We start from the raw sequence: 47053 nt of genomic DNA, 5'->3' as shown, positions 1-47053 counted from the left end.
CAACTGATTGGACCCCAAGCAAGGACAACTACGATGAAGTCAAAACACCAGTTGTTAATGGCTATGTGGCTGACCAAGCAAGTGTACCAAGCACAGCAGTAACGCAAGATAACATTGAAAAGACGGTTACCTATACTGCAGTTGGTAAGATCGTGCCGGTTGATCCAGATGGCAACAAGATTCCAGATGTACCAACACCGGATTACAAGAACGATCCAGATGATCCAACGAAAGTCGTGCCAAACGAACCAGTACCAGAAATTCCTGGTAAGACACCAGAAACACCAACTGTCACACCAAACGATCCAACAAAGGATACTGAAGTTGTTTACCAAGCAAATTCACAAAAAGCTATTATCAACTATATCGATCAAGATAGTAACTACAGTGTGATCAAATCGGATACTGTTACTGGCAGCTCTAATGAAAAGATCAATTATTCAACAGCAACTGAACTTGAAGAATTATTGAACAAGGGTTACGTTTTGGTAAGTGATGGTTTCCCAGCCGATGCAACCTTTGATGATGATCAAAATACTGATCAAGTCTTTACTGTGATCGTAAAACATGGTGAAGCTCCTGTGGGACCAAATAACCCACATGAACCAGGTACGCCAGTAAATCCTAACGATCCTGATGGACCAAAATGGCCAGCAACAGATGAATATTCAAAAGAATATACTTCGACAGTTCATTTTGTGGATGAAAATGGCAACAAGGTCTTTGATGATAATGTGCAAACATCAACTTGGACCCGGACATTGATCATTGATACCGTAACTGGTGAGATCAAGAATACTGATGCTAGCTGGCAAAGTGATAAAGCGCAATATGATGTAGTCAACGTAGCAGTCAAAGACGGTTACTATGCTGATAAGAGTCAAGTTGCGGCTAAAGATGCTGTCCAAGCTGATTTAGAAGACACAGTCGTTTATAAAACATTAGGTAAAGTTGTTCCGGTTGATCCAAATGGAAATGAAATTCCAAATGTATCACAACCACAATATAATAATGACCCAACTGACCCAACTAAGGGTGGTAAAACTGATGTGCCAGACATTCCAGGGTACACACCAGAAGTACCAAGTGTAACTCCTGAAAATCCAGGGAAAGATACACCTGTTGTTTACGTCCCTGTTCAAAATGAACAAACGGCTAAAATTATTTATATTGATACTACAACTGGTGCAACCTTAGAAATGGATTCTGTAACTGGTATGCCAGGAACTACGATCGATTATTCAACTAAGGATCGCATTGAAAATTTAGTAAATAAAGGATATGTAGTAGTGGAAGATGGCTTTAGTGAGGCAAATGATCCCGTCTTTGATTCCGATGATAATACTGACCAAGTTTATTATGTCAGATTAGAACATGCGACTGTTCCAGTAGGCCCAAATAACCCACATGAACCAGGAACACCAATCAATCCTAACGACCCTGATGGACCAAAATGGCCGGCAACAGATGAATATTCGAAAGAATATACTTCAACGGTTCACTTTGTAGATAAAAACGGCAATAAGTTGCGGGAAGATGATGTGCAAACATCAACCTGGACACGTACCTTGATCATTGATAAAGTGACAGGGGAAGTCTTGAATTCTAACGAAACATGGCTTGCCGATAAGGATAGTTACACTGATGTAAAAGTTCCGGTTATTGAAGATTATGTAGCAGATAAAGCTGTTGTTTTAGGACAAGCAACACAGCAACAAGATCTTGAAACGACAGTAACTTATAGCCCAATTGGTGTGATCGTTCCGGTAGATGAAAATGGTAATAAGATTTCAGGTGCAAACACACCACAATACAAGAACGATCCTAACGATCCAACTAAAGTGGTCGTAACAGATACACCAGATGTACCGGGCTATACTACTGATATACCAAGCGTCTTACCAAATGATGCGACAGTTGATACCCCTGTTGTGTACAAGAAGGTTTCTGAGCCAGTAAGCGAACAATCAGTTCAACCAGCTCAACCACAACTAACAAGTGTGACTGAAGTTTCACAACCACAACAAGCAAGTGTCGCAAAAAGTTCAGCAGCGCCACAAGTAACAAAAGCTCAACCTGAAACTGTGTTACCACAAATGGGTGATTCAAATGAACATAATTTGGTAATGCTTGGCATAACAATGCTCGCTAGTTTGTTTGGCTTGGCAAGTTTTACAAAGACAAAAAAGAAACAATAAATTTTAAATAAATAAAATTAAAGAGGAGTTGAAAAACTCTTCTTTTTTTGTTTTGTACAATATTTTTTAGTATCAACATGCTAGTAGCAGATAAGGTTATTTAGTATAATGATTTATGTATGGTAGTAATTACTAAATTTTATAGGGGTTACTTTATCATAGGGGCACATAGGAATTTGTGACGTAATAAGATAAAAGGATAATTAAAGTTGTTTAGGGAAGGAAAGGAGCAGGCAGGAGATGGCGAAAGAAAGAATTGTTATCATCGGGGCAAATCATTCAGGAATAGCCGTGGCACGTAATCTGAATAAAAGCGGCAAAGATTTTGAAATAGTAATGATCGACAAGGGAAGTAATTTGGGTTATCTCAATTGTGGCACGCCGTTTTTATTGGAAAATACGATCAATTCATATAAAAAATTTTTCTATACCGATAATGAAAGCTTGCGACAAGAAGTTTCAGCATTGTATACAGATACAAACGTCGAGTCGATCGATTTTAGAAATAAAAAGGTTATTTTTCGGGATAGTAAGGGGTCACACCGTGTTTCTTATGATAAATTAGTTTTGGCAACTGGGGCTTCACAAGTTAGTCTGGGCGTCTCAGGTAATGAATTACAAGGTATCTATCGGATCAAAGATATTGAAGATGCGCTTGAAGTCAAAAAAAGAGTGGAATCAGATGCGATCAAAAATATTGCGATCATTGGTGGAGGATATATTGGGGTTGAAATAGCTGCAGCAATCAAGAAACGCAATAAAAATATCACTATTTTCGATTCCAATTCGCAATTAATGTCATCACACTATGACGATGTATTTGGCGAAATCGTCGGTAAGAAATTAGTTGAGCACGGAATAAATGTGAACTTAAATGAAGAGGTTCAATCTTATGTAGGCAAGGAAGGACAAATTTCTCAAATCATCACCGATCATGGTAAGCACGCCGTTGACATGGTGATCTTAACAATGGGCTTTTTGCCCAATACAACTTTAGGGAGATTTCACCTGGAGTTATATACTAACGGTGCCTATATCGTAAATGAACATCAACAAACATCTGATCCAGATGTTTATGCGGTTGGTGATTGTTCAACGTCGTACTCAAATATTTTAAAAGAATTAGTGGTAAACTTTTCTGTTTCCGATGCGATGCGTGGTGCTTATATCGCAGCTAAAAATATTGCTGGTGAACCAGTAGTCTCAAATGGGACTCAATTGGCAAATGCGGTTAGAGTGTACGATACTAATTTCTTTTCAGCGGGGATCACGGTAGCACAAGCTGAACGCTATGGTGTTCCATGTAGTTATGTTGACTATGAAGAATGGCAACGCCCAGAATTCATGTTAGAAAATAATAAGATAAAATTACGTCTAGTTTATCACCAAGACAATCATCGAATCATTGGGGCTCAAATTGTTTCAAAATCTGATCAATCAGGCGTATTACACATGCTTTCGTTGGCGATCCAAAAAGAAGTGACGATCGAAGAATTACAAGTTTCGGATTTCTTCTTTTATCCATACTTTAATCAACCAAATAACTTTGTGATCGAAGCGGTAAAACATGCAAATTTAGTAGAGGAGGAAAAAGGATGAGTAAGACAACTACTTCAGAACTTTTAACAACACTCGATGCTTTTTTGACTGATATAAACGATCAACAAAAAGCCTTGGAATTTTATATTGCTTTAGGAAAAAGTAAATTATTTATCCTATTAAAATATGGGATGCCGGTTTTAAAAGAGACTGAACAAGGAAAATATCTTCAAGCTTATACCGCTAAGCCAGAGCAGTTACTAACTAGTTCTGAATTGAGCACGGTATCATTAGGCTTAGAACGGATCACTCAAGAATTAAAAGCTGCAGATGCAATGGGGGTCTTATTAGATGAGCAAACACGTAATGTTAAGATCCCAGCTCAAAATATTTTCCAAGTGAATAATTTATTGCAACAAGCAAAACAATTTAAGTTAAAACGGCTCGATACTGATAAGACACTGGAATTAGAAAATCATATTCGCCGACTGGTCAAGCAAAAACCTGAAATCACAAGCGCGTGGTTAGTGGGGATCAAACTAACCACAGCTAGTGACTACGAATATATGTTGATCTTGGAATATAGTGCCGAGACATCAGCGACTGAAAAGCAAGAAACAGTAGTCGAAATTGCTGAAAGTGCAACCTCACTGTTGCCTGATGATCAAAGGTTATTGATCGGTTCGACCGAAGAAGTTGTTGGACAAGTGACGAAAAAAGAATACGCACCATTTTATATTAAGCGGAAATTTTAACTTTAAATAATAAGGGGAAAAATAATGAAAAAGTTTCTAAAATATTTTTTAGTAGTCGTGCTTTTGGTGGTGGGCTTGGCGTTGATCTTTAACCGACAGATCAAAAATGCCCTTGTAAATCAAATGACCAATTCGGCGGTCAGCAGCAAGATTGTGAGCTCAAGTTCGAGCTCGAAAAAAGCCAACTATGACTTTAAGAAGATCACAGCTGTTGACAACCAGCTGGTTGTGAGTGCGGCGACCGGTGAAAAATCGGATGCAATTGGTAAAATCGCGATTCCAAGTGTCGGGCTGAAGTTGCCGATCTTTGCGGGACTTAATAATGAAGATCTAGTCCGTGGGGCTGGAACGATGAAAGAAGATCAAAAAATGGGGGCTGAAGGAAACTATGCCTTAGCCGGACATCATATGAGCGATGAAAGTTTGTTGTTTGGGCCCTTAGCTAAAGCTAAACTAGGGGACAAGATCTATTTGACTGATGGGAAAAAGGTTTATGTTTATAAAACAACGTTAAAAACCGTGGTCAATAAGAGTGAAGTTCAGTATATCTATGATGTTCCCGGGAAGAAGTTGTTGACTTTAGTTACCTGTGCTTCAGGTGAAGCTGGTGAAGTTGATCGGACCATTATTCAAGCCGAATTAGTTTCAACTAAATCAGCCACTAAGGCAAATATGAAATACTTCGAGTAATTTGACAGTTATAGCTATTACTGATAAAGTTGTACTGATATAGTGTGAATTTTACGTTAAAGATGTCAGTTAGAGAAATGTGTCGCTGATATGATTATTAAGTAAATTTTTGTTAGAAGGGAACGGCTGTATTTTTCTAGGAGACACATTGAATACAGCATAAAACGCTCAATGTCTAAGAAGAAAGTAGCCTTAGCTTGCTCAGAATGTGGTTCAAGAAACTATTCGATCGCTGAAAACGTTAATCGTGCAGAACGTTTAGAAGTTAAAAAGTTTTGTAAATACTGTGGCAAGCATACGATTCATCGTGAAACCAAGTAGTTTGTGGGGGTCAAAATAATGAAATTTATTAAGAGTGTCATTCAAACAATGAAAGATACGACTTGGTTAACTGCCAAAGAAACAAGACGAGATACGACCACCGTGGTTGTTTTGTCATTGGCTTTTGCCGCCTTCTTTGGTGTAGTTGACTACGCTGCCCAAGCGTTGATCAATTTATTGGTCTAGTATCACTTAAAAGACTGGTCTTGCCAGTCTTTTTTTGTTACAATTGTCTTGAGTAAAAGCTTCGCGTCCGTCGGAGTTTTTTTATTTTGCAGTTAATGTTTAGAATTTTAATATAAAGGAGATTTATCTAATGGCTGATTCATTTGAAAAAAAATGGTATGTGTTGCACACATATGCTGGTTATGAAAACAAAGTTAAGACGAACTTAGAATCCCGGGCACAATCAATGGGGATGGAAGATTACATCTTTAGAGTTGTTGTACCAGAAGAAGAAAAGGTTGAAAAGACTAAGACAGGTAAGGAAAAAGTGGAAACACTAAAAACTTTCCCGGGTTATGTTTTAGTGGAAATGGTCATGACAGACCAATCATGGTATGTTGTGCGTAACACGCCAGGTGTAACTGGATTTGTTGGTTCACACGGTGCCGGTAGTAAACCAGCTCCATTACTTGACGAAGAAATCCAACATATCTTGGATCAACTTGAAGCAAACGAACAACAACAAGCTGATTTTGATGCTGAAGTTGGGGATGCAGTAACGATCACAGAAGGTGCTTTTGCTGACATGGTCGGTAAGATCACAGAGATCGACGCTGAAAAGATGAAAGTTCGCGTCTTGATCGATATGTTTGGCCGTGAAACAATGGCGGAATTGAACTTTGATCAAGTAAAACGACTAGTTTAATTTAAGTAAAGGGGCTACAGCAATCGCTGTGGTTCTTTTTTTAAATGAGGTGAAATAAGTGCTAAAAAAAATTAACTTAGGTCTGCTAACCACAGGTGGCATAATTGGCGCATTAGCATGGCATAAATTAGCACAACCAAGCGCTAAAAACAATGAACTGACGATAAAAAATCAAGTTCCAACGGTGTTTATTCACGGCTATGCGGGGACGCGTCTATCAGCGGGCTTAATGATCAAGCGCTTTGAAAGTTATGGCTGGGGCCAAAAAAGCGCAGTGATCACGATCAAAGCCGATGGAACATTAGCGATCAGGGGTGATCCCGCAGTCCCAGGCGCTTTGATCCAAGTTTTATTTGATAGTAATCGCATGTCGGTCATGCATCAAACTAATTGGCTGTGGCGCTTGATGAACTGTCTGAAAAATCATCACAGTATCGAACACGTCAATGTGATCGCCCATTCAATGGGAGGAGTCAGTGTTTTGAACTACTTGAGTAAGTATGGTAGTTCAAATCAAGTGTCCCATGTTGATAAAGTTGTGACTTTAGGTGTACCGTTTAATGATCAAGAAGTTGGGCGCGATGGTAAAGAGATCGAATATCGGCCGTTAACTAAGTATGGTCCCCTTGATATGACCCCGCTTTTTAAAAATATCAAACGTCATCGGTACTTTATTTCACCCGAAACAGCCTTTTTAAATATTGCAGGGGATTTAAAAAACGGAACGGCTTCAGATGGTTCAGTCTCAGTTGATTCGGCGTTAAGCTTGCGTTACTTATTAGGAACACAGACGTATTATGAGTTAGTTGTGACTGCCAAACACGCCTCACATTCGATGCTACATGAAAATAAAGAAGTTGATCGCGCAATTGGTTTGTTTTTATTTGGTAAGCAAGCTAAACGAGCCTTTGAAAAAAATTAGGTAAGATATTGTTTTTTACAAAAAAGCGTGTTATATTTTATAAGTATGCTTTTAGCATATTAACGTGGGAGGTCAAATATGCTGACCATCCGTACCACACACGGAATAAGGAGGAATGACCCGTGGCAAAAAACGTAATCAACGTTGTTAAATTACAAATTCCTGCTGGTAAAGCAACTCCAGCTCCACCAGTAGGTCCTGCTTTAGGTCAAGCAGGTATCAACATCATGGGATTCACAAAGGAATTCAACGCTCGTACAGCTGACCAAGCTGGTATGATCATCCCAGTTGTTATCAGTGTTTACGAAGATCGTTCATTCGATTTCGTTACAAAGACACCGCCTGCTGCAGTTTTACTTAAGAAAGCTGCTGGTGTAGAAAAAGGCTCCGGCGAACCTAACACAAACAAAGTTGCTACAGTCACAAAAGCACAAGTTAAGGAAATCGCTGAATCAAAAATGCAAGATCTAAACGCTGCAGACGTAGAAGCTGCTATGCGCATGATTGAAGGTACTGCACGAAGCATGGGCTTTGTTGTAGAAGACTAATTTCTACGGCCATGCTTCTCAGACGGACACTTCTGTGAAAGCAGATCTGTCAAGTGGGAGGTATATCCGATAGACCACATTTTGCAAGGAGGAACTCACTAATGGCTAAAAAGAAAAGCAAGAAATATTTAGAAGCTGCTAAAAAAGTTGAAGCAGACAAAGCATATACAGCTAACGAAGCTGTTGCTTTAGTTAAAGAAATCGACTTTGCTAACTTTGATGCAACTGTTGAAGTAGCATTTAACTTAAACTTAGATACAAAACAAGCAGACCAACAATTACGTGGTGCTTTAGTTTTACCAAACGGTACAGGTAAAGAACAAACAGTTGTTGTATTTGCTAAAGGTGCAAAGGCTCAAGAAGCTAAGGATGCAGGTGCAGACGTTGTCGGTGACGATGACTTAGTTGCACGTATCCAAGATGGCTGGTTGGACTTTGACGTTGCAATCGCAACACCAGATATGATGGCACAAGTTGGTCGTTTAGGTCGTGTTCTTGGACCTAAAGGCTTAATGCCAAACCCTAAGACTGGTACAGTTACAATGGACGTTGCTAAAGCTGTTTCTGACGCTAAGAGCGGTCAAGTAACATACCGTACAGACCGTGACGGTAACGTACACGTGCCAGTTGGTAAAGTATCATTTGACGAAGCTGCTTTAGTTGGCAACTTCCAAGCAATCTACGATACAATTGCTAAATTACGTCCAGCTGCTGTTAAAGGAACATACATCAAGCATGTTTCCTTGGCATCAACATTTGGACCAAGTGTTACACTTGACGTAAACTCATTATAAGAATAAGTTTACCGCTTAAAAGCTGTGGTCAATTGACCACGGCTTTTTTTGTTGCTAAATTAGGGCAACTTATTTGTTTTTATGATATTTGATGTGTATTATATAAGTATAAAAATGAGGAGGTGGATTGAGAATGACGATGAAACCTGAAAAAATGATTCGAAAATTAAAACAAGCTGGTTTTATCGAAATTTCCAAAACAGGTGGGCATAGACGCTTTGCTCATCCAGATGGAAGAATGACTGAAGTTCCAGTGCTCGCCAAAGAGCTGAAAAAAGGAACACAAGAAGCCATTTTAAAACAAGCTGGACTTAAGTGATAGAATCTTGGGTTTATCGTTATTTCTCAATTAAGTATGAAAAATAAAAGATTAGTATATCCGATTATTGTTAGTGAATATAATGATGATGGACATTATTTTGTTGCTACATCTCCTAATATTCCAGGGATGGTGACACAGGGGGAAACTTTATCAGAAGTTGCTTATTGGGCTGAAGATGCGATTGCAACGATGATTGCAGGTGAAGATTACCCGACTCCCCAAGATCCAACTGATTGGTCTTTAAAACAAAATGAGCGAGTTATTTTTGTATCTGTAAATATGTCACAATGGTTAAAAAGGCATTCAAAAACAGTCAGGAAAAATATTACTATTCCGGATTATTTGAATGACTGGGCCGTGGAAAATAATGTAAATGTTTCAAGAGTTACGACTGAAGCTTTGATGAAATTGGCTGATATCTAACAACCTAGGGCAAGGAAGAATAGAGAAGATCAATATGGTACTAGAGAATAAACTGGGCATCAAAAATCAAGCAGAACTTAAGCTAAAAGAAGAATTGCTGACTAAAAAGCGAGCTAAACAGTTGATCGAGACGGGAAAACTTTTCGAGTTTGAAGTAGGGACCTTTAAGGAATTGGCGGCAATTCATCAGTACTTATTTCAAGATATTTATCACTTTGCGGGAAAGATCAGAGATGTTAATCTTGCGAAAGATGATTTTGCTTTTGCCCCGCGGATGTTTTTAGTTCAGTCATTGGAGTATATTGATAAGTTACCGCAAGAAAATTTTGATGAAATCATTGATAAGTATGCTGATATGAATATTGCGCATCCTTTTCGTGAAGGAAACGGGCGTAGTACGCGCTTGTGGCTAGATAATCTGTTACGAGCTAAATTAGGTAAGATCGTAGACTGGAATAAGATCGATAAAACTGAATACTTAAATGCGATGAAGCGCAGTCCTATTTCGACTGGTGAACTTAAATATCTTTTACAAAATAATTTGACGGATGATCTGAGTAAGGAAAGTTTTTTCAAGGGAATTGATGTTTCGTATTACTATGAAGGCTATAACACTTATAAAACAGAAGATTTGGAATAATAAAAAGGGGAATTACTATGGAAAATGAGATCAAGTGTATAGGTTTTGGAAAAGATGTCAGTGAGATCCTAGCAGAAATTAGTGATGGTAAGTTTGAGAGTGAAGATTTTTGTAGATTATTTGAAAAAGATGATATAAAAACAATTGAATATATCTCTAAAGGTAGATATTTTGAATTGGGTATGGAAAATAAGTTGTTGCTAGACTCAGATAGAAATTTTATAGAAAATTTGAAATTTAATGAAGAATTGGATTCACCAGAAGGAAAAAATTTGGGTTGGAAAGTAACTTTAGTAAATCCTAGTACTAGGTTAATTTCACACAATACAATTTCTTGTAGTACTAAAAAGTGTATAGAAAATAAAAGATACCCTGTTAAGGTTACGAAGAATAAAGATATTAATATCGGAAATGATATTATTCATAAGGGACATCTGCTAGCCTATGATTTTTTTGATTGTATTCCACACGTCCCAGTACAATTTACAAAAGAGAAAAAAGGAACAAAAAATAAATATAATATTTATACTCAATTTAAGCGTGCAAATTGTAATAAAAAAATGATCATGGTCAGCTCTATTTTGAAGATAAAGTTAGCAACTATTTAAAAAAATCAGACACCGCTAAAATTTATTATGAAGTTGAGGCGATTTTTAGAAATGAAAATGATGTGGTTCCTATGGGCAACAGAATTAAAGCAATTTCACTTGATAAAACTACTGATTTTAAAGACTTCCATGTATTTATCCCTAATTTTCAAGAAATTGGATTTAAGGATAGCATAAATAAAGATACAGGTTATAAATTCTCATACGCAAAAGGGTTTGAGAAAAAATAGTTCTACTGGTACTAGAGAATTGAAAAACAGGTGAAGCAGTAATTTGTCTAAATGCTGGGGACTACCAAAAGGTCAAGTAAGCATTGTAATTGTAAGTAACGATTTTTCGGCTAAAAGTAGTTTCGAAATTTATTTTGCAAATTTACTTGACGCACGACCTATTGCGTGATAATATACTAAAGGTCAATATATGATTCTACCTAAGACTCAGGTGGCGCAAGCCTTAATATCCTGCCGAGGAGTAATGTACGGTTATTCTCTCTGTGTCTTGGTGGACATGGAGCTTTTTTATTTTAAAAAAGTTTCGACACAACGACTAGGAGGTGAATCAATTGAGTAAAGAAATTATCGCTAAGAAAGCTGCGATCGTTGAAGAAGTTGTTGAAAAATTTGAAAAGGCAAGTTCTGTTGTCGTAGTTGACTACCGTGGTTTAACGGTTGAAGAAGTTACTAACTTACGTAAAGAATTACGTGAAGCAGGCGTTGAAATGCGTGTTATCAAGAACACATACTTGAAGCGTGCTGCTGATAAAGCAGGTTATGAAGGTCTTGATGATACATTCTCAGGTCCTACTGCTGTTGCTTTTGCTGATGAAGATGTTACAGCTCCAGCTCGTATCTTATCTAAATTCGCAGAAGATCATGAAGCTTTGGAAATCAAGGGTGGTATGATTGAAGGCAAGGTTGTTACCTTGGAAGAAATCCACGCTCTTGCAAAATTACCAAACCGCGAAGGTATGCTTTCTATGTTGCTTTCCGTATTGCAAGCACCAGTTCGCAACTTCGCATACGCTGTCAAGGCAGTTGCCGACAGCAAAGAAGACGATGCAGCTTAATGCGCGCGTCTTGATCGCATAAATATATATATAAATATTACCTATAAAATGGAGGATTTTAAAATGGCCTTAGATACAGAAAAGATCATTGCTGACTTAAAAGAAGCTAGCATTCTTGAATTAAACGACTTAGTAAAAGCTATCGAAGAAGAATTCGGTGTTTCTGCTGCTGCTCCAGTTGCAGCTGCAGGTGCAGCTGCAGGCGCTGCAGAAGAAAAGAGCGAATTTGATGTTGAATTGACAGACGCAGGTGCTGGCAAGGTTAAAGTTATCAAAGCTGTTAAGGATATCACAGGTCTTGGCTTGAAAGATGCTAAGGGCTTAGTTGATGGCGCTCCTTCCGTTATCAAAGAAGGCGTTGCTAAAGAAGAAGCTGAAGAAATCCAAGCTAAACTTGAAGAAGTTGGCGCTAAAGTTACTCTTAAATAAGAGTTTCTCGGCTGATTTGATTTCAGTTTAATTCTTAAAGAGCGTGTCTCATTTCGAGGCACGCTCTTTTTTTATTTTCATGAGCAATGTGTGCTTAGCTTACTAAAAGTTCATTGTATAATCTAAGTATAGTATGCTTTGCAAAAGAAAGGGCGATGAAAAAATGGGGATCTTAGTAAAAGGAAAATGGCAAGATAAAACGTTAGCCGCTTTGAAAAATGAAGGAATCAAGGCTGATGGATCTTTTCGTAACTGGGTCACACCTGATGGTTCGGCGGGGCCAACGGGAAAAGGCGGTTTTAAAGCTCAAAAGGGACGCTATCAGCTTTATGTTTCATATGCTTGTCCCTGGGCTAGTCGCGCTTTGATCATGTGGAGTCTGAAAGGTTTGCAAGACTACATTGGGCTTTCAGTTACTGACCCGATCAAAGGCGATGATGGTTGGAAATTTTCTGCTGGAGCTGATCCAGTCTTAGATGCAAGACATATTGCTGGTGTTTATGTAAAAGCAAAACCGGATTATACTGGGGTCGCAAGTGTTCCTGTTCTATGGGATAAAGAAACCAACCAGATCGTTAATAATGAATCGGCGGATATTATGCGTATGTTAGAAACGGCTTTTGATGAGCTAACGGGTGATCAAGTCGACTATTATCCAGAAGCTTTACGTCCACAGATCGATGAATTAAATGCCTATTTGGATAAATCACTGATTGGACAGCTTAGTAAAGTAAGTAGTGCTAAAACACAAACACAAGCCACGTATGAAACGGCTGTTAAAAATGTATTTTCGGTCTTAGACGAGTTAGAGTCACGGTTAAGTAAGCAGAAATATTTGTTGACAGATGATATTCCTGTCGAGAGTGACTGGCGCTTGTTACCGACACTTGTTAGATTTGATATTGTTTATTATGAGCGCGACCACTGCAATTTACGTCGCTTAGTAGATTATCCTCATTTATGGGCATATGCACGGCGACTCTATCAGACAAAAACGGTGGCTGAAACGGTTAATTTTGAACAGATCAAGGTTCATAATTACCACCCAATAATTCCGTTAGGACCACTTGAAAATTGGCAAGCTTAACAAAAAATCGGTCATTTGACCGATTTTTTTAGTAAATGGCGCGAAAATGATCGAAAACCCAGGAAATCAAGCTTCTATGGTATAATTAAAAAGTATGAATTTAGAGGAGGGTTTCGCAAAATGAAGCAAATCTTTGAACAGATAAAAAGCTTCGTTGAAAAAAGAGCGACTATTATTAAATTAATTTTTGTGCTTTCAGTCGTGATCTTTGTAACCGTTGAAGTTAGTCGAATTTTTAGAGAGATCGACTGGTATCAAGTTGGTGCAGGCTTATCTGATCAGTCCCTATTAAGCACTTTAACTATGCTAATTTTTGGGGTGATCGCAGTTTGCCCGATGTTGATCTATGATTTTTCGATCGTAAAATTTTTACCAGATAAATACAGTACTTGGTATATTGTGCGCAGTGGCTGGATCACCAATACTGCCACAAATATTGCCGGGTTTGGTGGTTTTTTAGGGGCTGCTTTACGAGCCGACTTTTATCATAAAAATGCTAGTAAAAAGCAGGTCGTTTATGCACTTTCCAAAATAGCACTCTTTTTATTGGCTGGACTTTCAATTTATTGTTGGGTCTCGTTAGGGTTGATCTATGGCCTTGACTTAGGTATTCATTTACGACGTTATTGGATCTGGTTAGTCGGTGGTGGCTTGTATTTTCCGATCATATTTTTGACGACTAAAATAAAACGTGGCGATTTTTTCAAGGACCTAACACTGCGTCGAGAAATAATCTTAGTTTTAGGTTCGTTACTTGAATGGGGCTTTGCCGCAGCCTTTTTCTTATTGATCGGCAAAATTTTAGGGATACATACTAATTATGCAGCAGTTTTAGCGCTATATTTTACGGGATCAGTTTTAGGGATCGTATCAATGGTGCCTGGTGGTCTAGGATCATTTGATGTCTTTATGATGCTTGGTTTGCTACCTTTTGGCGTCAGCACCGAAACAGCTGTTGTATGGTTGCTATTTTTCCGGTTATTTTACTATATCGTTCCTTTTGGAATCGGAGTGGGCTTATTTAGTCACTATATGGGGGCGCAATTCAATCAAAAATTAAATGGTGTTCCTCGAATGTTACTTCAAAAAACGGCCCATTTTTTAGTAACATTATTCCTATATACTTCTGGGATCTTACTCTTGTTAGAAGCAGCGGTTCCAAATTGGGCGTATTCTAATTCGGTTTTGGCTAACTTGTATCCATATACCTTTTTGTTTATTAATCAAATGACAGATATTGTTTTTGCCTTTCTGTTATTAGGGATGGCACGAGGGATTCAAGCCAAGGTGAAAAAAGCTTATTGGCCAACGTTGGTAATTTTACTTGTCGGAATCGGCAATACGCTTTGGCGCGTGTACACCCCAACTTTAGCGCTCTTTTTAGGGGTCGTTTTAGTGATGGTCATCTTATCACGTAAAGAGTTATATCGTAAACAATTACGTTATTCGATCACGCAAAGAATCGTTGATGGCTCGATTTTTGTGGGGACATTTTTCTTGTATGCCATTGTTGGGGTGATAAATTCCCCGGGTTATATTCATCATCACCGGATTCCTTCGATCTTATTATTTCCCGCACAAAGCATTTGGTTTTCTGGCTTTATCGGGTTATTGATCGCCGCATTAGTATTGTTACTGATTAATAATTATCTTTGTGGTGGCAATGATCTGTTGGCAAATTGGGATTTTTCGGCAGAACGGGTTAAAAATGTGATCGAAAAATTTGGTGGCAATGAAGTAAGTCACTTAGCCTTTTTACAAGATAAAAATATCTATTTTTACAGCCAAGATGGAGAAGATAAGGTCTTTTTCATGTATCGGATCAAGACAAATAAATTGATTATCATGGGTGAACCAGTCGGAGACGAAACATATTTCCAAGCTGCGGTTCAAGCCTTTATGGATGATGCCGATAATTATGACTATCAACTTGTCTTCTATGAGATAAATGAAGACTTTACGATGCTCTTGCATGAATATGGCTTTGACTTCATTAAGACGGGGGAAGAAGGCTTGATCAAACTAAGCGATTTTACCTTGCAAGGTAAGAAGCGCCGGGCGCAACGTGCTTTAATGAATAAATTTGAGCGCGAAGGCTATGATTTTTCTTTTATCACACCACCATATAGTGATGCCGTGATGGCAGAGTTAAAGCAGGTTTCTGATAGTTGGTTAGGCAAACAAAACGAAAAAGGCTTTTCTTTGGGATTCTTTGATAAAGATTATCTTGAAAAAGCGCCAGTTTGTGTGGTCAAAGATCAAGCTGGTAAGATAGTGGCGTTTGCTTCGATGATGCCGATGGACGAAAAGACACTGTCGATTGATTTAATGCGTCATAGCCAAGACGCACCATCTGGAATCATGGATAAGATCTTTATCAGTTTATTTGAGTATGGTAAAGAACAAGGCTATGAGTACTTTGACATGGGGATGGCACCTCTTTCAAATGTGGGTGAATCTCGCTTTAGTTTTATTGGTGAAAGGGTTGCACGGATCATCTTTGAATATGGTGATCGTTTTTATGCTTTCCAAGGTCTACGCTCATATAAGAACAAATATGTTACTAAATGGAGTTCGAAATACACGGCTTACCGTAAACGGAGCTCGTTAATTGACACAATGTTACTGGTCACCTTGACCGTTAATCAAAAGCACACCGGTCTAACTAAGCCTAAGAATCGGCGTGATTACTTGATTCCTAAGTTTTTACAATAACTAACAACAGCGCCCATCTCATTTTGATGGGCGCTGTTGTTAGTTTATGGCTAGATTTTACCTATTTATTGATCTATTAGCAAATCTATATAAAAACACTGAAATTTTTTAATTATCACTTATTTTCATAAAATAAATTAGTATTTATAAAGCTTGTGAAATCATTGACCCAAGCATATAATTAGGTCAACAACAATCTTAGGGGATGACACTTATGAAACTATATAAAGATGGGACCAAAGAAATTTTATATTTTCCTGAAACTGTTGAGTCATTTGAAGTTTCGGAAAACATATATGAAATTGCCCAATTAATATTTAGATGGGCATAGTGATGAATATATATTAAGTACTTCTGATTTTACGGAGCATGATTTACATAAAGTTCATAAATTAATAAACACATATAGCGAAAGCAACCTCATAGATGAAATTAATATTAATAATCATATGAACTATTTAAAAAGATTATCAATAAATATTTCCAATACTTGCAATATGAAATTTTCTCACAATATAGTTATACGGTCGTGTATGCTGAAAAATGTGCAACATATAAGCTAGTAGATATCAGTATTAATAAATTTACCGATCTACTCAATGAATTACGTAAGTTAGGCGTTGAGATATTTAACTTTTCAGAGAAAACACTGTCACTTGAACATATCTATCATGAATATTATCTGGGGGATTAAATTATGAAAGAAGTCTTTAAAGCAGAGATATTTCGATTCTTTAAAAGTAAAGTTTGGTTGTTTTATTTGGTGATCATGTCTGTAATATCTCTATTTTTAATAACCTCTATTTCTGAAAAGAATCATACTGAATGGAAAAATGAACCTAGTATTGAAAATATGCAATTAGCACAACAAAAAGATCACTCTGAAAAAATTTATACTTTAAATAATATCTATTTAAGAAAAGATGTTCAACCACTAACTTTAAATACTTTTACTGGCTATCTGAGTAGTGTCCTTTCTTTACGCGGATTGGGGTTACTGATAGTTATTTTCCCGATAGTTATCGCTGCTGAAATAGCTAAAGATTTTGAAAGTAAACGCCTGAATCTTATATTAACTAGCCCAGTTACAAGAAATGAGTACTTTTATGGTAGATTGCTTAGTGTGCTTGCAATTACCGTTCTGTTACTAACCTGTATTTTTACCGTAAACCTATTCATCGCATTTTTTTATTTTAGAGATACTTCGGTTTATGACGTAGTTTATTACATAAAGGGTGAGCGGATTTTTAAATCTAATGGCTTAAAATATATTCTGAGTAACATTCTGTAATTGATATTACAAAATCAATAACGCCAAATAATGTTTTTCAGGCTTCCGATTACAATGTGTGGTTAGCATTATCTATCATAATTTGTTATATGATTTTATTTTCGTTATGGGGACAATATTCCTTTAAAAAAGCGGATATTTAATTTTTATCGACCGTAATTCTTTATTAAAAATAACTTTTAAGTGATATATACTATAAGAGTTTATTAATGTATACTTGGAAGGGGCTTAATAATGAAAAATATTGTTAATAAAGAAAAAAGTCTTATCAAAAAGAAGACATTAAAAAATGGATTTAAAATCTGTAAATAAGCAATTTGAAATTTTAGAAGATGCTGTGGCACCTTCTTGGGGAATCAACTGTCGTAAGGGTAGTTTTGGTATTTGGTGTAATTAGTTTTCAATACAGTACATCATACATTAATAACTGTTTTTGAGTGCCTTAATTTAGGAACCAAAAAATTGATAGAAACTACTACGTGATATTAGCTTCTATATAAAAGAAAACCATTCAAAATTTAAACAAATTTCGAATGGTTTTCTTTTTTGAATTATATTGATAATGTACTGTTCAAATTAAATAAATTTCTAGGTAACTTGATTTTATTCTCCTCTTTTTAGTTGCTCTGTCTAAATTTTACATGCTATTCTGAAAACCTATCATTGAAATACAAAATGTCGGTCTAAACCTTTATTTTAAATAAAATATCATATCAAATTTAGTTAGTATCAAATTATTTTCAATAGAAAATTACGGCTTAAATATGGTCTTATAATCAATCTTGGAGTAACATAAGATTCTATTAAATTCTGTATATTTACAACGATAATTCGTTATTATCTAAAATTTTTACTTCAGAGTAAGAAAATTCCCCATAACGAAAGCCCCTTAAACTTTCTGGAAAAATTAAGGGGCTTTTGTCATTATTTAAAATTCATAATCGCTATCTTGCATGGCTTCAACGTTACCAAGTAAGTAACCATTTCCGACTTGAGAAAAGAAGTCGTGGTTTGAAGTTGAAGTTGAGATCCCGTTCATGACAACCGGGTTAACATCTTCAGCAGTATCAGGGAAAAGTGGATCCATCCCTAAGTTCATCAAAGCCTTATTAGCGTTGTAGCGTAAAAAGACTAAGACATCATCGGTCCAACCAACTTGGTCGTAGAGTAGATGAGTATATTTTTCTTCATTTTCGTAGAGATCATACAATAGCTCATACATCCATGCTTTAAACTCTTCTTGTTGTTCCTCACTTAATTCGTTAAAGCCTAGTTGGAACTTATAACCAATGTAAGTTCCGTGAACTGATTCGTCACGCAAGATCAATTTAATGATCTCAGCCACGTTAGCCAACTTATTGTGACCTAACCAATAAAGTGGGGTGTAAAACCCTGAGTAAAAGAGAAATGTTTCTAAAAAGACCGAAGCGACCTTTTTTTGTAACGGTGACCCAGTATGATAGATCTCATTTATCTTTTTAGCTTTGTATTGCAAGATCTCATTTGAATCGGTCCAGGCAAAGATTTCTTCGATTTCTTTCGGTGTATTTAACGTTGAAAAAATCGAGGAGTAGCTTTTGGCGTGTACTGATTCCATAAATTCAATGTTGTTAAAGACCGCTTCTTCTTGTTGGGTGCGGATATCTGGTTTGAGAGCAGCGACCCCATCTTGTGATTGCAGAGTATCTAAAAGAGTCAAGCCACCAAAGACTTTAGCGACGACATCGCGGTCATTTTCACCAAATTCACGCCAGTCAGCCAAGTCGTTTGAAAGTGGGATCCGTGTATCGAGCCAAAATTGCTCGGTCAATTTTTCCCAAGTTGCCTTGTCGATTTGATCTTCTAAGTTGTTCCAGTTGATTGCTTTATAGTTTTCCATGAGTATCCCCCTTAGATGACGCAGCTTTCACATTCATTAACGCCAACTTCATCTTGTGTATCAGTAAATGTCCTGACGTAATAGATCGATTTGATCTGTTTATGATGCGCATAATTGCGTAAAATCGAGAGATCGCGCGTAGTCATTTTATCAGTGCGCCCGTTTTTCCACTCATACAAGCCAGCTGGGATCGAAGAGCGCATAAAGAGCGTCAGACTCATCCCTTGGTCAACATGTTGTTGAGCTGCAGCATAAGTATCGATCACTTTACGCATATCTAAGTCGTAAGCTGAAGTGTAGTACGGTAAAGTTTCATTGGAAAGGTAAGGAGCTGGATAGTAGATCTTACCGATCTTTCGTTCTTGGCGTTCTTCGATCCGGTTGATGATCGGTTGTAAGGACGCTGTAGTGTCATTGATATAAGAGATCGAACCATTTGGCGCTACGGCTAAACGGTTTTGGTGATAAAGACCATTTTGTTTGATCTTTTCACTTAAAGCTTGCCAGTCTGCTTTAGTTGGAATAAAGATATCTTGGAAAAGTTCTTTAACTTTAGCCAATTTAGGTGAAAAATCAGTCGTTAAGTATTTATCAAAATACTTACCTGAAGCATAGTCGCTCTTTTCAAAGTTAGCAAAAGTCGTTTGCCGTTCTTTAGCGATCTTATTAGAAGCAACTAAAGTCCAGTAATTGAGCAACATGAAATAGATGCTTGTAAATTCAAGCGCTTCAGGTGAACCATAATGTAGCTGATTTTTAGCTAAAAAGGCATGTAAGCCCATTGCACCTAAACCGATCGTGTGTGCTTGATGATTGCCATGTTGGACTGAAGGAACAACATCAATATCAGAATGGTCAGTCACAAAGGTCAAAGCGCGGGTCATTGCTTCAACTGAACGGCCAAAATCAGGGGAAGCCATCAAATTAACAATGTTTGTCGAACCAAGGTTACAGCTGATATCGGTTCCTAATGTTTCGTATTCTTGTTTATTATCAACGATCGAAGGTGTTTGGACTTGTAAGATCTCAGAACATAAGTTACTTGTAATGATCTTACCAGCAATCGGATTAGCGGCATTTGCCACATCGACGTTAACGACGTAAGGATAACCAGATTCTTGTTGTAGTTTTGAGATTTCTTCTTCTAATAAGCGAGCCGAGATTTTCTTTTTAGCAATTTCAGGATCATTGACTAAATTGTCATATTCAGCCGTGATATCAACGTAAGAAAATGGGGTGTCGTATTTTCTTTCCACGTCATAGGGATCAAAAAGATACATATCTTCATTGTTTTTAGCTAATTCATAAAATTTATCTGGTACGATGACCCCTAGCGAAAGCGTCTTGACGCGGATCTTTTCGTCGGCGTTTTCTTTTTTAGAAGCTAAAAAGTCAATGATATCAGGGTGAAAGACGTTAAGATAAACCACCCCAGCACCTTGGCGTTGACCTAATTGGTTGGAATAAGAAAAGCTATCTTCTAAAAGCTTCATTACGGGTACGACCCCAGATGCGGCGCCTTTGATTCCTTTGATCGGCGCACCAGCAGAACGAAGATTACTTAACGTGATCCCAACACCCCCACCGATGCGTGAGAGTTGGAGAGCAGAGTTGATCACACGACCAATTGAATTCATGTCATCAGTTACTTGTAAGACAAAGCAAGAAACTAATTCACCACGACGAGCACGCCCCGCGTTTAAAAAGCTAGGGGTAGCTGGTTGGTAGCGTTGATGAATGATTTCATCAGCCAATTGTAACGCTAATTGTTCATCCCCGTCTGCAAAATAAAGGGCATTGATCGCAGCTCGATCGACAAAACTTTCGAGATAAAATTGTCCGTCATCAGTCTTTAATGCATATTGGGTATAGAATTTGTAAGCAGCCATAAATGTTTTAAACCGGAAATTAGCTGCGTTTAATTGCTCATAAAGTTTTTCAATAAATGCAAAATCGTATTTTTCAAAGAATTCTCGTTCGAGATAGTTATGAGTAAGTAAGTAGTCAAAACGTTCTTTAAGTGAAGCAAACGTCATGGTATTTGGGATGACATTCTCTTTAAAGAAGGCTGTAAGGGCAGCTTTATCTTGGTCAAGTTGAATTTGACCATCCAAGGGAATGTTTAATCGGTTGTTTAAATCATAATATGTGACATTGTTGACATCGATCTCTTTAAGACTCAAGTTTATTCACCGCTTCCTTGAAATTTTGTACATCTTTGGGAGTACCATTGAATTCAAAAGAGTAGATTAAAGGTACATTGAATTTTTTTGATATATTTTTAGCCGTAAAAATAAATAACTCTGCAAAATTACGATTGCCAGTGCCGACAATTCCTTTAAAAAATGCAGCGTTATTTTTGAATTTCAAAAATTCGATTACGGGATAAGTGATCTCATCTTCATAAGTTGGGATGATCAAAACAAAAGGTTCATTTAGTTCAAAAAAAGGATCTACTGGGTCGATCTCATAGGCCGAGAACTCAGCTCCCAGCTTTTTTATAAAGCGTCGGGTCTGTCCGGTGACGCTGAAGTAGACGATTTTCATTGGACAGCCAGCTTCTTTAAGAGATCAGGACGAAAACCATTAATGATCGGAGCATTATCTTGTTCTAACACAGGAACGGTACGTAAACCTTTTTCTTTTAGATAATCGATGTATTCGGGATGGTTAGAAATGTTATGTTCGCCAAATTCAATGTTGTTTTCCATTAAAAACTTTTTCGTCATCTTGCATTGGATACAGTTATCTTTTGTGTATAATTCTAGAGCCATGAAAGCATATCTCCTTTAAAAATGATTGTGCTATCAGTATACCACAATTTAGAAAAAATTCACTAGATATAGTGTATATTTTGTGGGATAAATGACAAGATGTTGTGGTTTTGGCTCAACCACGCAAAAAAGAGACCAAAAAATTTTTTTGGTCTCTTTAGCTTCAATTTTTAAATTTTAGTACCAGCCGTTTGCAAGCCAGAATGACTTAGCTGCTTGCCAAGAACCATAACGGTTAGCAACATAATTGTCAGCTACACGTTCTTGGTTAGCTGGGGAGTAGTCACCACCAAGGTAAGAGCTTGTTAATTGGTACTTACCATAGTATTGACCATTTTGAGCGGTATAAGAACCACCGGATTCAACGTTAGCGATCCAAGCTTTAGCACTTGCTTCAGCATCACTTGAAGATGTTGTAGTTGTGCTTTGTGTTTGTTGTTGAGATTGTTGAGATTGTTGTTGTTGCGCAGGTTGAGTTGTTTGTGTTTGCGCTTGTTGTGTTTGTTGTTGAGCTGGTTGAGCAACTTGAGCTTGGCTTTGAGTTGCTTGAGTTTGTTGTTGCGGTTGTGAAGCAGTAGCTGAGTTGCTGCCAACTTCCAAACGTTGACCGACGAAAATCAAGTCAGGATTTTGCAATTTGTTGGCTTGTTGGATAGCTTCGATCGTTGTGTTATACTTGAGGGCTAATTCAGAAACTGTATCACCGGCTTGTACGACAACTTCATCTGCGTTAGCTGTTTGGGCAAAAATTGCTAAACCTGATAACGCGGCAGCTCCTGTAACGACTTTCTTCATTTCCATAAATAAAACTCTCCTTAAAAAATATCTAAATACTACTTTATACTACTTTCTTTCCATTTGTCTACAATAGCAGTATATCCTTTTTATATAACATACATGTTCCGATAAAATTACAATTTGTCACGTTTATGTAACAAAAAGATTAATAATTGTGGATTTCAACAAAAATAGAACTGATTTACCACTTATTTAGTCTCAAAGTGGGTTTTTGAAAAAGGAGAATTAAGTTATACTTAATAATCGGAGGTGCACAAAATGCCTAAAATCTTATTAATGAATGCCGGTAGTTCATCGGTCAAATGGAAATTATTCGAAATTACAGACGAAAGTGTAGTTGCTAAAGGGTTAGTTGAACGGATGTTAGCACCCGGATCTAACTTTGAAATCAAATATGGGGATAACGTTTATCAAGAAACTGTAGATAATTTGTCCTACGAAAAAGCAGCTGAAATGATCATTGAAAAGCTCACTGCGTTAAATATCACAGACTTAGCTGATATTAAATGTGTTGGACATCGTGTCGTTGCTGGGGGACAAACATTTACCAAAGCAACTAAGATCGATGAAGATAAGTTAAAAGAGATCTTGGCTTTAAGTGACCATGCGCCATTACATAATCCAATGGAAGCAAAATACATCGAGTTGATGCAACAAGTAATGCCAGATACGCCCCAATATGCCGTTTTTGACAGTCAATTTTTCACTGATATGCCAGAAGAAACGGCGATCTTTAGTTTGCCATATGAATTAACGACGAAATATGGTATCAGACGCTATGGCGAACATGGTATCAGTCATGCCTATATTGCTGAAAAAACGGCAGAATTGTTAAACCAACCGTTAGCTGACTTGAATTTGATCACTTTACATTTAGGTAGTGGTTCTTCTGTTTCAGCGATCAAAAATGGGAAAGCTTATAACAGCTCAATGGGCTTTACACCATTAACTGGCTTGACCATGGGAACACGTGCCGGGGACGTTGACCCTTCGATCGTGCCCATTTTAATGAAGAAACTTGATAAATCAGCCGAAGAAGTTTTAGAAATATTCAATCAAAAATCTGGTCTTTTAGGCTTATCAGGCTATTCAGATGATATGCGTGACATCAAGGCAAATGAAAGTGATAAACGCTGCCGCTTAGCCTTAGATGTATATTTAAATAAGATCGTTGGCTACGTGGGAAGCTACTTTGCTCAATTGGGCCGAACAGATGCCTTGATCTTTGCCGGTGGGATCGGTGAAAATAACGCTTGGCTTAGAAAAGATGTTTGTGATCGCTTAGCTTGCTTAGGGATCGAGCTTGACGAAACATTAAATGAAGCTAATAAAGAAGGCATCATTTCGACGTCAAATTCTAAAGTCAAAGTTATGTTAGTACCAACTAATGAAGAATTAGCTATGGTGCAACAAATCAAAGCTCAACTTTAAACGTTTTAGCACCTTGCACGCTTGCGGGGTGCTTTTTTGTGAGTTTGAACGCCGAAAAAAACTATTTGGATAAGACAAAATAGGGGGCGTGTGTGGTATACTTAGCTTAGATTGCAACTTTAAAGTTAAAACGGCAATTAGATAAAATCTGGAGGAAGTTATGGAAAAATTGCAAGAAAACGCCAATATTAAATTATTTGCGTTAAACTCCAATCAAGCATTAGCCCAAAAAATCGCAGCTGAATTGGGAATTAAGTTGTGTGATGCTTCAGTCAAGCATTTTAGCGATGGCGAGATCCAAATCAATATCAACGAAAGTGTTCGTGGAGATGATGTTTTTATTATTCAATCGATCTCGGATCCAGTTAATGAGAACTTTATGGAATTAATGGTCATGATGGATGCTTTACGGCGTTCTAGTGCGGGTTCGATCAATGCGGTCATCCCTTATTATGGGTATGCAAGAGCAGATCGTAAGGCTCGTTCGCGTGAACCGATCACGGCTAAATTGCTCGCTAATTTCATTACCTTAGCGGGCGCTGATCGGGTGATCACCTTAGATCTTCATGCTGGTCAGTTACAAGGATTCTTTAATATCCCAGTCGATCATCTCTTTGCGATCTATGGACAAGCTGAATATTTTAAAGCTAAGGGTATTAGTGAAGATGTTGTTGTCGTTGCTCCAGATCATAACAGTGTTAAAGGTGCGAGAAATCTTGCTGATCTTTTAAAAGCACCGATCGCAATTGTCGATAAACGTGATGATACACGCTTAGATATCGAACATTCAGCGATCATTGGTGATGTCGTAGGACATGACTGCATCGTTTTTGATGACATGATCGATACAGGTGGTAAGATGGCTGATGCTGCAGCTGCTTTAGCTAAAGCCGGTGCTAAAGATATCTATGCTTGTGCAACGCATGCTGTTTTCTCAGGCAATGCAGTTGAAGAATTACAAGATTCAGCCTATAAAGAAGTGGTTGTCACTGATACGATCGAGATCCCTGAAAACAAACAATTTGCAAAATTAAAGGTACTTTCAAGTGCCCCAATTTTTGCTAAAGCGATCTCTTTGATCTATCACAATCATTCGGTTGATTCATTATTCAACAATAAAGATTAAGCTTAATCCATCAAAAACTATCGCAGATGTTTGCGGTAGTTTTTTTGTTATACTCTTTGTAAAATGAAAGGTAGAAATTCAATGAAAGGAAAAGGTCACTGTTAAATCAGGACCAGTAACTAAAATGAGTCTAGGTTTTATTTTAGGAACGGCGGCTAAAGATCACGATGCGGTGCTTTTAGAAGAAATCAAAAAAATCCAAGCGACCGACAAGCAAGCTAAGATCTATTATCTGGTTCCTAACCATATCAAATTTGCAACCGAAGTTTCGGTTTTAGACAACTTGCGGCAAGCCGAGTCTGGGCGTGAACTTTTTGCCGCAACTGAGCTACAAGTACTGTCATTTTCACGTTTGGCTTGGTATTTTATGAAAAATGAGCCTCTTTACCAGATCCCACGCCTTTCCGCGGCGGGGACTAACATGTTAGTTCACAAGATCTTACGTGAAAAAAATGATGAGTTAACGATCTTTCGGAGTGAACAAACTCGGCCAGGGTTTATTTCGCAATTAGCTAATCAGTTAGTGGAATTGAGTTTGGGGTTAGTGACCAGTGAAGATCTGACTAACAGTTTGGAAAAATTATCCCAAACAAATGATCGCGATCTACTCGCTAAATTGACCGATTTAAGCGTGGTATATCGCGAATTTGAAAAAATGACGGCTGGTAAGTATTTAGGAAATGCTAATTTATTGGAAAATTTGGCTAAATATCTAGCAAAAACAGATCTGAGTCATAGTTATTTCATTTTGGCAGGCTTTTCACAATTTAACGCCGGAGAATACCAAGTTATCGAAACTTTGCTTACCCAGGCTAAACAAGTCACAGTGTCATTGATCTTAGATCATCCCGTGGCGTCAAATGGCGAATTAAATACTTTCTTTTGCCGTTCAAGTAATGTTTATCTGCGTTTGCTTGAACTGGCTAAAAAACATCACCAAAAAGTCTGGCTAGATCGCTATGCCAAGCAAACTCGGGTCAGTGATGATCTAGTCGAATTAGAAAAATACTGGATCGCCTCCAACCAATTAAAACAGTTGCCAGCACCGGTGCAGTTAGCTGGTGATATCAAGGTGATCTGTGCTGATGATCGGTTAGAAGAAGTGAGATATTTAGCGACAAAGATTCGCCAAATGGTCTTGTTAGAAGGCTATCGATACCAAGATTTCTTAATTTTGACCAGACATTTGGAGACGTATAAAAACATTATCGGTCCAACGTTTAACCAGTTTGAGATCCCATTTTTCACGGATTTGCAAAAAAAGATGGCCGATCATCCGCTCGTGGAACTGATCACGGCTTTATTTTTAGTAGAGCAACGTAATTACCGCTATGAAGACATCATGCGGTTATTAAAAACAGAATTGCTAATCCCAAAAGAAAATCGTGAATTTTGGTCGCTAGAAAAATTTAGAGAAGCTCTTGATCTAGCCGAAAATCAAGTGTTGAAATTTGGTTATCGTAAAAAAGGTTGGTTAGCCAAAGATTGGACCTATTATCGCTTTGGGACAAGCGATTTTGGCGTACGCACGGAAAATGAAGACCAGATCACGGTCAAGATCAATTCGATCCGGCAATATGTCAAACAGATCTTGCCTCCATTTTATCAAAAAATGCAACAAGCTAAAACTGGTCAAGAAGCAGCGAGCGTTTTGCTAAACTTTTTGCTAGAAAATGGTGTCTTAGCGCGTTTGGATCTGTGGCGTAAACAGGCTTTAGATGCAGGCGAAGTGGATGCATCAACACGAGAAGAACAAGTTTGGGGCGTCTTTTGTGAGCTCTTAGATGAATATGTTGAGATCTTAGGTGAGACGCCGTTTGTTGCCGATGACTTTTTAGCCTTACTACAAGCGGGCTTTGAAGGGGCTAACTATAGCCAAGTTCCGACAACTTTAGATCAAGTCGTTGTTTCCGAAACCGGGATGGTCCAACCGACTGATAAAAAAGTCGTGATGTTGCTTGGTTCGACTGATCTAGTTATGCCAGATGCTACACTTTCGGCGGACTTATTATCCGATCGGGATAAAGCCATGTTGACACCTACATTGCGTGAAGGCAGTTATTTAAGCGAAGATACGGAGCATGTTTTAGCTAATGAACCGTTTTTAAACTATTTAGCATTTATGGCACCCAGGGAAAAACTCTACTTAAGTTATCCTTTAGGGGGCAATGATGATACACAATTTAAATGTTCTCCTTATGTTGAGCGGATCCAGCAACATTTTGCATTACCGGTTTATCGGGCGCAAAAAAATGATGGGACTAAGCCAGCATTAGATTACATTGGAAGTAAGCGGACAACGTTAAGTGAGTTGATCAAAGTCGAACGCCAAGCGCGTAACGAACAAGAAGATCTACCAATAGAGTGGCAATTTATCTTTCAAAAATTTGCACACGATCCTGAAATCAAGGAGTTATTTGAGCGGTTAAATCAAAGTTTAGACTACAAAAATATCCCTGAGCAACTTTCCGCTAAGAGTGTGGCTGGCTTATATGGTAAGAAATTGAGCACGTCGATCTCACGTTTAGAAGACTTTTACGCTAATCCATATGAATACTTTTTACGCTATGGCTTAGGCTTAAAGGAACGTGAGATCTTTGAAATGAATGCGGCTGATACGGGGGAATATTTCCATACATTAATGGATACCTTCTTTAAGTTGTTATTACGTGAAGGACGTGATTTAAAGCAATTGACGTCCAAAGAATTTGATGATTATTTCCAACAAACGATCGCTTTGACTAGTGGGTTACCGCAGTTTGAAATCTTGGATAGCTCTAATCGGATGCGCTTTTTAGCACGGCAATTAAATGGCGCAGCTAAGCAAGTCGGAAGAGCGATCAAAAAACAACGCCAATTTAGTCCCGTTAAGACGATCAAGACTGAAGCTTTATTTGGACAAGTCGGCAAAGATGAAGGCTTTTCGCCGTTAGAATTTGTCACCCCTAAGAAGCGACTAGTGACAGTTCGAGGCAAGATCGATCGCATTGATGAATTAGTAGTCAAAAATAAGCATTATTTAAACTTGGTCGATTATAAGTCAGGGGCAAAAAGTTTTGATTATGCTAAGGCCTACTTTGGGTTAGCCTTGCAATTGCTGACCTATCTAGATGCACTTTTGCACAATAAGGATAAATTAGTGCCAAATACTACGGCAGCTGAGATCAAAACTGCTGGAGCGATGTATATGCATTTGTATAATCCAACTTTAAAGCAAAAAGATATTTATAAAAATGACTACGAAAGCGAACTTTTAAAGAAAAATCGCTATAGTGGCTTATTATTAAACGAAAATGATGTGCTTGAAAACCTGGATGAACAAGTCGAAGAAAAAAGTGGCCCATCCTTGATCTATCCGTTTAGAAAAAATAAAAGTGGGGAATACAAGGGTACCCAACAACTTGTTAGTGCTGAACAATTATCTGATTTAGTGTTGCATAATGAAGAATTGATCAAACAAGCAACCGATATGATCTTTGATGGCCGAATTGATCTGACACCGGCGCTCTTTAAAGACGGTTCGGCGCTAGATTATACGCCATATGAGGCGATCATGCAGTTTGATGCGATGTTACCAGAAAATAATTATTATCGGTTGCCAACGGAAAATGTCAAAGATATTTTAGCGTTGTTGGCTAAAGAAAGAGAGGAAAGAAATGGCTGAGATCACTTTTACTAAAGGACAAGAACAAGCGATCCATGATGAAGGCAAAAATATTTTAGTTGCGGCCTCAGCTGGTTCGGGGAAGACTAGGGTTTTAGTTGAGCGTGTGATCGAAAAGATCAAGGCAAATACCAGTGTGGAAGAATTGTTGATCTTGACCTTTACTGAAGCTGCTGCACGTGAAATGAAAGAACGGATCCAAGCAGCGATCAGACAAGCGATCCAACAAGAAGATGATAGTGAAAAAAAGCGGTTTTATTTACAACAGCTAACAAAATTAAACATTGCAGATATCAGTACGATCGATGCTTTTTGTTTGCGGATCGTTAAAAATTATTACTATGTTGTGGGCTTAGATCCAGAATTTCGCTTGTTAACGGATGAAACAGAGCGCATTTTACTACGAGAAAGTGTCTGGGATGATTTGCGTGAAGAACTCTATGGTAAAGAAGATGAACTATTTGAACAATTGACGTTGAACTTTTCCAATGATCGTAGTGATGATGGGTTGACCGAACTGATCATGGAATTGTTTGATTTTGCCAATGTTAATCCTGACCCAAAACAATGGATCAGGGATCTAGCTAAAAATTATCAGCTTAAAGATGGTAACTTAGAGCAAAGTGCTTTTTACCAAAAGAGTTTCTTACCTTTTGTTGCTGAAAAACTCAATCAGGCAAGTGAGCAACTTAAACAGGCATTAGCGATCTTGGCAGATGCACCTAATGAAAATGGTAAGCTCGATAAATTGGAAGCTTTATACGTAGCTGAGGCCGAAATGTTAACGGAATTAAAGGATAGTTTAGCGTCATTTAACAGCTATGATGAATTACAACAAGCTTTAAAAGCAGTAACATTTAAACGTGCCCCAGGCGCAAGACTTGAAGAAGATCAAAAACCTTATAAAGATCAAGCAGCAGCTTTACGAACCGTGGCTAAAGAAACAGTCGAAGAGCTCTTTTATAAATATTTCATCAATACTAGAGCCGAACTACTCACACTTTTTTCTAAGGCTGAGAAGCTGACGAACAAGGCAGGCGAAGTATTACTTAAGTTCATGCAACGCTACCAAAGCGAAAAAAGACGGCGCCATGTTTTAGAGTTTAGTGATCTGGAACATTTAACATTACAGATTTTACGGCAAAAAGATGATACTAATGTCAGTGAATTGTTAAAAGAACGTTACCAAGAGATCATGGTCGATGAATATCAAGATACTAATCAGCTCCAAGAGGCGATCTTAACGACTTTAGCGCGTGATAACATGTTTATGGTCGGAGATGTGAAACAATCGATCTATGCCTTTCGTTTAGCTGATCCAACGCTATTTTTGCATAAATATCATGAGTTTGCTAAAGCTGATCATCCCGATGAACGGATCATTTTAGCTGAAAATTTCCGTTCTGCTGAAAATATTACGGCAACTACTAACTTCATTTTCACGCAGATCATGGACAAGCGCATCGGGGAAATGGACTATGATAAAAGCGCGCAGTTAGTCTATGGATTAGGAAAAAATCACCCGATAGTGGAAGAAATGTCCACGGAGATCATGTTATACACCTCAGAAAATGATCCTAAACAAGTCAAAGAGCAACCCATAAAAATGCGCTGGGATGAAGGTGAAGAACTTGCACCAGACTTTGAAGTCAATTCCAGTACAGAAGGGCAACTAGCGCTTGTGGCTAAAAGGATCAAAGAGCTTTGTGAGCAAGGTTATGAGATCTATGACCGCAATTTAAAGCAAATACGCCCGGTAACTTATGGAGACATTGCGATCTTATCGGAAACACGCACTAACCATTTATTATTATCAGAAGAGTTGAAAAAACGTGAGATCCCATTTTACATTCAAAAATCGCAAAATTATTTTCAAACGACTGAATTGCGGATCATGTTAGCTTTATTAGCTTTGATCGATAATCCTTACCAAGATATCGAATTAGTAGCGGTGTTACGTTCCCCGATCGTTGGACTAAAGGAAAATGAATTAGCTTATTTGCGGATCAACGCCAAGAGTGGCGCTTATTATCAAGCGGTTGAAAAATTTTATCACCGTTCAAAAGATGAGCTTAAAGAACCATTTGAAGAAGCTTTGCACGAAAAAATCACACACTTTATGCAACAATTAACGCATTTTCGTGATTTAGCGCATAAAGATGAACTCTCTAATTTGATCTTAGCGATTTACGAAGAGACCGGCTTTTTGGATTATGTCGGGGGAATGCCAGGTGGTTCTCAGCGCCAAGCTAATTTACATGCTCTTTACGAACGCGCAGCGATGTATGAAAAAAGTAGCTTTAAAGGCCTATTTCAATTTATTGGCTTTATTAAAAAAATGCAGTCTAAAAATGATGATCTTGCGGAAGCAACTTTACAAACCAGTGAGGATACCGTCAATATCATGACGATCCACGGGAGTAAAGGTTTAGAGTTTCCGATCGTCTTTTTGATTGATGCAACTAAGAAATTCAACCAACGCTCGCTCAATAAAAAGTATCTTTTGAGTGAAAAAGATGGTTTGGCGCTCACCTACTTAGATCCAGTTAAGCGGATCGAACATGAGACGCTACAAAAAAATATTGCCAAAAACACCGCTAAAATGAAAGGCGCAGCTGAAAAAATGCGCCTATTATATGTGGCATTGACGCGTGCCCAAGAAAAACTGATCATTGTAGGTGGATATCCAACGAAAGAAGATGCACTCAAGGTTTTAAACAGAGGTAAAGGGCCAAATACCTTGTTAGACGATGAGGTACGCGCTAATGCTAACTGCTTTTTAGACTGGATCTTACCAGCTGTGGCCCGACATCCCGCGGTTAGACGAGCTTGTGAACTAGAAACTTCTTTAGCTGACTTAGTGATCGAGTCTAATGCTGAAATTGAGCTAGAATTTTTAAGTTATATAGATATCGTTACCGAATTAGATTTACCTAAGTTTGATCTTTCTGCTTGGTTAGAGCGCCAAATTGAACTAAAAAAAGACCTTAGTGCAAAAACGATTCAAAAAATAGATGAAATTTTAGCTGGGAAATATCAGTATCAAGGAGCAACCAAAACCGCTGCTTACCAAGCAGTTTCTGAGTTGAAACGCTTATTTGATGATCCTGACTTAGAACAAATGGCAAAGATCACACCTGAACTCAGACAGGCAAATCGTCAAACCAGTGACTTTGCCATGCCACGTTTTATGGTCCAAGAGACAAAAGTTAGTCCAGCAGCGATCGGTACGGCAGTCCACTTACTCTTACAAAAATTAGATCTAACTACGCCCCCGACGCTTGAACGCTTAAAAGAGCTGTTGGAACGCTTAGTGGCAGATCAAGTGATCACGCCAGAAGTGGCGGATAAAATTGACTTAGCCCAAGTCTTTGGCTTTTATGAAACGCCATTAGGAAAACAAGTAGTGGCTAACCAAAAGAGCTTGCGCCGTGAATTGCCATTTTCTATGGTCTTACCTGCGGGCAACGTCTTTGCCAATCTTGATGAGACCGTGACTGATCCGATCTTAGTTCACGGGATCATGGATGGATATTATGTCAATGAAGACGATGAAGTAGTCTTGTTTGATTACAAGACTGATAAAATCATCAATGGCGATGTTGAAGCAATTAAAGAACGCTATTATGGTCAGTTGCAACTCTATCAAAAAGCACTTGAGCAGATCTTGCAAAAGCCTGTCGCCCATAAGTACCTTTATTTATTTGACAATCAACAAGCTATTGAATTGTAGTTAAAAACTCCTCCTAAAGTTAGGTGTAATACTAGCTTTAAGGGGAGTTTTTTAGGTTATTAAGACTTAATGATGTCATTTTATATTAATGACATTAATATTATTGATGTTAATATAATATTTTGTTATAGTGCTGTGAAAAGGGTAGTTTAACTAGCAAAATAAAGGTTCATGATGGTGGAGAGGTTAATGGAAAATAAAAAATTATTTATGATATCGTTCTTGGTGAATTTTATTTTTTCGATGATAACAGTTTTGTTGTCGCTGATCGTTTTTAAGATAAATAAGTCTTCAACGGACATAAGCTTAGTTATGATAGCTTTCATCGGTTCATTGTTAATAACTAGAGGGGTGTTGTTGAAAAATTTTTTGAGTTCTAGGTCAGAGATTGTTATTGGAAGTGGAATCTTTAGCATTGGATGTCTGTTGATGTTTCTAGGTAGTACTAAGTTGCTGTTTATGTTTTTTGGTGCAGTAGCTTTTGGACTTGCAATAGGAATGATCCCACCTGCGATTTTATCTTTATTAAGTAGTGATGATGAAGTAAACAAAGATATGAATTTAGGGATTTATAATGCGATCGTAGCGCTTGCCGCTGTTTTTTCGCCTAAAATTGGTGAAGAAATGTATGATTTAAACCCTCAATTACTTTTTGAAATCTGGCTTATTTTAGCAATAGGCATTTTTTTATTAGCTCTATTGATAAAAGAACAACAAAATAACTCATCTGAAGATACCTTAGTAAATTTAAAGAAAGTTGTTACAAATAGTAAATTTCAAATTTATTTCCTCACTTTACTTTTTTCGTCAATTTCCTATGGAGCATACCGATTTATTTTACAGAAGTCAAGTTGTCGATTTGCATATATTATTTCTTTTTTTGGGCAGGCTATATCATGGTGCAGTTTTTCGAAAAAATAAGCTATAACTTTAAAGTTGTTTTGGTTGCTTTGCTATTGATTTTATTAGGTCAATTGTCGTTGTTACTATTTTCTTTGGCACCTGTGATCTACTTATTTTCATTACTTTATGGTATGGGATATGGTGCCTTATTTAAAGTGTTTTACGTTGGAATTGGGCGTTTTGAGAGTTTAGCAGAACGAAATATGGGATTTTCGATCATTGGTTTGATTTCATATCTTGGGGTAGGAATAGCACCTGTTTTTTTGATTCCGTTTAGTGGTGCTGGTTGGACAAAACTGTTTTGTGGAAATTTATTTTACAGCTGTATAGGAATGATTTTATTTGTTTTTTTATGGAAAAAAGTCTAGTTGATAGTATCTGTAGTGCAATTCAAAATATTTTACCAATATTTGCTAAGCGTATATAATGAGCAGGAAAATAAAATTGGTGAACGGAATATATAATTTGACGGGTAAAGATATCATATTAGGGTTACTAATTGAAAAAAGTAGAACAGGGTATGAAATAAATGAAGTGTTTGAAACGGTTTTTAAGCATTTTTATAAAACAAGTTATGGTATGATCTATCTGACTTTACGCCGACTTTCTAACGAAGGTTTAGTTGAAAAAGAAGTTGTTATCCAAGAAGGAAAACCGAATAAAAATGTCTATCACATTACGGAAAAAGGAAAAAAAGCTTTTGCGGAGTATTAAAAAACGCCAATCAGCCCAGAAAAGCGGGAGTCGGAGTTTTTAGTAAGAATGTATTTTGGCAGTAATGAAGATGAACAAACAATCGCTTCTTGGATAGAAAATGAATTAGCCGCTTTGGAAAAAATATTGAGCAATTAGAATCAGATCATAAAGTGTGGTGCGAAAAAATGACCTCCACCCAAGAAATCACTTATGAAATAGGGTTGGCTCAATTTAAAGTTGCTAAAGAGATCTTACAAAAAAAGCTTTCCAAATTAACTGAATGCTAAAAAACACCCCTGAGTGAATTACAGTAAACAAATTAGTTTCTGTTACCACTCAGGGGTGTTTATATTAGATAAACATGAATTGAAGTGAGTTACTTAAGATAATTAGTTTTTCTTTCTTCGTACAAGATACACGGCACCACTTAAACCAAGGAGTTCTAAGATAAGACCGATGATCAAATAGAACGGTTCGTCGATCCCGTTTGTAGCAGGTAATGAGTTGCTATTTGAAGTGGTCTTAGAACTTGATTTAGTAGGAACATTGTTTTCCTTTAACACACTAGTTGTTGTTGGTGGAACAGGAGTGTCTGACTTAGGTGGTGTGTTATTGGATGATCCCGGTGTATTTGGCGTTGTTGGTTTATCCGGGTTGTTTGGTGAAGGTGGTGGAGTTTCTTCTTTAGTTGTTGGAGTATGCGTGTTTGTTACATTCATGCCATCAACTGTTGCAGTATAACCAGCCACTTCATCTTCTACGACAGTGTAAGTTACTTTTTTACCGTTATTATATTTAGCGACGTTTTTAAAACTATATTTCCAGTCGGTTGCAGCACTTGCAGTAGCTGTTAAACCGGTATCTTTACCGTCTGCAAGTAAATGTACCGTAATTGTAGTAGGGCGGATCTTATCTTGGTCATTGTTGTCATTCCAAGTCTTTGTCCCTGAAACATCAATTGTTTCTGGTTGGTGAGAGTTAGTAATATTTAAGCCAGCTACTTGTGAAGTATAACCAGCTGGAGTGTCTACTTCTTTAACTGAATAGGCGATCTCTTTACCATCTTGATAACGATCGACCCCAGTGAAACTATATGTCCAGTTTTGGGCTGCTGAAGTAGTTGCTGTTTTGCCAGTAGCTTTACCATTTGCTAGTAATTCCACCGTGATCGATGCTGGACGCATGCCGTCTTGATCGTCATTATCATTCCAGCTCTTTTGCCCAGTCAAATCGATTTTTTCTGGGGTATGACTATTGGTCAAGGTATATTTACCATCACTATCTTTTGTGATCGTTGTTTCATAAGCAGCAACAGCGACTTCTTTGACGGTATAATTGATCTCTTGACCGTTTTCGTATTTAGGCAATTCTTTTGATTCAAAGGACCAGTTCTTATCCTTTGATGTTTCGATCTCATCAACTACTTGATCGCCGTTTAAGATTTGGATCTTAACACTAGTTGTTCGTTTACCATCTTGGTCGTTATTATCATTCCAAACTTTTGTCCCAGAGATCACAACGGTTTCTGGAGTATGAGAGTTGGTGATAAGCTGTCCTGAAACATTTGAAGTGTAGCCATCTGGTGTATCAACTTCTTTTACGCTATAGGAAATTTCTTGACCTTTTTCAAATTGTGGTAAATCAGTAAATGAAGCACTCCAAGTGTTGTCATCTACTTTATTTTCAGTAGTCAAAGTTAATGTTTTGCCAGGAACTGCAACAGGTTCAGAGCCAGCCACGGATTTGTAAAGTTGTACCGTGATTTGGTCTGGACGTTTACCGTCTTGGTTATTGTTGTCATCCCATGCTTTAGTTACTTTATATTCGATCGTCTTTGGAATATATTTATTAACAATATTGAAATCAGTGATCGTTGATTCATATTCTGCAACTGCTTCTTCGGTGACAGTGTATTTGATTTCTTGACCGTTCTTGTATTTAGGTAAACCAGTAAAGTCAGCAGTCCAGGTGCCATCGTTAGCGGCGCTGATTTGCTTAGAATCAACTTTTTGCCCATCAGCTAATAAGTTAACGGTGATCTGGCTAGGACGTTTGCCATCTTGATTATCGTTATCATCCCAGTTTTTAGTTGCTTTGATGTCAACTGTTTCTGGTGTGTATGAATTAGTAATGTTATAGCCATCGATTTGAGTCGAGTAATTTGCGACTTCATCTTCAGTGATGGTGTACTTGATCTCTTTACCATTCTTGTATTTAGGCAGACCAGTAAATTCTGCCGTCCAAGTACCATCGTTAGCGGCGCTGATTTGCTTAGAATCAACTTTTTGCCCGTCAGCTAATAAGTTAACGGTGATCTGGCTTGGACGCTTACCATCTTGATCGTCATTATCATTCCAGTTTTTAGTTGCCTTAATGTCAACTGTTTCTGGTGTGTATGAATTAGTAATATTATAGCCATCAACTTGAGTCGTATAATTTTTGACTGGATCTTCGGTGATAGTGTACTTGATTTCTTTACCATTTTGATATTTAGCTAAATTACTAAATTTATATGACCAATTTGTGTTTGCAGTAACGACTTGTTTATCAACAACTTTACCATCAGCCAATAAATTAACCGTGATCGAATTTGGTCGTTTACCATCTTGGTCATTGCTATCGTTCCAAGTCTTAGTTCCAGAAATTTCAGTTTTAGCTGGGGTGTGCGTATTAGTGATCACGTAACCTTTAGCTGCATCGCCTGAAATCTTTGAAGTATAATCATTTGAAACGTCGATTTCTTTGATAGAATAATCGATCTTCTTCCCATTTTTATCATATGCATTCAAGTTTTCAAAACTACCTGACCAATTGTTATCGGCAGACAATGTTAGTTCACTGCCGTCAACTTCCTTGCCATTGGCTAAAAGTTGAACTTTGACTTCTTTTGGTCGTGTGCCGTCTTGATTATTAGCATCATCCCATTTTTTAGTAACTGGGATCGCGACTTTTTTGCGTGTGTTTTGGATTCGGCGGATAACACCCGCTTCACCGACTGAAACCTTGATCGGTGTATTATCAAGTTCATAACCTTCAGGTGCTTTTGTTTCCACGACTGTAAATTGCCCCTTGGCAACTTCACTAGCGGAATAGATTTTGGATTGTGCGACCCCATTTTCATCGGTCGTGACAGTTTCTTTACTACCGCTAGGGGAAGTGATCTCAAATTCAGCTCCTTTTAATAAGTCACCTGTTTCAGAATCTTGTTTGTAAAGGGTGATGCGATAACCGGTATCTAATTGAATCGTTCCCCCGGTAGTGATTTTAGTTGAACGTTCTGCGCGATTGACGGTTTTCGTCGTTTTCGTATTGAGAACAACCAATTTTTCGCCACCTTGCATTGAGAGCTCATTTACTACGGTAGTCCCGTTTGCAGGCGATGTCGTGGAATAATAGACATTGTATGCAGCTGGTTTACCGTTAGCACCTAAGCGCGTTGAGGTATTTAGCAGTTTCAACTTGTAGCTAGTGTAGGAGCTGTTATACTCAATTGTATAATCTTTACCTTCTGTCAGTAATTGTGGTTCAGCTAAATTCAAGCTAGAGTTGAAATATCCAGAATAGACTTTTAGTTTTTCAGGAATAAATTGCATCGGTGCGGAATCACTAGGGATGTTATCGTAAAGTGTGATCGTGTCATAAGACGTTTGATTCGTGTTGATGCGCAAATACCAGTTGTGGATATAGTTGCCACTTTTATTTAAGGTTGGTGAACTCCATTGTTCTTCTTTCATTACTCCACCATTTTTAGAGAAATTTTCACGTTTGATCCCTTCCGTATAGTCGTTTTCACCGCGTTCTTTGACAGAAATAGTGTGAGTGATGATCTTTGAGGTCTCAGAAGAAGTATAAGTGATCGTTTGACTACTAATTACTTTAGTGACGGTAAAGTCGGTATAAAATGTTCCTTTGACCCCTTGAACTTGAGTCCCACCTTTTTTTTGCAAGTAGGCTGCTAAGTTCTTTAAAGTTATTTTAACGGTTCCCCCATTTTCTGAACCGTTAGAGGTAACGACTGCATTTCCGACCGCAATATTAGTATCTTTATCAATTAAGTCAAAACTAGTGTTATTGACAGTTATGGGTGCTGGAATAGTGAAGGTGAAATAGTCGCCATCTTCAAGATTTCCATCGTATTTTGATAAATCAAATTTACTTTCAAAGCGATAAGAAACGTCTTTAGTAAGTCGGTATGTCCCCGAGCTATCAGGTTTTAATGTTTCACCATTACCGACATCCCATAATGAAACGTCAGTAATGACATTAGTTAGCTCTTTTCCGCCATCGGCACGTACAGTATGACTGAAACTTAAAAAGCCAAAAATGACGACAAGGGAAGTAACTAATCGGGTTAACCACCTGTTAGTCCTTTTCATATTTAATTCTCCTTTTTTTCTTAAATTCTTTTAACATCCCGTTAACAATTATGCACGATGGAATTTGATAAATCAACTGATTTCCACGCTTTTAGAGCGATGTATCAGAGGTGTAATGGCGATATTTTTTAATATAATTCTAATATACTTTTAAAAATATTTTTTAGTTTGAAAAATACTAAAATTCCAAAAATGCAGTAATAGAATTTAAAGTATAAATTACGATATATTTAGGGCGATTAGCTATTTTTTGAAATGGAGAAAATAAATAAGAAAAAAATATTGGAAAATTTTTGGTTAACTTTAAAGGTTTATGGAGCTTTTAGCTGAATTTAGTGTACAAAAAAAGACAGATTCGGAAAAGAATCTGTCTTTAAAATTAGTTATTCTTCGGTATAAATAAATTTACGTTGGAAGAATTTTACGATCTCGACGATGATGACTAACAAGAAGCCAGCACCTAAAACGATCCCCCATTGACTTAAATCAAGGGTAGTAACGTGGAACGTGCTATTAAAGGCAGGAACAAAGATCGTCATTGCCAGTAAGATCGCCGAAACTAAGATCGCAAGGTTAAAGTACTTGTTGTTGAAAGTTTCTTTGGTAAAGATCGAACCATGGATCGATTTAGAGTTAAAGGCATGGAACAACTGTAAGACACCTAAAGTTGCATAAGCCATCGTCAAAGCATCCGCATGGATCTGAGCAGATGTGGTGTGAACCGGGAATTTGATCGCTAACCAGTAGACACCTAAAGTGATCAGGCCTTCTAAGATTCCTTGATAGATGATGCTTGAGCCAACACCATTAGAAAGAAAGTTTGATTTGCTTCCGCGTGGCTTTCTTTGCATGATGTTCTTTTCGCCTTTTTCGACCCCTAAGGCAATGGCGGGGAAAGTATCGGTTACTAAGTTGATCCATAAAATTTGGACTGGAGCGAAAATCGACCAGTTTAACATGGTCATCATGAAAAGGGTCAAGACTTCGCCTAAGTTAGCTGAAAGCAGATATTGGATCGCTTTTTGGATATTAGCAAAGACTTTACGCCCTTCACGGACTGCCAAGATGATCGTAGCGAAGTTATCATCCGCCAAAACGATATCGGAGGCATTTTTAGAAACTTCAGTCCCAGTGATCCCCATGCCAACACCGATATCGGCAGTTTTTAGGGCAGGGGCATCATTGACCCCGTCACCGGTCATGGCAACAATTTTACCATGTGATTGCCATGCTTTGACGATTCGAACTTTATGCTCTGGTGCAACGCGAGCATAAACTGAATACTTAGCAACATTTTGTTTGAGTTCTTCATCTGACATTTCATCAAGTTCACGGCCGGTGATTACACCAGCGGTATCATCTTCGGCAATGATCCCCAAGCGAATAGCGATTGCTCGGGCGGTATCTTTGTGGTCACCGGTGATCATCAGTGGTCGGATCCCGGCTGATTTAGCTTCGCTGACCGCATCTTTTACTTCTGGACGTTGAGGATCGATCATCCCGATCATACCTACAAAGATCAAGTCATTTTCAAAGTTTTCCGATGTTGCTTCTGCTTGGCTTTGTTCTGTTGTCAGTGATTTATAGGCAAAACCTAATACACGTAAAGCTTCAAGCGCTAAATCTTTATTAGTAGCTAAGATCTTTTCTTTATCAGCAGCAGTGATCGGTCTGATCTCACCATTATCTTCGATTCTAGTTGTGCGTTGTAAAATTTCATCAACGGCACCTTTAGTCATCAAGTAAGCTTGGCCATTGTGATCAACGATGGCTGACATCATCTTACGTTCAGAATCAAATGGAACAGAATTGCTACGTGGATATGCATTTTGAACTTGTTTAATATCCATGCCACGATCAAGATAATACTGGATCAAAGCTGTCTCTGTGGGGTCACCCACGAGACCTTCAGGTGTTTCTTGACTGTCATTAGCCAAGATCATGATCTGAGCTAAGCGTAGATCAGGTGAGACCTTAAATTGCTCAGCACTTACCAATTGATGGTCAGTATAGAGTTGTTCGACCGTCATTTTATTTTGCGTTAAAGTCCCGGTTTTATCAGAGGCGATGATCTCGGTCGTTCCTAAGGTTTCAACGGCAGGTAATTTACGCACGAGAGCATTTCTTTTAGCCATAGTTTGTGTTCCTAAAGCTAATGTGATCGTCACGATTGCCGGAAGACCTTCAGGAATAGCGGCCACGGCTAATGAGATAGCGGTCAATAACATATCTAAGACCGTTTCCCGCCCGGTAGCGACCCCAAAGACAAAGATCACGACTGCGATGACTAAGATCAAAATCGTTAAGACTTTACTTAAATGGGTAATGTTTTTTTGGAGTGGTGTGACTGAGTTGTCGACCTCATCAAGCATTGTTGCAATGTGACCGACTTGAGTCTGCATTCCAGTTGCAAATACAACCGCTTCAGCAGTCCCGTAAGTAACACTAGTGTTCATAAAACAGAGGTTACTTTGTTCACCAATCGGGGGATTTTCTTCGGTAATAACAGCTGCATCTTTATCAACGGGAACAGACTCACCAGTCAAAGCCGCTTCTTCGATCTTTAGAGAAGATGAGCTCAAGATCCGCATATCAGCAGGCACGATATCGCCAGCTTCAAGTAAGACGATATCACCAGGGACGATCTCATCACTTTTGACTTGCATGACCGTACCATTGCGCCGGACCCGTGAATAAGGGGTCGTCATTTCCTGTAAAGCATCGATCGCATTTTCCGCTTTTGCTTCTTGGAAAACACCAAATACGGCATTTAAGAGCACAACTAAAAAGATGATCAACGCATCGGAAACTTCTCCCGCAAACATTGCAACTAAAGCTGCGACCATCAAAATGATGATCATTAAGTCTTTAAATTGTGCAATGAATTTTTGCAACAAGGTAGTATGCTTTTTAGACTCTAACACGTTTGGTCCGTATTTTGCTTGGCGCTCTTTTATCTGCGCCGAGTCTAAACCATCAAGCGAACTATCTAATTTGACGAGTACTTCTTCTCCAGTCTGGTTGTAATAATTTGTTTTCAATCACAAAACTCCTCCTTATATAATGAATGTGATTTAGTTGATTACACGGTTATCGTATCACAAGTCATTGTTAAAAAGAAATTATCTGTAAGTAAATTTTATGTAAAAAATAAAAAAGAGCAAAATAAATCCACATGTGCACACCTGACAGTGGCCCATGTGGAGCTATTTATATTCAATTAATTGAACTTTTCCCAGGTTATCAGCAGACCTCGCGAGTGATCTTGCAGTCACGATAATCTGGTCAGAGCTCCACTAGTGATTGTCATGTGGGCTCGCTTATTTAGCAGCTTTGTCAGCTTCTTCACGTTCTTTTAAGAAGTTTAAAACAGCTTGGTGTTCTGCACGACGCTTCTTAACGTTTTTGTTGTTAACTGGGCGGCGGTCGTTACCAACGCCTACGTGTGTATTTTGTGACATGGTAGTCCCTCCCTTCATTACTCATGCATCTTTATATTCTAGCGAAAAATAAGATGAATTTCAAGGTTAAATCTAGGAAGTTATGTAAAAGTTAGGGGTGTGGTATACTTAACGAAGTATTTTTACGTAGAAAGAATGGATCAAAATGAGTATTTTAGAAGTGACAGATCTCTCAATGAGTTTTGCTGATAAGCAACTCTATGACAAGGCATCGTTTGCTTTAAATAAAGAAGACCACCTAGGTGTCATCGGGCAAAATGGGGCTGGTAAATCGACTTTGATCAGATTGATCACTGGTCAGATCTTACCTGATGAAGGTCAGATCAAATGGCAGCGGGGCAAAAAGATCGGCTATTTAGATCAATATGCAGAATCTGCTCACGAATTAACGATCGGTGCTTTTTTACAAAGTGCATTTCAAGAACTATATGAAATTGAAAAAAAGCAAGCCGCATGTTATGAGAAATATGCGCAAACCCTGGATGAAAATTTATTAGATAAAGCAGGAAAATACCAAGAAATTTTAGAAGCTGCTGATTTTTATAATTTGGAAGTCAAGATCGATCAAGTTATGACAGGGTTAGGGATCGATGCGTTAGGCAAAGAACGAAAAGTTAGCCAGTGTTCAGGGGGACAAAGATCCAAGATCATTTTAGCCAAGCTTTTATTAGAACGACCAGATGTTTTATTGTTAGATGAACCTACGAACTATTTAGATGTAGCACATATCGAGTGGTTAACGGATTATTTAAATGATTTTCCCGGGTGTTTTATGGTAATTTCGCATGATTATGATTTTTTAGAAAATATCACTAATACGATCGCCGATATATCTTTTGGTAAAATAACCAAATATACTGGGAGTTTTAAAGCTGCGATCAAGCAAAAAGAAGTCAAAAAAGAAGTGCAACTTAAAGCCTATGAAAAACAACGGCGCCAGATCGAAAAAGATGAAGCCTATATCCGTAAAAATAAGGCCGGAACACGTGCTGCGATGGCCAAGTCACGGCAAAAAAGACTTGATAAACTCGTCCGTTTGACCCCGCCAAGTGATAATTTACAAGCACATTTTTCTTTTCCTTATTTAGAGTTACTATCCAGTGCAACATTACGGGTAAAAAAATTGTCGATCGGTTATCAACGCCCGTTATTGCAACCGGTCACGTTTTCGATGAGTCACGGTGAAAAAGTTGTGTTAAAGGGATTTAACGGGATTGGTAAGTCAACGTTACTCAAATCGATTTTAGGCGAGATCAAGACATTTGGTGGGACAGCTCAGTTTGTCGATGCAGCAGTGATCAATTATTTCACTCAAGAATTAGTTTGGGACGATCCGCAGATGACGCCCTTACAAGTGTTACAGGCTGCTTATCCTAAACTTGAGCCTAAAACGATCCGTCAGAGATTAGCCCGGGCAGGAATCAATGCTGCTAACACTTTAAAACCAATGGAACTTTTAAGTGGGGGCGAACAAACTAAAGTCAAATTATGCTTGTTAGAATTAAAGCCAAGTAACTTTTTGATTTTAGATGAACCAACAAACCATTTAGATGATGAGACTAAGGTAGCATTGAAAAAAGCGCTAATAGATTTCCCGGGAAATGTTTTGCTTGTCACGCACGAAGAAAGCTTTTACCAAGGTTGGATCGACAAAATATTCAATGTGGAAAATATTCAATTAGAACGTTGAGTTTCATTGACATTCTAAGTGGTCATCCGTATATTAAGATAGTACGAATCAGTAAGAAAGGGTCACCCGATAAAAATGAAAAAATCAAAATGGATCCACTGGCTAGTAGCGCTATGTTTAGTGGGATTAGTCGGTTATAGTGCGTTTCATGTCCATCGCGCAGAAGTGAAAAATGAACAAAAGATGGCAAAACAAGCTAAGTTAGATAAAGCGCAAAAAGCAAAACAAAAAGCATTATTAGCTGAGCAAAAGAAAAATATGCAAGTCCCGATCTCATGGGAAAAACCATCGGAATTATTAGCCTATCCAGATGTTTCTAAAGCAGTTAAATCTAAAAATAAAGCAACAAAGATCTGGCTCTTAGTTTCACAAGATAAACAAAGAGTTTATGTACGTCAAGGACCATACACGTTATATACGATGTATGCTTCAATGGCCAAAAATTATGAAGGTACAAAAAATTACCAAGAAACTCCCGTTGGCACGTTTAAACTTCAAGCCAAACGGGGCGACAGTTACTATGATGCAACTAAGGGTTATGGTGCTAAGTATTGGACCTCATTTTTAGGCAATGGGGCTTATCGCTTTGAATCAGTACCGTTTAGCGAGGATGGTAATGTGATCTTGAGTCAAGCTAAATTATTAGGACAAAAGGTCACCAAAAAGAAAAATGTCAATGCGTATGGTAGCATCCGCTTATCGGTTTCCGATGCTAAATGGATCATGGAAAATCTGCCAAAAGGGACACAAGTTATTATTCAAGGTTCGGGTCAAAAAGATGATCCGTGGGAGACAATGAAAGATTAAGATAAAAATAGGGCGTGGCCGTTATATTAGCGACCACGCCCTTATTTATGTTGTTGCTGAAGTTAACCTTCGATCACAACTTTTGTACCTGTTTTTAGATTTTCACACATCCATTTGGAATCAGGGACGCTTAGGCGAATACAGCCATGTGAAGCTGCTTTTTTACCGAGCTTTTTAGCTTCGGTCAAGTTATAGTTACCAGAAGCGTCGGTTGGGACTGAATGGAAGAGATAAACCCCGTGATCTTTCCAAGAGACCCAGTTATTTGCTCCTTCATTCAAACTAGCATTGTAGAAAGAATCGCCCCGTTCGGCTTCAATATAAAAAGTTCCCGTTGGAGTATAGCTTTCATATTTACCAGTTTCTTTATTTTTGTGATAAGCACCACCGGAAGAATACATTGTGTAGATCACAGTGTTGCCTGACATCAAGTAAGTTCTGTTTTTCTTAAGATCAACTTTGACCCAGAAGTCAGAAACTTTATCCAAATCAGGATATGGTTTAGTTTCTGATGACTTGGTCCAATCGATCGGTGTTCTAAGTGTCGAAGTTTTAGTAGTTGTTGTCGATTTAGTAGAGCTCGAAGTTGAAGCACTAGTAGTTGAAGTAGTAGTGCTTTTTGCTGCAGTTGAGGATTTGCTTTCAATGTGTTCAGTATAAACTAAAAAACCTCCGCAACAAATAACAAGGAGTAATAAGACGTAGCGAAATTTATGTTTCTTAAAAAATTTCATGGTGAAATTGTCCATCCTTTTGATTATTTAACATTACCTCCATTATACAAGTAACAGTTCCCTAATGGAAAGCCTTAAGAGTGGAATTAAGGAAATTTAAAGAGTAAACTGAAAGTAATTGTCGAAAGGACTTGATAGAAATGAACGAACAAGCATGTACGACGATTCTCGTGGGAAAAAAAGCCACGATCGATGGTTCGACGATGATTGCACGTAATGATGATACTTTTTTGCCATTGACACCACAACGTTTTGTAATGCAACCAGCTGTTAGTGGGCGCGACGAGTTTTGGAACTCAAATCAAAATGGGTTCTCTGCTTTGTTGCCAGCTAATGGTTATCGGACAACAATGACCCCTAACGTAGACGAGACTCACTTAGGTTATTTTGGTGAAAGTTCCATCAATGAAAAAAATGTGGCGATGTCAGCAACAGAATCCGTTTACGGTAATCCCTTGGCTTTGGCACATGATCCTTTTATCGAAAATGGGCTAGCCGAAGATTCGTTGCAGTCATTAGTAGCACCATTTATCGATTCGGCACGCCATGGGGTCGAATATCTTGGAAATTTGATCAAAGAATACGGCTCACCGGAAGGTAATGGGGTATTATTTTCTGATAAAGATGAAGTTTGGTATATGGAGATCGTTACTGGTCATCATTGGGCTGCAACTAGAATTCCTGATGATGCTTATGCGATCGCAGCTAATCAAGTAGCACAAGACTATATTGACTTTAATGATCCGAAAAATTACATGTGGTCCGAAGGCTTACAAGAATTTGTGGCGCAATATCATTTGAACCCGGATCCAACGACCTTTAATTTTAGAAAGATTTTTGGGACCGATACTGAAAAAGATCGTCACTATAATACGCCCCGTGTTTGGTATGGCCAACGTTACTTTACCCCAGATGTTAAACAAGATCCACAATCTAGCGACTTACCATTTATTTGTTGTGCTGATCGGTTATTAAAAATTGAAGATCTTACATACGTTTTAGGCTCACATTACAATGAGACCAAATATGATCCATTAGGTCATGGAAGTGAAGAAGATAAAGTTAGATTTAGACCAATTTCACTTAACCGTACGCAAAATTCGCATGTCTTACAAATCAGAAATGATGTTGCCCCAGAACATGCAGCGTTAATGTGGTTGTGCTTTGGGGTCCCATCGTTTACTCCATATGTGCCATTTTATACTAATGCAAACGATACTGACCCGACCTGGAGCAATACCCCGTTAAATTATGATATCAAGAGTGCTTATTGGATGTATCGGACCTTGTCGATGTTAGTTGAATCACATTATGCTCACTTTGTGCAACCCAACCGTGATTATTTAACGAAAACAACGCAGATTTTGCATCAAATGATTGCCAAGATCGACCAAACTGCTAAAGATCTAACAGGCGAAAACTTGACGAACTATTTAACGCAACAAAATTATGCACTTTCAAATCGGATGCGTGAAGAAACGATGCAATCAATCGCAAATTGCGTAACGAGTGGGCTTGAATTATCTAAATTAACCTTTGATATGGATAAAAATCTCTAAAATCATCATTTAATTTTTGTAATTTAACTGATTTTTGTGTAGAATGAGCACTAAGCTTAAATTGGGGTGTGAAATTATGAAAGTCAAAGTTAGTGATTTTATTGATGAGATCACTGAAGAAAAATTTAATCGCGATTCGATTTTAGCAACGCTTGACCAAGTAGAAGAATTTGGGATTGCCGATAGTTTAGCTCCAGTAATGG

The 47053-nt window shown here is 38.0% G+C and carries 41 protein-coding genes, 1 pseudogene and 1 other annotated feature (1 of these 43 running past the window's edge); of the genes and pseudogenes, 33 read left to right on the top strand and 9 right to left on the bottom strand.

Annotated features, from left to right (window positions below; all coding sequences use genetic code 11):
* The 22 genes and pseudogenes from FC32_RS10720 to FC32_RS03665 all read left to right on the top strand — a co-directional run.
* Positions 1-2198: mucin-binding protein (locus FC32_RS10720; protein ID WP_420835863.1), on the top strand; the 2198-nt coding region annotated here is incomplete at its 5' end.
* Positions 2199-2435: 237 nt separating this feature from the next.
* Positions 2436-3287, top strand: a pseudogene (locus tag FC32_RS11055) (NAD(P)/FAD-dependent oxidoreductase); the annotation flags it as partial.
* 63 nt (positions 3288-3350) lie between these two features.
* On the top strand, positions 3351-3797 hold the full coding sequence (locus FC32_RS11050; protein ID WP_257576913.1) for an NAD(P)/FAD-dependent oxidoreductase: 447 nt from the start codon (positions 3351-3353) through the stop codon (positions 3795-3797).
* Positions 3794-4492 carry an enhanced serine sensitivity protein SseB C-terminal domain-containing protein gene (locus FC32_RS03745; RefSeq protein WP_025088040.1) on the top strand — a complete coding sequence of 233 codons (699 nt, stop codon included), beginning with the start codon at positions 3794-3796 and terminating at the stop codon, positions 4490-4492. Before FC32_RS11050 ends, FC32_RS03745 begins: the two co-directional genes overlap by 4 nt.
* Positions 4493-4516: 24 nt before the next feature.
* Entirely contained in the window at positions 4517-5182 is a 666-nt protein-coding gene (locus tag FC32_RS03740) for a class A sortase (RefSeq protein ID WP_025088039.1), read from the top strand.
* A 171-nt stretch (positions 5183-5353) separates the two neighbouring features.
* A complete protein-coding gene (gene rpmG, locus FC32_RS03735; protein WP_025088038.1) occupies positions 5354-5503 on the top strand; it encodes a 50S ribosomal protein L33 in 150 nt (49 codons plus the stop codon).
* A gap of 18 nt (positions 5504-5521) precedes the next feature.
* The gene (secE, locus tag FC32_RS03730; RefSeq protein ID WP_025088037.1) at positions 5522-5689 is read left to right on the top strand and encodes a preprotein translocase subunit SecE; all 168 of its coding nucleotides are present in this window, start codon (positions 5522-5524) and stop codon (positions 5687-5689) included.
* Positions 5690-5819: 130 nt separating this feature from the next.
* Positions 5820-6374, top strand: coding sequence for a transcription termination/antitermination protein NusG (gene nusG, locus FC32_RS03725; protein ID WP_025088036.1), 555 nt, complete (start codon positions 5820-5822; stop codon positions 6372-6374).
* A gap of 58 nt (positions 6375-6432) precedes the next feature.
* Positions 6433-7296: an alpha/beta fold hydrolase gene (locus tag FC32_RS03720; RefSeq protein ID WP_025088035.1), complete on the top strand. Its 864-nt coding sequence runs from the start codon at positions 6433-6435 to the stop codon at positions 7294-7296.
* A 122-nt stretch (positions 7297-7418) separates the two neighbouring features.
* Positions 7419-7844 (top strand): 50S ribosomal protein L11, encoded by a 426-nt coding sequence (rplK, locus tag FC32_RS03715; protein WP_025088034.1) that lies wholly within the window; start codon positions 7419-7421, stop codon positions 7842-7844.
* Between the two features lie 101 nt (positions 7845-7945).
* On the top strand, positions 7946-8638 hold the full coding sequence (rplA, locus tag FC32_RS03710; RefSeq protein ID WP_025088033.1) for a 50S ribosomal protein L1: 693 nt from the start codon (positions 7946-7948) through the stop codon (positions 8636-8638).
* 133 nt (positions 8639-8771) lie between these two features.
* The gene (locus FC32_RS03705; protein WP_025088032.1) at positions 8772-8957 is read left to right on the top strand and encodes a type II toxin-antitoxin system HicA family toxin; all 186 of its coding nucleotides are present in this window, start codon (positions 8772-8774) and stop codon (positions 8955-8957) included.
* A gap of 36 nt (positions 8958-8993) precedes the next feature.
* Positions 8994-9383: a type II toxin-antitoxin system HicB family antitoxin gene (locus FC32_RS03700; protein ID WP_025088031.1), complete on the top strand. Its 390-nt coding sequence runs from the start codon at positions 8994-8996 to the stop codon at positions 9381-9383.
* A gap of 34 nt (positions 9384-9417) precedes the next feature.
* Entirely contained in the window at positions 9418-10023 is a 606-nt protein-coding gene (gene fic, locus FC32_RS03695; protein WP_025088030.1) for a protein adenylyltransferase Fic, read from the top strand.
* 17 nt (positions 10024-10040) lie between these two features.
* On the top strand, positions 10041-10631 hold the full coding sequence (locus tag FC32_RS03690; protein ID WP_025088029.1) for a hypothetical protein: 591 nt from the start codon (positions 10041-10043) through the stop codon (positions 10629-10631).
* A 71-nt stretch (positions 10632-10702) separates the two neighbouring features.
* Entirely contained in the window at positions 10703-10861 is a 159-nt protein-coding gene (locus tag FC32_RS10515; protein ID WP_155891513.1) for a hypothetical protein, read from the top strand.
* Between the two features lie 181 nt (positions 10862-11042).
* Positions 11043-11160, top strand: a sequence feature (ribosomal protein L10 leader region).
* 33 nt (positions 11161-11193) lie between these two features.
* The gene (rplJ, locus tag FC32_RS03685) at positions 11194-11697 is read left to right on the top strand and encodes a 50S ribosomal protein L10 (RefSeq protein ID WP_025088028.1); all 504 of its coding nucleotides are present in this window, start codon (positions 11194-11196) and stop codon (positions 11695-11697) included.
* A gap of 63 nt (positions 11698-11760) precedes the next feature.
* Positions 11761-12126: a 50S ribosomal protein L7/L12 gene (gene rplL, locus FC32_RS03680; RefSeq protein WP_025088027.1), complete on the top strand. Its 366-nt coding sequence runs from the start codon at positions 11761-11763 to the stop codon at positions 12124-12126.
* A gap of 163 nt (positions 12127-12289) precedes the next feature.
* Complete coding sequence (locus FC32_RS03675; protein WP_056957271.1) at positions 12290-13213, top strand: glutathione S-transferase family protein; 924 nt, start codon at positions 12290-12292, stop codon at positions 13211-13213.
* 120 nt (positions 13214-13333) lie between these two features.
* Positions 13334-15928 (top strand): bifunctional lysylphosphatidylglycerol flippase/synthetase MprF, encoded by a 2595-nt coding sequence (gene mprF, locus FC32_RS03670; RefSeq protein WP_025088026.1) that lies wholly within the window; start codon positions 13334-13336, stop codon positions 15926-15928.
* A gap of 490 nt (positions 15929-16418) precedes the next feature.
* Positions 16419-16622, top strand: a complete 204-nt coding sequence (locus FC32_RS10895; RefSeq protein ID WP_155891509.1) for a hypothetical protein — start codon at positions 16419-16421, stop codon at positions 16620-16622.
* A gap of 3 nt (positions 16623-16625) precedes the next feature.
* Positions 16626-17219 carry an ABC transporter permease subunit gene (locus tag FC32_RS03665; protein ID WP_025087988.1) on the top strand — a complete coding sequence of 198 codons (594 nt, stop codon included), beginning with the start codon at positions 16626-16628 and terminating at the stop codon, positions 17217-17219.
* Between the two features lie 928 nt (positions 17220-18147).
* Here the strand turns inward: FC32_RS03665 and nrdF are convergent.
* From nrdF to apf, 5 genes are all read right to left on the bottom strand, one after another.
* Positions 18148-19098 (bottom strand): class 1b ribonucleoside-diphosphate reductase subunit beta, encoded by a 951-nt coding sequence (gene nrdF / locus FC32_RS03660; protein ID WP_025087987.1) that lies wholly within the window; start codon positions 19096-19098, stop codon positions 18148-18150.
* Between the two features lie 11 nt (positions 19099-19109).
* Entirely contained in the window at positions 19110-21281 is a 2172-nt protein-coding gene (nrdE, locus tag FC32_RS03655) for a class 1b ribonucleoside-diphosphate reductase subunit alpha (protein ID WP_035460267.1), read from the bottom strand.
* On the bottom strand, positions 21271-21645 hold the full coding sequence (nrdI, locus tag FC32_RS03650; protein WP_025087986.1) for a class Ib ribonucleoside-diphosphate reductase assembly flavoprotein NrdI: 375 nt from the start codon (positions 21643-21645) through the stop codon (positions 21271-21273). The genes nrdE and nrdI overlap by 11 nt, the downstream gene beginning before the upstream one ends.
* Complete coding sequence (nrdH, locus tag FC32_RS03645; protein WP_025087985.1) at positions 21642-21872, bottom strand: glutaredoxin-like protein NrdH; 231 nt, start codon at positions 21870-21872, stop codon at positions 21642-21644. The genes nrdI and nrdH overlap by 4 nt, the downstream gene beginning before the upstream one ends.
* Positions 21873-22049: 177 nt before the next feature.
* Positions 22050-22673 carry an aggregation-promoting factor gene (gene apf / locus FC32_RS03640; protein ID WP_025087984.1) on the bottom strand — a complete coding sequence of 208 codons (624 nt, stop codon included), beginning with the start codon at positions 22671-22673 and terminating at the stop codon, positions 22050-22052.
* A gap of 255 nt (positions 22674-22928) precedes the next feature.
* Here apf and FC32_RS03635 point away from each other — a divergent pair, with 255 nt between their 5' ends.
* From FC32_RS03635 to FC32_RS10950, 7 genes are all read left to right on the top strand, one after another.
* Complete coding sequence (locus FC32_RS03635) at positions 22929-24101, top strand: acetate/propionate family kinase (RefSeq protein ID WP_056957270.1); 1173 nt, start codon at positions 22929-22931, stop codon at positions 24099-24101.
* A 160-nt stretch (positions 24102-24261) separates the two neighbouring features.
* Positions 24262-25227 (top strand): ribose-phosphate diphosphokinase, encoded by a 966-nt coding sequence (locus FC32_RS03630; protein WP_056957269.1) that lies wholly within the window; start codon positions 24262-24264, stop codon positions 25225-25227.
* A gap of 124 nt (positions 25228-25351) precedes the next feature.
* On the top strand, positions 25352-28891 hold the full coding sequence (locus FC32_RS03625) for a PD-(D/E)XK nuclease family protein (protein WP_025087983.1): 3540 nt from the start codon (positions 25352-25354) through the stop codon (positions 28889-28891).
* On the top strand, positions 28884-32624 hold the full coding sequence (gene addA, locus FC32_RS03620) for a helicase-exonuclease AddAB subunit AddA (RefSeq protein ID WP_056957268.1): 3741 nt from the start codon (positions 28884-28886) through the stop codon (positions 32622-32624). Before FC32_RS03625 ends, addA begins: the two co-directional genes overlap by 8 nt.
* A 189-nt stretch (positions 32625-32813) precedes the next feature.
* Entirely contained in the window at positions 32814-33545 is a 732-nt protein-coding gene (locus FC32_RS10855) for an MFS transporter (protein WP_025087982.1), read from the top strand.
* Positions 33521-33895 (top strand): hypothetical protein, encoded by a 375-nt coding sequence (locus FC32_RS03610; protein WP_056957267.1) that lies wholly within the window; start codon positions 33521-33523, stop codon positions 33893-33895. The genes FC32_RS10855 and FC32_RS03610 overlap by 25 nt, the downstream gene beginning before the upstream one ends.
* 79 nt (positions 33896-33974) lie before the next feature.
* Positions 33975-34241, top strand: coding sequence for a PadR family transcriptional regulator (locus tag FC32_RS10950; protein WP_235722623.1), 267 nt, complete (start codon positions 33975-33977; stop codon positions 34239-34241).
* A 371-nt stretch (positions 34242-34612) separates the two neighbouring features.
* On the opposite strand, the gene FC32_RS11105 is transcribed toward FC32_RS10950, so the two are convergent.
* The 3 genes from FC32_RS11105 to FC32_RS10775 all read right to left on the bottom strand — a co-directional run bounded on the left by FC32_RS11105 (position 34613) and on the right by FC32_RS10775 (position 42060).
* On the bottom strand, positions 34613-38599 hold the full coding sequence (locus FC32_RS11105; protein ID WP_025087980.1) for a Cna B-type domain-containing protein: 3987 nt from the start codon (positions 38597-38599) through the stop codon (positions 34613-34615).
* Between the two features lie 383 nt (positions 38600-38982).
* Complete coding sequence (locus FC32_RS03595) at positions 38983-41640, bottom strand: cation-translocating P-type ATPase (RefSeq protein ID WP_056957266.1); 2658 nt, start codon at positions 41638-41640, stop codon at positions 38983-38985.
* A 279-nt stretch (positions 41641-41919) separates the two neighbouring features.
* A complete protein-coding gene (locus FC32_RS10775; RefSeq protein ID WP_167330258.1) occupies positions 41920-42060 on the bottom strand; it encodes a hypothetical protein in 141 nt (46 codons plus the stop codon).
* Between the two features lie 145 nt (positions 42061-42205).
* Here FC32_RS10775 and FC32_RS03590 point away from each other — a divergent pair, with 145 nt between their 5' ends.
* Together FC32_RS03590 and FC32_RS03585 are read left to right on the top strand one after the other, a co-directional pair.
* Complete coding sequence (locus tag FC32_RS03590; protein ID WP_025087520.1) at positions 42206-43750, top strand: ABC-F family ATP-binding cassette domain-containing protein; 1545 nt, start codon at positions 42206-42208, stop codon at positions 43748-43750.
* A gap of 75 nt (positions 43751-43825) precedes the next feature.
* Positions 43826-44557, top strand: a complete 732-nt coding sequence (locus tag FC32_RS03585) for a L,D-transpeptidase (RefSeq protein ID WP_025087521.1) — start codon at positions 43826-43828, stop codon at positions 44555-44557.
* Between the two features lie 62 nt (positions 44558-44619).
* Here the strand turns inward: FC32_RS03585 and FC32_RS03580 are convergent, their stop codons facing one another.
* Positions 44620-45291, bottom strand: a complete 672-nt coding sequence (locus FC32_RS03580; protein WP_025087522.1) for a L,D-transpeptidase — start codon at positions 45289-45291, stop codon at positions 44620-44622.
* 140 nt (positions 45292-45431) lie between these two features.
* Between FC32_RS03580 and FC32_RS03575 the strand changes: the two genes are divergently transcribed.
* Entirely contained in the window at positions 45432-46850 is a 1419-nt protein-coding gene (locus tag FC32_RS03575) for a C69 family dipeptidase (protein ID WP_025087523.1), read from the top strand.
* A 76-nt stretch (positions 46851-46926) separates the two neighbouring features.
* Positions 46927-47053, top strand: the 5' portion of a protein-coding gene (locus FC32_RS03570) for a hypothetical protein (protein ID WP_025087524.1). The gene runs 350 nt beyond the window's last position; the window shows 127 of its 477 coding nt (coding positions 1-127); the start codon lies at positions 46927-46929; the stop codon falls past the right edge of the window.

Source organism: Ligilactobacillus apodemi DSM 16634 = JCM 16172 (assembly GCF_001434405.1).
GTDB lineage: Bacteria > Bacillota > Bacilli > Lactobacillales > Lactobacillaceae > Ligilactobacillus > Ligilactobacillus apodemi.
The sequence above is the reverse complement of the archived record's forward strand: the minus strand, read 5'-3'. Positions and strand labels throughout refer to the sequence as shown.

What these genes read in the sequence shown, in the direction of transcription:
- FC32_RS03575 (WP_025087523.1), top strand. Translation starts at nt 45,432, where the DNA reads ATGAACGAACAAGCATGTACGACGATTCTCGTGGGAAAAAAAGCCACG.
- FC32_RS03610 (WP_056957267.1), top strand. Translation starts at nt 33,521, where the DNA reads ATGGTGCAGTTTTTCGAAAAAATAAGCTATAACTTTAAAGTTGTTTTG.
- FC32_RS10855 (WP_025087982.1), top strand. Translation starts at nt 32,814, where the DNA reads ATGGAAAATAAAAAATTATTTATGATATCGTTCTTGGTGAATTTTATT.
- FC32_RS03590 (WP_025087520.1), top strand. Translation starts at nt 42,206, where the DNA reads ATGAGTATTTTAGAAGTGACAGATCTCTCAATGAGTTTTGCTGATAAG.
- secE (WP_025088037.1), top strand. Translation starts at nt 5,522, where the DNA reads ATGAAATTTATTAAGAGTGTCATTCAAACAATGAAAGATACGACTTGG.
- FC32_RS03635 (WP_056957270.1), top strand. Translation starts at nt 22,929, where the DNA reads ATGCCTAAAATCTTATTAATGAATGCCGGTAGTTCATCGGTCAAATGG.
- mprF (WP_025088026.1), top strand. Translation starts at nt 13,334, where the DNA reads ATGAAGCAAATCTTTGAACAGATAAAAAGCTTCGTTGAAAAAAGAGCG.
- nrdH (WP_025087985.1), bottom strand. Translation starts at nt 21,872, where the DNA reads ATGGCTCTAGAATTATACACAAAAGATAACTGTATCCAATGCAAGATG.
- FC32_RS03745 (WP_025088040.1), top strand. Translation starts at nt 3,794, where the DNA reads ATGAGTAAGACAACTACTTCAGAACTTTTAACAACACTCGATGCTTTT.
- FC32_RS03740 (WP_025088039.1), top strand. Translation starts at nt 4,517, where the DNA reads ATGAAAAAGTTTCTAAAATATTTTTTAGTAGTCGTGCTTTTGGTGGTG.
- FC32_RS10515 (WP_155891513.1), top strand. Translation starts at nt 10,703, where the DNA reads ATGGGCAACAGAATTAAAGCAATTTCACTTGATAAAACTACTGATTTT.
- FC32_RS03630 (WP_056957269.1), top strand. Translation starts at nt 24,262, where the DNA reads ATGGAAAAATTGCAAGAAAACGCCAATATTAAATTATTTGCGTTAAAC.
- nusG (WP_025088036.1), top strand. Translation starts at nt 5,820, where the DNA reads ATGGCTGATTCATTTGAAAAAAAATGGTATGTGTTGCACACATATGCT.
- rplA (WP_025088033.1), top strand. Translation starts at nt 7,946, where the DNA reads ATGGCTAAAAAGAAAAGCAAGAAATATTTAGAAGCTGCTAAAAAAGTT.
- FC32_RS03585 (WP_025087521.1), top strand. Translation starts at nt 43,826, where the DNA reads ATGAAAAAATCAAAATGGATCCACTGGCTAGTAGCGCTATGTTTAGTG.
- FC32_RS10775 (WP_167330258.1), bottom strand. Translation starts at nt 42,060, where the DNA reads ATGTCACAAAATACACACGTAGGCGTTGGTAACGACCGCCGCCCAGTT.
- FC32_RS03690 (WP_025088029.1), top strand. Translation starts at nt 10,041, where the DNA reads ATGGAAAATGAGATCAAGTGTATAGGTTTTGGAAAAGATGTCAGTGAG.
- apf (WP_025087984.1), bottom strand. Translation starts at nt 22,673, where the DNA reads ATGGAAATGAAGAAAGTCGTTACAGGAGCTGCCGCGTTATCAGGTTTA.
- rplL (WP_025088027.1), top strand. Translation starts at nt 11,761, where the DNA reads ATGGCCTTAGATACAGAAAAGATCATTGCTGACTTAAAAGAAGCTAGC.
- fic (WP_025088030.1), top strand. Translation starts at nt 9,418, where the DNA reads ATGGTACTAGAGAATAAACTGGGCATCAAAAATCAAGCAGAACTTAAG.
- nrdI (WP_025087986.1), bottom strand. Translation starts at nt 21,645, where the DNA reads ATGAAAATCGTCTACTTCAGCGTCACCGGACAGACCCGACGCTTTATA.
- FC32_RS11105 (WP_025087980.1), bottom strand. Translation starts at nt 38,599, where the DNA reads ATGAAAAGGACTAACAGGTGGTTAACCCGATTAGTTACTTCCCTTGTC.
- FC32_RS03675 (WP_056957271.1), top strand. Translation starts at nt 12,290, where the DNA reads ATGGGGATCTTAGTAAAAGGAAAATGGCAAGATAAAACGTTAGCCGCT.
- FC32_RS11050 (WP_257576913.1), top strand. Translation starts at nt 3,351, where the DNA reads ATGCGTGGTGCTTATATCGCAGCTAAAAATATTGCTGGTGAACCAGTA.
- FC32_RS03700 (WP_025088031.1), top strand. Translation starts at nt 8,994, where the DNA reads ATGAAAAATAAAAGATTAGTATATCCGATTATTGTTAGTGAATATAAT.
- rpmG (WP_025088038.1), top strand. Translation starts at nt 5,354, where the DNA reads ATGTCTAAGAAGAAAGTAGCCTTAGCTTGCTCAGAATGTGGTTCAAGA.
- FC32_RS03665 (WP_025087988.1), top strand. Translation starts at nt 16,626, where the DNA reads ATGAAAGAAGTCTTTAAAGCAGAGATATTTCGATTCTTTAAAAGTAAA.
- FC32_RS03580 (WP_025087522.1), bottom strand. Translation starts at nt 45,291, where the DNA reads ATGAAATTTTTTAAGAAACATAAATTTCGCTACGTCTTATTACTCCTT.
- FC32_RS03705 (WP_025088032.1), top strand. Translation starts at nt 8,772, where the DNA reads ATGACGATGAAACCTGAAAAAATGATTCGAAAATTAAAACAAGCTGGT.
- addA (WP_056957268.1), top strand. Translation starts at nt 28,884, where the DNA reads ATGGCTGAGATCACTTTTACTAAAGGACAAGAACAAGCGATCCATGAT.
- nrdF (WP_025087987.1), bottom strand. Translation starts at nt 19,098, where the DNA reads ATGGAAAACTATAAAGCAATCAACTGGAACAACTTAGAAGATCAAATC.
- FC32_RS03625 (WP_025087983.1), top strand. Translation starts at nt 25,352, where the DNA reads ATGAGTCTAGGTTTTATTTTAGGAACGGCGGCTAAAGATCACGATGCG.